Here is a 56,951-nt window from a genome sequence, read left to right as displayed (position 1 = left end):
ACCGAGGATGACGGGCATGTCGCCGGTAAAATCCACCGCGCCGATGGCGTAGGGATTGTCATGGATATTGGACGGGTGCAAACCCGCTTCGCCACCATCGGCGCGCACCCATTCCGGCTTGGGCCCGATCAGGCGCACGCCGGTGCGGCTGGAGTTGAAATGCACTTCCCAGTCGGTGGCAAAGAACGTGTCGATGTAACCCTCGGTAAAATATTCCGGCGCGCCATGCGGCCCATAAATCACACGAATCTGACGCACATCTGCCAAGGGAGTGATCTGTTCATCCGGCACACGCTGCCCCGCGCTGCGGTCTGCCAGCGTCGCAATATGCAATACATCTCCTGCGCGTAACGCCCGTCCGCCATGGCCGCCGAACTGGCCGAGGGTGAAGGTGCTTTTGCTGCCCAGATAGTCCGGCACATCCAGACCACCGCGAACGCACAGGTAACTGCGTGCTCCGGCACCCGCAATGGTGCCCATCGCCAACGTCGAACCGGCGGGCAGCAACAGCGCCGTGTTCATGGGCTGCGGCTCACCGTCCAGAGTGAACGGGATCTGCGCGCCCGTAACAGCCACTACCGCATCGGTATTGAAACGAATCAGCGGGCCGCTCATGGTGATTTCCAGTGCCGCGCAACCTTCGGCATTACCCAGCAGGCGATTGCCCTGGCGCAAGGCGCGGCTGTCCATCGGCCCTGACGGCGGTACGCCGACCGCCCAGTAACCGAGGCGACCCGGATAGTCCTGGACGGTGGTCTGGGTGCCGCCGCTGAGCACTTCAAAGGTGTCGGCGTGATAGATCAGGTTTTCCAGGCAACGTGTCCACGGCTGGCCGCTGGCAAAGGGGGCATCGACGATGATCTGGCGAAGATAATCGCGGTTGGTTTCCACGGCATACAGGCGCGTGTTGCTCAAGGCTTCGGCCAATGCCTCACTGGCTTGCTGACGATCCGGTGCCCAACTGATGAGCTTGGCGATCATCGGATCGAAAAACGGCGGGATCTCGCAACCGGCTTCAACCCAGGTATCGATGCGCAGCTTCTGGCCATCGGCCTGAGGAAAGTTCACGGCAGTCAACAGGCCGGGGCAGGGCTGGAAGTCGCGCCCTGGATCTTCGGCATACAACCGCGCCTGAATGGCATGGCCGGTGGGTTTCAGTGTGGCTTGCAGCTCGCTGAGCGGCGGCAGATCACCGGCCGCCAGTTGCACCATCCAGCCGACCAGATCGACACCCCACACCTGTTCGGTGACACCGTGTTCGACCTGCAGTCGGGTATTCACTTCCAGAAAGTAGAAACGCTGATCCTCGCTGTCGAAGACAAACTCCACGGTCCCGGCGCTGCGGTAATTGACCGCTTTAGCGAGCTTGATGGCTGCTGCGCAGAGTTCGTCAGCCATGCCGTCCGGCAGGTTGGGGGCCGGGGTTTCTTCCAGGACTTTCTGGTTGCGGCGCTGCACCGAGCAATCGCGTACGCCAAGGGCCAGCACTTCGCCCTGGCCATCGCCGAAAACCTGCACTTCAAGGTGGCGAGCACGCTGGATGTATTTTTCGATGAACACGCCCGCGTCGCTGAAGTTGTTCTGGCCCAGGCGCTTCACGGCTTCAAAGGATTCACTCAGCTCTTCGGCGCTCCGGCACACGCGCATGCCGATCCCGCCACCGCCTGCGGTGCTTTTGAGCATTACCGGGTAGCCGATGCCACGTGCTGCCGTGAGTGCCGACTCAAGGCTGTCGAGCAGCTCGGTGCCTTCGAGCATCGGCACGCCATGCTGTTTGGCCAAGGCTCGCGCCGTGTGCTTCAGGCCGAATACACGCAGTTGTTCTGGCGTCGGGCCGACGAAGGCGATGCCGGCTTCTTCGCAGGCCTGGGCGAACGCCGCGTTTTCCGAAAGAAAACCGTAGCCGGGATGAATCGCTTTGGCACCACTGCTTTGGGCAATGGCGAGAATCTTGTCTACCGCCAGATAAGTACCTGCCGCGCCGCCTTCACCCAGGCTGTAGGCTTCGTCGGCCTGCATCAGGTGCAGGCTGGCGGCATCGGCTTCGGAATAGACTGCAACACCCTTGACCTTCAAGGTGCGCAGGGTTCGCAGGATGCGGCAGGCAATGGCGCCGCGGTTGGCGATCAGCAGTTTGTCGAACATGGCATGAACCCCGGAAACCCAGATTCGCTCGGTTTCGTGATGGGAAGCGGGCCGTCCCGCTATGGGTCGTTGCGCACAACGGTCGTCCGTTGTGGAGGGCTCGATTTTCTGGATTCAGTCGCGAATCAGCAGCCGGGCCGGAGTCGGGTTGTAGCCGTTGCAGGGGTTGTTCAGTTGCGGGCAGTTGGAGATCAGCACGATCACATCCATCTCGGCGCGCAGCTCGACGTACTTGCCGGGCGCGGAAATGCCGTCCTCGAAAGTCAGGCCACCCTCGGCGGTCACCGGGACATTCATGAAGAAATTGATGTTCGGGCCGATGTCGCCTTTGCCCAGGCGACCGTCATGGGCGCAGGCACGCAGGTAGTTGTCCCGGCAACTGTGCATGTGGAGTTTGTCCAGGGCATAGCGCACGGTATTGCTTTCCTGGGCGCAGGCACCGCCAAGGGTGTCATGACGTCCGCAGGTATCGTCGACGATGGTCAGCATCGGCTGGCCGAGGTTGGAATACAGCACGCTGCCGGTGGTCAGGTACACGCTGTTCTGGCGACGCAAGGTGCGTTGTACGTCATAGCGCTCGCGTGGGTTGGCCAGGCTGTAGAACAGGGTATCGACGGCCTGATTGCCTTCCAGGTCGAGAATGCGCACGGTCTGTCCGGCCTTGATCTCGGCCAGGAACGGTTCGCCAGCCGCAATGGTGGCGTCGCAGCAGTGTTGGGTCGAATGCATGACAAGGCCTCCTCAGGCGAACAGACGGTCGGTATTGGTAAAACCACGCTCGTTTTCCGGGCGTGAGGTGCGGCAGTGTTCGGCCACGCTGGCGTCGGCTTTCATCCAGCTCAGCTTCACAGGCTGCGGGGCGTATTTGGGGTTGGGGTCCATAGGGTGTTGCAGGGCAGTGAGTACCACCAGCGTATCCATCGGCGCATACAGCTCGATGTAGTCGCCTGCTTTCGAGTTGTCCGGCACGAAATGCAGGCTGCCGGCCTCGTCCACATTGACCCGGCTGAACAGGTTCAGGGTCATCAGCAGGTCGGACAGGCCCAACCCCCATTTGCCCAGTTCTACCAGCAGGTTGTCGACGCCGTTGCGGAAGAAACCATTGCGCAGTTCCTGATAGCGACCCAGGCCGTATTTCTCTTCGACTTCCGCCGCGTTGAGCACGCCGCCGATGCTGTCGCTCCAGCCGCAGGTGTCGGCGCTGATCGCCGCCAGCACGCGACCCATGTCCGAATACAGGCAGTGGCCGCTGGTGAGTTTGGCGGTGTGTTGGCACTTGAGGCTGTCGGGCAGGTTCAGGCGTTCGGTCTTTTCATGGGCATTGAGCAGCGTCAGGCTGACATTGGCATTGCCGTTCAGGTCTGTCAGGCGCAGCAGCTCGCCGCGCTTGAGCACGAATGAACGATGGGCTCCGCCAGGCAGAAGTTCTTCGGCGAACACGGGAAACAGGGTGGTTGAGTCAGTCATGAGTCGGGCTCCTTTCAAACCGTTTGCAGCGAGTCGAGGGCCGCGCGTGCAGCACGGCGGTCGCTGTTCAAGGGGATGTCGTAAGTGATGCGTGCGCCATAGGCGCCAGGGGCGTGCGGGTCCTGGCGCACCTTGTCGAACACCATCAGGCGGGTGCCGAGGTTGAAGCCTTCGGACAGGTCGTGGGTGACCATGAACACGGTCAGCTTCGTTTCCTGCCACAGCTCCAGCAGCAGGTTGTGCATGTCCTTGCGAATGCCGGGGTCCAGCGCACCAAAGGGTTCGTCCAGCAACAGAACCCGGGGTTTCATGATCAGTGCCTGGGCGATGGCCAGCCGTTGTTGCATGCCGCCGGACAGTTGGGTCGGGTATTTGTCGAGCGCGTGTCCCAGCCCGACTTTATGCAACAGCACGGCGGCCTGTTCCCGTGCATCGCGCCTGGCCTGACCGAACAGCCGACCGAGCCAGGGTGCATTCGGCAGTTCCAGCCCCAGCGCCACGTTGTCCAGCACGCTCAGGTGCGGGAACACCGAGTAGCGCTGGAACACCACGCCACGACTCGGGTCTGGCTCGTTGGCCAGCACCTTGCCGTCCAGCGTGATAGCGCCCCGGCTGGGAATTTCCTGGCCCAGCAGCAGGCGCAGGAACGTGGACTTGCCACAGCCCGATGCACCGACGAGGGTGCAGAACTCACCTTCGGCCACTTCCAGGTTCAAGCCTTCAAGCACAACCTGATCGTCGTACTGCTGCCAGACATTGCGCACACTGATAAAGCTCATCCTCGTGCTCCTTCATACCAGGGGAATGCACGACGGGTCAGGGCTTTCAGGCCCCAGTCCATCAGCCAGGCGAGCAGGGTGATCCAGATCACGTAAGGCAGAATCACATCCATCGCCAGATAGCGGCGTACCAGGAAAATCCGGTAGCCCAGCCCGTCAGTGGACGCGATGGCTTCGGCCGCGATCAGGAACAGCCAGGCCGAGCCCAATACCAGCCGCAAGGCAATCAACAGGCGGGGTAGCAGTTGCGGCAGGATTACTCGCAGGATCAGCGTCCAGGTCGAGGCGCCGAGGGTTTGCGCTTTGATCAGCAATTCCACGGGGATTTCCCGTGCGCGCTGTTCCAGATCCCGCGCCAGAATCGGCGTGATACCGATGACAATCAGCATCACTTTCGATAACTCTCCCAGTCCGAAAACAATGAATAGAATCGGCAGGATCGCCAGCGGCGGTACCATCGACATCACTGTCAGCAATGGCGACAGCGGCGCACCGAAAAGCGGCAGAATCCCCGACGCAATTCCCAGGCACAAGCCCAGCAAGGCGCTGACTCCCAGCCCGATGGCCAGCCGTTGCAGGCTGGAACCGGTGTCCTGCCAAAGCAGATAACTGCCGGTGCGCGAGTCCTCGGTGAAGGCCATACGATTGACCGCATCGGCCATCTGCACCGCGCTGGGCAGCAGTTTGTCGTTGGGGTTTTCCATCAGCCGTGTTGCCGAGCCCGTGAAGTAGGCGAACAGCAACAGGGCGAATGGCAGGATCACCAGAATCAGGCGACCGGCCCGATCCGGGTGGCGATTTATCAAGCGCATGGCAATGACCTTTGGGCTGGGTGCGGTTTACAGCTTGTTGTCGACGGCCATCTGTACGTAGCTTGGGTCGAAGTGCAGCTTGAGGTTGGCCTTGTCGCCTTCAGTCACGCCATTGGCGAACGACATGCCCACGGCGCTTGAGTCTCTGGCACCTTCGCCCAGCAAGCCATGCTCGAAGGAGAAACTGGCGACCTTGCGCATGGTGTCCGGCAGTTGGGTGCTGGTTGCGAAAGCCAGAGCTTCCTTGGGCGTAGCGAACAGCCGAGTGGTGTCGAGTTGCGCCTGGAAGCCCGCCAGATCGGTACCCGAAGCCTTGGCCATGTGCTCCAGTGCCGCCTTGCTGGCAGCCGACTTGGCGTTCATCAGGGCAACCACTTCAAACCAGGCGCCGGTCAGGGCCTTGCCCAAGGCCGGGTTGTCTTTCAGGGTCTGGGTGTTGACCACCATCATGTCCATGATCTCGCCGGGGATCTTGCTCGAATCGAAGACCTGGGTGACGCCAGGCTTGGCCTTGATGTCCGAGAGCATCGGGTTCCAGGTGGTGACGGCTTTCACTTCATCGGTGTTGAAGGCTGCCGAGATATCGGCGTCCGAGGTGTTGACCACTTTGAGGTCTTTTTCGGTGAGGTCTGCGCTGTCCAGCGCACGGGCCAGCAGGTAATGGGAAACCGACAGCTCGACCAGATTGACGTTCATCCCCTTGAGGTCGGCGACTTTCTTGCCTTCGCCCTTGATCACGATGCCGTCATTGCCGTTTGAGAAGTCACTGACGATCAGCGCCGTGCTTTCAACGCCACCGGCTGCCGGAATGGTCAGGGCATCCATGTTGGTCATGGTGCAGCCGTCGAACTGACCAGCGGTGTATTGATTGATCGATTCGACGTAATCGTTGAGCTGGGTGACATCGATCTTGATGCCGTACTTCTTCGCCCATTTGTCGACGATGCCTTGAGTGCCGGCGTATTCCCACGGCATCCAGCCCGCGTAAATGGTCCAGCAGACGTTGAAGTGATCTTTGGGGGCGGCTTGTGCCGAGAGGCTCAATGCAGCGAGTAGGCCTGCTGCGAGCAGACCGGACAGGCGGGACTTTGGCTTGTGCATGCTGAATAAACCTCCAGTAGTGAAAGGGGCGGCCAGGAGCAACTCGACACCACTGGTGTCCTGTCTCCCGGGCTTTTATCCCGCCGTGTAACCTCTACTGGAGGTCGCCAACTCTCGGACCAGCCACTTGCCTGTCGGCAAGCCGGAACCCTAGTCGGCTATTGCAAATTGTGGTGCCGCGAAGCTGTGTTGACTCCTGCACATCAATCGTTAAGCGAGAGTTGTGCCAACTTGCTACAGGCCTTGTTTCTCCAAGGGTGCTGGAAAATGCGAGTGGTTTTAACGCGCCTGTCTGCCTTGTGCTGGTGCAGGTTTGCACCGTGATGAAGCGCTGTGGGGTGAAATGTTTTGTAGCATCTTTGTACGAAACGGCAGCAGGGTCGCTGGGCCTTGTTTATCAAAGGTTTGCGAGCCATTTGGCCATTATTTCAAGGGATCAGTGGCTTGGGGAAATCCCGCACTAGAAAGGTTTTCTGCTGTCAGATAATTCGTCTGCTGGCCAATGTGCAGACGCCGACCAGCGTCGCTGGTTGTGCCCAATCGCGGTCCAAGGAGGCCGCCATGTATCGAAGACCCTTGCTCATCGCTTTGCTGGCCCTGTTCATGACAGGTTGCTATGCAGGTCCTGGTTACTACGAATCCGAGGTGTACACACAACCGACGACTGTCGTCGCTGGAGGGTATGCTTATGACAATGGTTACCGCTCTTCCTATTATCAGGAGCGGCGCATTTATGTAGCGCCTCAGCCACGCTATTACTACAGCCAGCCACCGCGTTATTACGCACCACCGCCACCACCGCGTTATTACGGTCCTCCACCGCAACCGCGCTACTACAACCCTGGCCGGCCACCGGGCCATGCATGGCGTGATCACCGGTTCCGCGGCAATGATGGCTATCGGAACAATTACCGTAACGACTATCGCAATGACTACCGTGGAGGCGGCCGGTCATGGGATCGCGGCCGGGGTGATGGCCGTTATTGATAGGCAGGTGCCAATGTCCCCCTCCTCTTGTGGGAGGGGGCTTGCCCGCGACGAGGCCAGTATTTACGACAAATCCGCCAGCGGATGCCTGCCTTCCCAGGCTTTGGCAAAGTGAGCATCTATCACCGCTCTCGGTATCCTCGCCACATCCTGCCAGTGCCAATGGGGCGTGTGATCCTTGTCGATCAGGCGCGCACGCACACCCTCATTGAATTCCGGATGACTGCAACAGTTGAGGCTCATGGCGTATTCCATCTGGAACACCTGGGCCAGTGACAGATACTTGCCTCGACGGATCTGTTCCCAGATCAGATGAGCGGTCAACGGGCAGCCTTCCAGCAGGTTTTTCGCGCAACGTGCCAGCAGCGCGTCATCCTGATATTGCAGATGACTGATGGCATTCCAGGCACCGGATAGATTTCCGACATCCAGCAACTCATCGATCTGTTGCCGACGCGGCAGCCACTGGGCGGCAGGCAAGTGGCTGATGGCTTCCTGTTGCAGGGCCTTGAGCAGGCTGTTGAGCTGTATTTCAGTCTGTTCCTGCCAGTTCAGTTGCAGCAGGCTTTCTATCAGCACGTTCTGCTGCTCGTCGAGGAGGAAACGGTCAGCCAGGTCCAGGTCCAGCGCGTCACGGCCATTGATGTGCGCGCCGGTCAGCCCCAGAAACAGGCCCAGCTTTCCGGGCAGGCGAGACAGAAACCAGCTGGCGCCCACATCCGGATATAAACCGATACCAATCTCGGGCATTGCCAGGCGGCTGCTCGGAGTAACGATACGAATACTGGCGCCTTGCAATAACCCCATGCCGCCACCCAACACATAGCCGTGTCCCCAGCAGATCAAGGGTTTCGGGTAGGTATGCAGGCTGTAGTCCAAACGGTATTCAGCGGCGAAGAAGCTGGCGGCAAGAGGTGGCACGGTGCCGGGAGATTCACGACAGGCTTCGGCCAGCGAGCGGACTTCTCCGCCGGCACAAAATGCTTTCGGCCCGTTGCCGCGCAGCAGCACGCACACGATTTGCGGATCGTCCGCCCATGCGCCGAGCTGATTCTGAAGGGCCAGGATCATCGGCAGCGACAGGGCATTGAGCGATTTCTCGGCATCCAGACTGGCGATACCTATCCGGGCGCCATCTTGTGCATGAAGCTCTTCGAATTGCAGATTCATCATGACCCTCTCGTTGGCACTGCAGAACGTTGAGTCATTCAGTGTAGGCAGTTACAAATGACTATCTGCAATCAAGTGTAGGAAACTGCTGGTTTGCTGCTGCGCATTTGACATTGGCAGCCAGCTTTCCTAGTGTCGCGCAGTGTTTTTACCGGGTATGACCATGACAAGCGATGACCGCATCAAACTTGAGCCCAGCTGGAAGCAGGCGCTGCGCGATGAGTTCGACAAACCTTATATGGCGCAACTGCGTGAGTTCCTGCGCCAGGAGCATGCCGAAGGCAAGGAAATCTATCCGCCGGGGCCGCTGATCTTCAATGCGCTCAACTCGACGCCGCTGGATCAGGTGAAAGTCGTGATCCTCGGCCAGGACCCGTATCACGGCCCCGGTCAGGCCCATGGCTTGTGCTTTTCGGTACAACCCGGCGTGCCTGCGCCGCCTTCGCTGGTGAATATCTTCAAGGAGTTGAAGCGCGACTTGAACATCGATATCCCCAACCACGGCTGCCTGCAAGCCTGGGCCGATCAGGGTGTTCTGATGCTCAATACCACCCTGACCGTGCAGCGGGCCAATGCGGCTTCTCATGCCGGCAAGGGCTGGCAGCATTTCACCGACAAGGTCATCGAAGTCGTCAGCGCCCATCAGCCGAATCTGGTCTTCCTGCTGTGGGGTTCCCATGCGCAGAGCAAGCAGAAACTGGTCGACGCCACCAAGCATCTGGTGCTGACGTCGGTTCACCCGTCGCCGCTCTCGGCTTATAAAGGCTTTCTGGGTAACGGACATTTTGGTCGCGCCAACAAGTATCTGGAGCAGAATGGGCTGGCGCCGATTGATTGGAGGCTTTAGACGCCAAGCTTCAAGCCGCAAGCTTTAAGCTTCAAGTCAAAAGCTTGCAGCTCCTATCTCCTATTCCACCGCCTGTAAAACGGCTCTGCCAGAAACATCACAAACAGCAGCCGCATGACCTGCATCGCGGTCACTAGCGGAACTGATAGCTGAAGCACTTCGGCTGTCAGGCTCATTTCTGCGATGCCGCCGGGCATCATGCCCAGGGTCAGGGAGCGCAGATCCAGGTGGGTGAGGGCGCTCAGGCCCAGTGCGGCGAGGGCTGCGATCAGCATGGTCAGGGCCGTCCCCACCAGCGTGCGCCCGAGAAAGGACGGGGCCCGCCTGAAGAACTCACGATTGAAGTGACAGCCCAGGCCGCTGCCGATCAGCAGTTGGCCAAGCTGGCTGCCGCCGTTGGGCAGTCCGATTTTCAAGTCCCAGGCGACACTGACCACTGAACTGAGCAGCAGAGGCCCGAATAGCCAGGGATTGGGTTGTTTGAGGCGTTGCCAGAGAAAAGCCAGTACCGCGCCCGCGGGCAGCAGAAACAGCAACCATCGCCAGTCCACCGTTGTGGCATGCAGAGCTGGAGTGCCGCCACCCAGCAGGTATTTGAAGATCGCCGGTACACACAGCACCACCGCCAGCACCCGCAGGCTTTGAGCGGCCGCAACACTGCTGAGGATCGCACCATTGCGTGCGCCGAGATTGACCATCTCCCCCGAGCCGCCCGGCATGCTTGAGAAAAATGCCGTAGGACGATCCTCCCCGGTGCGCAGCATCAGCCAGACGCTGACCACGCTGGAAAGACTGGTCACCAGCGCCCCGAGCACAATCAGGCCGAAATGATCCAGCACTTGCTCGATGACTACCGGGGTGAAGTGCAGGCCAATCCCGATGCCGATGATCAGTTGCCCGACTTTGCGTCCACCGGGGATTTGCGTCAGTTGCCAGGGTGTCAGACAGCGGACCAGGATGATCGCCAGCAACGAGCCGATCATCCATGGCAAAGGCCAGCCGACCTGGCTGGCGAGGTATCCGCCAAGCAGGCCGACCAGCGGAGTGCCCCACCAGCTACGAAAGGACCGGTCAGACATCGGCCAGCGCGCGAGACTGCCGGGAGCGCTTGCGCCAGATCCGGTATAGCGGGAACAGCAGCATGAAAATCGTCAAGATCCAGACACCAATGCTGATCGGGCTGGCCCACAGGATTTCCAGAGCGCCATTGGAAATTGACAGGGCGCGACGCAGGTTCTGCTCCATCAAACCACCCAGAATGAACCCGAGCAGAATCGGCGACAGCGGGAAATCCAGTTTGCGCAGGATATAGCCGAAGATACCGATGCCGACCATCAGGAACAGGTCGAAGGTCGTGGCATGCACGGCATAGACGCCAATCCCGGTAATGATCGCGATCACAGGTACCAGTGCCCAGTTCGGCACGGCAAGGATGCGGGTGAAGATGCGGATCATCGGGATATTGAGGATCACCAGCATGATGTTGGCTATGAACAATGAAGCGATCAGGCCCCAGACGATGTCCGGTTGTTGCTGGAACAGCATCGGGCCGGGCGTGATGTTGTACAGCGACAGCGCGCCGATCATCACTGCTGTTGTGCCGGAACCCGGAACACCCAGGGTCAGCATGGGCACCAGCGCGCCACAAGCGGTTGCGCCGATGGCGGTTTCAGGCGCCGCGAGGCCACGCATGTCGCCCTGGCCGAACTTGCCGCTCGGGCCTGCAATGCGTTTTTCAGTCATGTAAGCCACGGCGCTGGCCAGCGTTGCTCCGGCACCCGGCAATACGCCCAGACCGAAACCGAGCAGGCCGCAACGGATGTTCACCAGGAACACCGCTGATGCTTCCTTGAAGTTGAACAGCATGCGCCCTGTGGCTTTCACGGCTTCCTGGCCACGATGGGTTTTCTCCAGCAGCAACAGAATCTCGCTGATGGAAAACAGGCCTAACACCAGCACCACGAACTGAATACCGTCAGCCAGGTGAATATTGTCACCGGTAAAACGGTATACGCCGCTGTTTGCATCGATACCGACGGCTGACAGGAACAGACCGATCAATGCAGCGATAAAGGTCTTGAGCGGTCGATCACCCGCCATGCCGCCCAGGCAGACAATGGCGAAGACCATCAGCACGAAGTATTCCGCCGGGCCGAAGGCTATCGCCCATTTGGCCAGTAGCGGTGCAAACAACACCATGCCGCAGGTGGCGATGAACGCCCCGATGAATGAACTCCATGCCGACAGTGACAGCGCGACCCCCGCCAGCCCTTTACGGGCCATCGGATAACCATCCAGCGTGGTCATCACAGTCGAAGCTTCGCCGGGAATGTTCAGCAGGATCGAGCTGATACGCCCGCCGTATTCACAGCCCAGATAAACCGCAGCCAGGAGAATCAGTGCCGATTCAGGCGGCAGGCCCAGTGCGAATGCGATGGGAATCAACAGCGCGACGCCGTTGATCGGGCCAAGGCCCGGCAGCAGGCCGACGACGGTGCCAATCAAGGTGCCGGAAAGTGCCGTGACCAGATTGTAAGGGGTAAGGGCAACACCAAATCCCTGGCCCAGATAGCTGAAAGTATCCATATCAATTCTCCAGAACGCTGAGCAGGCCCAAAGGCAAGGGAACGTCCATGGCTTTATCGAACAACAGGTAAAGGCCGACGCTCATCAGGATCACTACCGCGATGCTCGGAACCCAGCGCCCGCCATACAGGCGTGCCATGGGGATGCCGATCAGGATGCTGCTGAGGATGAAACCCAGGGGCTCGAACAGGCCGGCGAAAACCAGCAACAGCGCGATGCAGATGCCGATCTTGATCAGGGTTTCACGATCCAGAGGCGGTTCATCTTCTGAGTGAACGATGGGTGTCGGGCGGATCAGCATGTACAGCAGAGCCAGCCCCATCAGCCCCAGCATCAGCAGAGGAAAGGCTCTCGGGCCTACAGGTTCATAGGAAAAGGGTGCCTGGTAAGGCCAGGCCATCAGTGTCAGACCTGCGCATACCAGTAGCAGTACGGCAGCAAAAATGCGTTGCAAGACCATGGAAAACTCCTGCGTCGCGCCTGCCGGGCAGGCGCAACGGATCGTCAGTCAATTGAGTTCAATCACTGAATCAGGCCGAACTCCTTGGCCAGCATCTTGTAGTCCGCGACTTGTTTCTTGACGTAGGTGTCCAGCTCCGCACCGGTCATGGCGAAGGGGAACAGCTCGCGCTGGTCGCGCAATTTGGCGAAGTCTTCCGACGCCAGGATCTTGTCGAACGAAGTTTTCCACCAATCGTAGGCTTCGTCGCTGACTTTTGGGCCGACATAGAAACCACGGACCACAGGCCAGACGATGTCGTACCCCTGTTCCTTGGCGGTTGGAATGTCATTCATTTCCGGCTCGTCGATGCGCTTCTCGGCGAATACCGCCAGCAGACGCATGTCACCGCTCAGGATGTGTGGCATGGAGTCGGAGATATCGGTACTGCCCACCTGAATGTGGCCGCCGAGCAGGGCGGTTGCGATTTCACCGCCGCCTTCGAGGGCGACATAGCGCAGGGCGCGCGGGTTGATGCCAGCGGCTTTTGCGATCAGTGCGGTCTGCATCCAGTCCTGGCTGCCGACGGTGCCGCCGGAGCCGATCACCACTTTGCTTGGGTCGGTCTTCAGAGCCTGGACCAGGTCGTCGAGGTTCTTGTAAGGCGAATCGCTCTTGACTGCGATGGCGCCGTAGCTGGTGCCCACTGCGGCTAGCCAGCGCACGGCATTTTCATCGAAACGGCCGAACTTGCCTTGTGCCAGGTTGAGCAAAGAACCGCTGGACCACGCCACCAGTGTCCCGGCATCGGCTGGTCGTTGCGCAACCACTGCGTTGTAGGCCACTGCGCCGACACCACCAGGCATGTACGTCACGCGCATTGGGGTGGTCAGGATCTTTTCGTTGATCAGTGCGCTCTGGATCAGCTTGCAGGTCAGGTCGAAACCGCCTCCGGGCGAGGCCGGTGCAATGCATTCCGGACGCTTGGGCTCCGCGGCGAACAATTGTGTAGCAACCAGCATGCAGCCGGCCGCCAGGCTCAAATGACGCAAGGATCGAATCATGGTCAGTCTCCTGAAACGTTTTTTGTTTTTGGATAGAAGAAGCTGTTCAGTACGATTTCTGTCGCACGCACGGTTTATCGTCGACGCAAATGAGCGCATCGCAAGCGGGAAATGGATTTGCTGAGCAAGAACGGAACGGTCGAGGGCTCGACGCAATAGACGAGGTGCAAAGCCAGGGATGGCTTGGACATGGTTGACTCCATTTATTGTTTTTATTTTACAGACGCATCCAGGCGCCTTTATTTACGTGCCCATTTCTGCGGCCGTATCGCGATGCTAAATGGCGAACCTTTCACAAACCTTTCAACTATCTTTGAGAGGTGTATTCAATAGCCTCTAGTTGTTTCAATGCTTCACAGGTTGTGGCACGCCTGTACACTCCGCCTTCGTGCCTTCATTACAACATTCATGATTCAGGAGACGGCGATGCGTGTTCTTCTCGTCGAAGACCATCTGCAATTGGCTGAAAGTATCGCCCAGGCGCTCAAGAACGCAGGTTTGAACGTTGATGTGTTGCACGATGGCGTTGCGGCCGATCTGGCCTTGAGCAGTGAGCAATATGCGGTGGCGATCCTTGATGTAGGGCTGCCGCGCCTGGATGGTTTTGAAGTGCTGGGGCGTTTGCGGGCGCGGGGCAAGAACCTGCCGGTGCTGATGCTGACAGCGCGTAGCGATGTCAAGGATCGGGTCCACGGGCTCAATCTGGGGGCCGACGATTATCTGGCCAAGCCGTTCGAGCTTTCTGAGCTGGAGGCGCGGGTCAAGGCGCTGCTGCGTCGCAGTGTGCTGGGCGGTGAGCGGCAGCAGCGTTGTGGTGTGCTGGCCTATGACCTGGATACGAGACGTTTCACTCTGGGCAGTGACTTGCTGAACCTGACCTCCCGTGAGCAAGCCGTGCTTGAGGCGCTGATTGCCCGGCCGGGTCGGGTCATGAGCAAGGAACAACTGGCAGCGCAGGTTTTCGGCCTTGATGAAGAAGCCAGCCCGGATGCCATCGAAATCTACGTCCATCGCCTGCGCAAGAAGCTCGATGGTCATCCCATTGCCATCGTGACTTTCCGTGGCCTGGGTTATCTGCTGGAAAACCGCGATGCATAACGACAGCCTGCGCTGGCGACTGTTATGGAACCTGGCATTACTGCTGATTGTGTTGATGCTGGCCAGCGGCATGAGCGCCTACTGGAATGGACGCGAAGTGGCCGACACGGCCTATGACCGTACTCTGCTGGCTTCGGCGCGGACCATCGCTGCCGGGTTGACCCAGCGCGACGGCACGCTGAGCGCCGATGTGCCTTATGTGGCGCTGGATACCTTTGCCTATGACAGCGAAGGGCGTATCTATTACCTGGTCAACGACATCAACAAGACGTTGATTTCCGGCTATGAAAACCTGCCTTCCCCGCCTTCAGGAACCTTGCGTACCGACGATTACCCGGCACTCGCCAAGTTCTACAACGGCGTTTACCTGGGCCAGGATGTGCGGGTGGTCAGCCTGCTCAAACCGGTCAGCGAACCCGGCATGAACGGTATGGCGGAAATTCGTGTGGCTGAAACCCAGGAGGCGAGGGTGCGTATGGCCCGCAGCCTGATGGCGGACACTTTGCTGCGTCTGGGGATGCTGGGCGGCGGCGCCTTGTTGCTGGTCTGGATCACGGTCAGCTCCACATTGCGTCCGCTGGAGCGACTGCGTACTGCCGTGGAGGAGCGACAGCCCGATGACTTGCGCGCTCTGCCTATGGTTGAGGTGCAGCGTGAACTGCGCCCGCTGGTGAATGCGCTCAACCACTTCACTGAGCGCCTGCGTTTGCAGTTTGAGCGTCAGGCGCAGTTCATTGCCGATGCCGCCCATGAATTGCGCACGCCACTGGCTGCGCTCAAGGCGCGGGTCGAGCTTGGTTTGCGTGATTCCGATCCTCAGCAGTGGCGTTCAACCCTTGAGGCCGCAGCCCAAGGGACGGATCGGTTGACGTCTCTGGCCAACCAGTTGTTGTCACTGGCGCGCATCGAGAACGGAGCCCGCGCGATTGCCGAAGGTGGCGTGCAGAAGCTGGATCTGAGCCAGTTGGCCCGTGAACTGGGCATGGCCATGGCGCCACTGGCTCATTCCCGTGGCGTTGCGCTGGCGCTTGAGGCTGATGAGCCGGTCTGGCTGCGTGGCGAGCCGACGTTGCTCAACGAGTTGCTGAGCAACCTGATCGACAATGCTCTGGCGCATACCCCGGTGGGCGGCAACGTTGTGTTGCGGGTTTATGGACCCTGCATTCTGGAAGTCGAGGACGATGGTTCGGGTATTCCAGAGGAAGACCGCGAGCGGGTCTTCGAGCGTTTCTACCGCCGCAATCAACAGGGTAGCGGTTCCGGGTTGGGGCTGGCGATCGTCGGTGAGATCTGCCGCGCCCACCTGGCGCAGATATCTCTGCATGACGGGGCGCAGCGTGGTTTGAAAGTGCGAGTCAGTTTTGCTGCCTTTCAGTAAAGCATACCCATCGCTTCGTCCATTTCAGCACTCAGCAGCCCACCGGCCACATTCAGCCGTAATTGATGAAAGGCTGGCAGGTCGACAATGTCGATCTGGCTGAAGGGGTGAGTGGTGTTCTTGTGGATGTGGATGGTCGCGACTTGTACCAGATCGATGTAATCGGCACTTCTGGACACCCGTGTGAAATCCTGGAACTGCGCCGGCACTGCCGCCAGCGGCTCCGGGAAATCCCATGATCGCAGCAGGCGTTCGCCGATGATCGGGTGAATGTTGTCGATCACATGGTTGAGGCTGATCGGGTCGGACAGCAGATCGAAGTGGTCTTCGGCGTACGTCAGGATCGGCAGGATGCCGATGAGGTGGATCAGCCCGGCGAGCGTGGCCTGATCCGGCTTCAGGTTGGTGTGCCGGTGACACAGGGTATAGCTGATCCCGGCCACTTGCAGGCTCTGCTTCCAGATTTCCCGCATCTTGTGTTCGATGACTTCCGACTTGGCGTGAAACATCTGCTCGACAACAAGGCCGATGGCCAGGTTGCAGGTGTAATTGACGCCCAGGCGGCGGATGGCGGTGTTTACGTCGCTGACTTCAAAGTTGGCGCGCAGCAACGGGCTGTTGGCAACCTTGATCAGTCGTGCGGACAGTGCGGTGTCACTGCCGATGACTTTGCTCAGTTCGGCAATGCTTATTTCGGTGTTTTCGGCAGCCAGGCGAATTTTCAGGGCTACCTCTGGCAGGGTAGGCAGAAACAAGGCATCTCTATCGATTGCCTTGATCAGGTTTCTCTGCACCTCGTCAGCCATCTTGCTCATGTTGCATCTCGCAGCCGTTGGGGGTGTTCAGGCCGCCTGGACGCCGGGTAAGCGTCAGGAGGCCAGATAGCTTTTGTGACAGTTGTAACGTGCGGGTGTTCGCCGTAACGGCTTAACGCTGGGTTTCGAGCTTGCTGTCCAGGGTGTAGGGCAGTTCGCTCAATTGCAGGGTTGGTCCGTCTGGCGAGCCGAGATGAAGGTTGCCGCTTTCCGCGGCATCGGCTTGCAATACCGCCAGCAACTCGATGCCTTGCTCGGCGTTGGCTGCGATAACGACATTGCCCACGGCGCTGTTGTGTACGGGAGAGAACAGCGACGTACCGGGTTCGGGAAGTTCGCTGGCCTCCAGCGTAAGGCGATAAAGCCTGCGCTTGAGTTTGCCAAGATACTGCATGCGGGCCACGATTTCCTGGCCGGTGTAGCAACCTTTCTTGAAGCTGACGCCGCCGACCGCCTGCAGATTGATCATCTGCGGGATGAATTCTTCGCGAGTGCTACCTACTACCTGGCCGATGCCGGCGCGGATCTGGCCCAGAAGCCAGTCATTGAGCGGGCCTTCGGGCAGTTGGGCAGCTAGTCGTGATTTCACATCCTCTGCCTGTTCGGCACGAACCCAGAGTTCGGCGCGGGCAGGAGAAGTGCGGATGGCAATCAGATTGTTGGCGCGCACCAGTGCGTCGGTGTCCTGAGGCAGGTCGAGCCCGAGGCTGACCAGGGCGCCGTCACCATCCTGAAGGCCGAATCGCACCCACGCTGCGCTCTCGTCGGTCAGCTTGGACTTGGAGAAGACTGCGTATTTTTTCAGGTCCAGCAATTGCGGCTCGATCAGCTCGCTGGCCATTGCCAGCAGGCAGCCATCGCCTTCGAGCACGATGCGGAAGCTCGACTGCATACGGCCTTTTTGAGTGCAGCGGGCACCCAGGCTGGATTTGCTGTCGTTCAGGTAGTTGAGGTTGCAGGTCAACTGACCCTGCAGGAATTTGCTGGCATCCACGCCGCGAACGGCAAGAATGCCCTCATGGGATAGCGTGCTGAAGAAAGCTGAGTGGGCCATGGTCATCGCAAGAGGAAAAGTCTGGGGCACATCATAGTGCCGAGTCGTGAATATGGGTATATGAAAACTGCTGCGACCATTGGGCAATTCGCTCAAACGTCTCGCACCTGTATACTCGCGACCTACTTTGAGGAGCGCTCCATGGTCGAAGACGTCGAACTCAACCGCCTTTATTGGCACAGCCGCCGCGGCATGCTTGAACTGGACGTGCTGCTGGTGCCGTTTGTCCGGGAAGTCTACCCGGATTTGAATGAAGAAGATCGTGAGCTTTATCGTCGCCTGCTCACTTGTGAGGATCAGGACATGTTCGGCTGGTTCATGCAGCGTGCCGAATCCGAAGATCCCGAGTTACAGCGCATGGTTCGCATGATTCTGGACCGTGTCCAGCCCAAGTGATCGTTTCGAGTGCCACTGGCAGGCCTCGCGCCTGCTATTGGTCGGGTATCTGAGTATCCAGCTACTGGCGCTCTTTGCCCTGTATTGGCTCGATATCCCAGGCTGGGCTTCTGTGCTCGGCGTCCTGTTTTGTCTGGCCCATGGTTTTTGGGTCGTTCCCGGGTCGATCCTGCTTGCTCGCCGCTCGGCAGTCACCGCCTTGCGGCGTGATCGCAAGGGCTGGCAGTTGTGGAGTGAGCAGGGCGGCTGGCAGCCCGTGCAGCTCTGTCGTGACAGCCTGGCCCTGCCATGGGTCGTCATCTTGCGCTTTCGTCCCGTAAAAGAGGGGCGAGCCGGGCGCTACATTAAAAGTATCTGCATTCCCCGCGATGCGCTGACGCCGGATACTCACCGACGCCTGCGCGTACGTCTGAAATTCAGCCCGCATAGGTGGGCGGTACCAGAATAGTGTCCAGTGCCTCGGGCAGCATGTTCGGATAATCCAGCGTGTAATGAAGGCCGCGGCTTTCTTTGCGCTCCATTGCCGAGCGGATCATCAGTTCGGCCACTTGTGCCAGATTGCGCAACTCGATCAGGTCGCGGCTGACTTTATAGTTGCTGTAGAACTCATCGATTTCATCAAGCAGCAGGCGTACCCGGTGCTGGGCGCGCTGCAAGCGCTTGTTGGTGCGCACGATCCCGACGTAGTCCCACATGAAACGCCGCAGTTCGTCCCAGTTGTGCGCAATGATTACGTCTTCATCGGAGTCGGTCACCTGGCTGGCATCCCAGGCGGGCAGGTTGTCCGGCATCTGAATCTCGGCCAGTTGCGCCTCGATGTCCGCGGCCGCAGAGCGTGCGTAGACAAAGCACTCAAGCAGTGAGTTGCTGGCCATGCGATTGGCACCGTGCAACCCGGTAAAGCTGGTTTCGCCGATGGCGTACAGGCCGGGCACATCGGTGCGGCCCTTGCTGTCGACCATCACGCCGCCGCAGGTGTAATGCGCGGCTGGCACCACCGGGATTGGCTGTCTGGTGATGTCGATGGAGAATTCCAGGCAGCGCTCGTAGACGGTCGGGAAGTGAGTCTTGATGAAGGATTCAGGCTTGTGGCTGATGTCCAGATAGACGCAATCGACACCCAGACGCTTCATTTCGTGGTCGATGGCGCGGGCGACTATGTCGCGGGGAGCCAGTTCGGCACGTTCATCGAAGCGCGGCATGAAGCGCTCGCCGTTGGGCAGCTTGAGATAGGCTCCCTCGCCACGCAGCGCTTCAGTAATCAGGAAGCTCTTGGCTTGTGGGTGATAGAGGCAGGTTGGGTGAAACTGGTTGAATTCCAGATTCGCGACCCGGCAACCGGAGCGCCAGGCCATGGCGATGCCGTCACCACAGGCACCGTCGGGGTTGCTGGTATAGAGGTAAACCTTCGCCGCACCGCCCGAGGCCAGGATGGTAAAGCGGGCACCATAGGTGTCGACTTCCCCCGTCTTGCGGTTGAGCACATAAGCGCCGAGGCAGCGCTGGCCTGTCAGGCCCAGGCGTCGTTCAGTGATCAGGTCGATGGCGGCGCGCTGATCCAGCAGTTCGATATTCGGACGTTTGCTGGCCTGCTCGAACAGCGTCTTGAAAATGGCGGCTCCGGTAGCGTCGGCCGCATGGATGATCCGGCGATGGCTGTGGCCGCCTTCGCGGGTCAGGTGGAATTCGAAACTGCTTTCTTCGGTGTCCGAATGATCGCCGCGAGTGAACGGAACGCCCTGATCGATCAGCCACTGGATCGACTCACGGCTGTGTTCTACCGTGAAACGTACCGCTTCTTCATTGCAGAGACCGCCACCGGCATTGAGTGTGTCTTCGACATGAGACTCTACGGTGTCGGTGTCATCGAGTACGGCAGCAACGCCGCCCTGGGCCCAGAATGTCGAACCGTTGGACAGGTCGCCCTTGCTCAGGACCGCGATGCGCAAATGTCCGGGAAGGGTCAGCGCCAGACTCAATCCCGCCGCACCGCTGCCAATCACCAGTACATCGTGCTGAAAATGTTGACTCATGTATGAATTCTGCCTTTGGCGGCCATCAGGTTCTGTGGTTTCAACACGGCTTTTTACACGGCCGGGCAGGCTGAATTTTGCGCAGCAATACAGTTCGTGCTGAAACGGCATCAGGCCCTAGTATAAGTAAGGGGGTATCGGCACAATAGCCTCGCTTTCATGGCATTGTGAGACCAGTGCGGGGCTGGATTGTGCGCCAGTCCCTGACGTCATGCATACCGTTTTCCGTCGAGCCGGTAGCCGGTGGTCAATCACCGGATTGATTTGGTCGCAAAGGTAGCAGTATGTGTCTTGCACCTGTGTTTTGATCCAGGGAACTTTTTAATGAGGCCCAGGCTCAATAGCGGGTTGCCTGTAAAGGACAGCGACGGCTTGCGCGAGGTCGACCCATCATCGACAGCGCAGCCGCCGACAAGACTATTCACGCAGCCGACTTGTTCGAGCTGCGTTTTTCGTGCGGGTCAAATGAGTACCCGCAGGAAACTTGCTTGGAAGGGGAGAACTTTTGCGAAAAGCCCGAGTCTATGTTTGCAAGCCTGAACGATGGCTGATGCAACACCCCTCCAGGCTCAACGAGGAGTGTTCATGCTAACCCAGGAAGAGGATCAGCAGCTTGTCGAGCGCGTTCAGCGCGGTGACACGCGAGCATTTGATCTGTTGGTGCTGAAGTATCAGCACAAGATTCTAGGGTTGATCGTGCGATTTGTGCACGACACCCATGAGGCTCAGGATGTTGCACAGGAAGCCTTTATCAAGGCCTACCGTGCGCTTGGAAACTTTCGCGGTGACAGCGCCTTCTATACATGGCTGTACCGCATCGCCATCAACACGGCGAAAAACTATTTGGTGTCGCGCGGTCGGCGACCGCCAGATAGCGATGTAAGGTCTGAAGATGCGGAGTTCTACGATGGCGATCATGGCCTCAAGGACATCGAATCGCCGGAACGTGCATTGTTGAGGGATGAGATCGAGGGCACAGTCCATCGGACCATCCAGCTTCTCCCGGAAGATTTGCGCACTGCACTAACTTTGCGTGAATTCGATGGTCTGAGTTACGAAGACATTGCGAGCGTCATGCAATGTCCTGTTGGTACCGTGCGCTCCCGGATCTTCCGCGCTCGGGAAGCCATCGATAAAGCCCTGCAGCCGTTGTTGCAGGAATCCTGAGACAGCGGCGATAGCCAAGAGAGGAAACCGCCATGAGTCGTGAAGCCCTGCAGGAATCGCTGTCCGCAGTGATGGATAACGAAGCGGATGAGTTGGAATTACGTCGGGTACTGAATGCCATTGACGACGCCGAGACACGTGCAACGTGGTCGCGTTATCAGGTTGCACGTGCTGCCATGCATAAAGAGTTGTTGATGCCTCATCTGGATATTTCGGCTGCCGTGTCTGCCGCAATCGCCGATGAAGTCAGCCCGCTCAAGGCCGCTCGCGGTCCGTGGCGCACTCTTGGCCGTCTGGCCGTTGCCGCTTCGGTGACTGTTGCCGTTCTGGCTGGTGTTCGTCTCTACAATCAGGACGAGATTGCAGGTGCCCAGTTGGCCCAGCAGGTTCAACAGCCTGCCAATCTGTCTGTACCGCAAGTAAAAGGCCCGGCAGTACTGGCCGGTTACACTGAAAGCACCGAGCAAGCCACAGGCCCGATGGCCAATGGTGTCTTGCAGGGGCAAGCCGGTGAAGGCGATCAGCGTCTGCCAGGTTATCTGCGTCAACACGCTCAGGAAGCAGCGTTGAAGGGTACTGAAAGCGCGCTGCCATACGCACGTGCTGCCAGCCTGGAAAACCGTTAAGGAGGATCATGCGAGCCGTCCCTCTATTACCGCTTTTGCTTGGTGGATGGCTTGTCCTTCCCGCGCATGCAGATGATGCGCAAGACATGTTCAAGCGTCTTGCGCAGGCCAATCAGCAGCAGAGCTATCAAGGTACTTTCGTTTACGAACGTAATGGCAGCTTCTCCACTCACCGTATCTGGCACAGCGTTGCCGACGGTAAGGTTCGCGAGCGGCTGCTCCAGCTTGATGGTTCTGCTCAGGAGGTCTCTCGCGTTGACGGCTTGACCCAATGTGTCAGTGGCACACTGGTGTCGGGCGTTGCCAACCCTTCCGATTCGACAGCACGTGTATTCGATACCAAAAAGCTCTCGGCCTGGTACGACATGACCATTGTCGGCAAGTCCAGGGTTGCGGGTCGGGCGGCTACCATTGTGGCGATGACGCCCAAGGATCAGCACCGATACGGCATCGAACTGCATGTGGATAACGAGACCGGTCTGCCTCTGAAATCGCTCCTGTTGAGCGAAAAAGGTCAGTTGCTGGAGCGCTTCCAGTTCACCGAACTCGATACCGTCGCTCCTTCTGCCGAGTCGCTGCAACCAAGTTCCGACTGCAAGCCGGTGAGTGTCGCCAAGGCCAAGGCCGAACCTGCGAGCGCGCCTGTTGCGTGGCGTTCCGAGTGGCTGCCGCCTGGCTTTGAGCTCAGCAGCAGTTCATCGCGCAAGGATCCGGCGTCGAAGGCGTTGGTCACCAGCCTGATGTATGGCGATGGTCTTGCACGTTTTTCGGTATTCATTGAGTCGGTGAGTGACGGCACCAGTACGGATATTCGTACCCAGTTGGGGCCTACCGTTGCCGTGTCCCGCAGGCTTACCACGCCCAAGGGCGTCGTCATGGTGACTGTGGTTGGCGAGATCCCTATGGGGACTGCCGAGCATGTAGCCTTGTCGATGCGCAGTGCCGATGTGCAGGCCAGCAACAAGTAGTTCTGGATAAGTAGCTCTGGAAACGAGGTCAGTGCCCGGGATGTGTAAAAGGTTTCATCTTGGGCCCGATAAGCCGCCAGACCGCAGTTAACCTGGCCTTTGGCAGAGATACTGAAATGTTTGGTGAGGTTTGCAAGTTGCAAAAAATCTCGTTTTTTTCTATAGGTCACAGCCTTGCAGCTCTGGCCTTTGTCGTTTGTGGGGCCAAAAAGCTGACCCAAGGATAGCGCCGCATCCGAATGCGGCGCATGGGGTCTTTGAGTCAGTCGCTCTGTACTGCTTAACTTTGCTCGTTGTTAACGGGAGCCGTATGTCGATACCACGCTTGAAATCTTATGTTTCACTGATTGCCGCCATGATGATGCTCGGCCAGGTCGCTGTGGCTCAGGCCGAGGATTTGCCGGATTTCACTGTGCTGGTTGAGCAGGCATCGCCTGCGGTAGTGAATATCAGTACCCGCCAGAAAATGCCTGATCGTGCAATGGCCGCTCAGGTTCCTGATATGGAAGGCCTGCCACCCATGCTTCGCGAGTTTCTCGAGCGCAGCATGCCGCCTGGATCTCGTGCCCCCGGAAAGGGCGATCGTCAGCGCGAAGCGCAGTCGCTGGGGTCGGGGTTCATTATTTCCGGTGACGGCTACGTCCTTACCAATAACCACGTGATTGATGGCGCCGATGAGATCATTGTGCGTCTCTCCGATCGCAGTGAGTTGAAGGCCAAGCTGGTCGGTACCGATCCGCGTACCGACGTTGCCGTTCTGAAGATCGATGGCAAGAACCTGCCTACCGCCAAGCTGGGTAATTCCAACAAGCTGAAAGTAGGCGAGTGGGTACTGGCTATCGGTTCGCCGTTCGGTTTTGACCATTCGGTTACCAAGGGCATCGTCAGCGCCAAAGGCCGCAGCCTGCCGAACGATACTTATGTACCGTTCATCCAGACCGACGTAGCGATCAACCCGGGTAACTCGGGTGGTCCGCTGTTCAACATGGCTGGTGAAGTGGTTGGTATCAACTCGCAGATCTTTACCCGCTCCGGCGGTTTCATGGGGCTGTCGTTCGCGATTCCGATCGACGTGGCCATGGATGTCGCCAATCAGCTCAAGACCAATGGCAAGGTCAACCGCGGTTGGCTGGGCGTTGTGATTCAGGAGGTCAACAAGGACCTGGCCGAGTCTTTCGGTCTGGACAAGCCTGCTGGCGCCCTGGTTGCCCAGGTGCTTGAAGATGGCCCGGCTGCCAAGGGTGGCTTGCAGGTCGGTGATGTAATCCTCAGCGCCAACGGCCAGCCGATTGTCATGTCCGCCGACCTTCCTCACCTGATCGGCAATCTCAAGGACGGCAGCAAGGCCGAGCTTGAAGTGATCCGTGATGGCAAACGTCAGAATCTGACGGTCACCGTCGGAGCGCTGCCGGACGAAGGTCAGGAAATGGGCTCTTCGGGTTCTGCTGCCGAGCGCAGCAGCAACCGCCTTGGGGTTTCGGTGATAGAGCTGACCGCCGAGCAGAAGAAAAGCTTCGACCTCAAGGGTGGAGTGGTCATCAAGGAGGTTCAGGGTGGTCCTGCTGCCTTGATCGGTCTGCAGGCGGGTGACGTGATCACTCACCTGAACAATCAGGCCATCGTTTCGGCGAAGCAATTTACCGAGGTCGCCAAGAGTCTTCCCAAGGATCGTTCCGTCTCCATGCGCGTTCTGCGTCAGGGGCGAGCAAGTTTCATTACCTTCAAATTGGCTGAGTAATCGGCAGATTTGACGAAAAAGGGCGGTAGAAACCGCCCTTTTTTGTGGTTGCCTGCCGGGTGGATATTGATCTGTATGCCTCCAGACGTGACGCCTCTTGCTTCCTTCAGGTACAATTCCCGGCTATTTTTCGGCGGGTAATCTGCCTGCAACCTTTTTGAGTGTTGATCCGTGAGTGATTTGAGTCATATCCGCAATTTCTCCATCATCGCCCACATTGACCATGGCAAGTCGACGCTGGCCGACCGCTTCATTCAAATGTGCGGTGGCTTGTCCGAGCGCGAAATGGAAGCGCAGGTCCTCGACTCCATGGATCTTGAGCGCGAGCGCGGGATCACCATCAAGGCCCACAGCGTTACCCTGTACTACAAGGCCAAAGACGGTAAGACCTACCAACTGAACTTCATCGACACTCCGGGCCACGTGGACTTCACCTATGAAGTCAGCCGTTCCCTGGCTGCCTGTGAAGGCGCGTTGCTGGTTGTCGATGCCGGTCAGGGTGTCGAGGCGCAGTCGGTTGCCAACTGCTACACCGCTATCGAGCAGGGCCTTGAGGTCATGCCGGTCCTGAACAAGATGGACTTGCCGCAGGCCGATCCAGACCGCGTCAAGGAAGAGATCGAGAAGATCATCGGCATCGATGCTACCGATGCGGTGGCATGCAGCGCCAAGAGCGGCATGGGTGTCGACGAGGTGCTGGAGCGTCTTGTCGCTACCATTCCTGCGCCTGAGGGCAACATCGAAGATCCGCTGCAGGCGTTGATCATCGACTCGTGGTTCGACAACTACCTGGGCGTTGTCTCCCTGGTGCGCGTGCGTCATGGCCGCGTCAAGAAGGGTGACAAGATCCTCGTCAAGTCCACCGGCAAGGTGCATCTGGTCGACAGCGTCGGCGTGTTCAACCCCAAGCACACTGCAACCGTTGACCTGAAAGCCGGTGAAGTAGGTTTCATCATTGCGGGCATCAAGGACATTCATGGTGCGCCGGTCGGTGACACCCTGACCCTGAGTTCCACACCCGATGTAGACGTGCTGCCGGGCTTCAAACGCATCCAGCCGCAGGTTTACGCTGGCCTGTTTCCGGTCAGTTCGGACGATTTCGAGGATTTCCGTGAAGCGCTGCAAAAGCTGACGCTCAACGACTCTTCGCTGCAGTACCTGCCGGAAAGCTCCGATGCACTGGGCTTCGGCTTCCGTTGCGGCTTCCTGGGCATGCTCCACATGGAGATCATCCAGGAGCGTCTGGAGCGCGAATACGATCTGGACCTGATTACCACTGCACCAACGGTAATCTTTGAGCTGTTGCTCAAGAGCGGCGAAACGATTTACGTCGACAACCCGTCGAAGCTTCCTGACCTGTCCTCTATCGAGGATATGCGCGAGCCAATCGTGCGGGCCAATATTCTTGTGCCTCAGGAGCACCTGGGCAACGTCATTACGCTGTGCATCGAGAAGCGTGGCGTGCAGCACGACATGTTGTTCCTGGGGACCCAGGTTCAGGTGAGCTATGACTTGCCTATGAACGAAGTGGTTCTGGACTTCTTCGATCGTCTCAAGTCTGTCAGCCGTGGTTATGCTTCTCTGGATTATCATTTCGATCGTTACCAGTCAGCCAATCTGGTCAAGCTCGATGTGTTGATCAACGGCGAGAAGGTCGACGCACTGGCGTTGATCGTGCACCGTGACAACGCGCACTACAAAGGGCGTGCGTTGACCGAGAAAATGAAAGAGCTGATTCCGCGGCAGATGTTCGATGTGGCAATCCAGGCCGCCATTGGCGGGCAGATTGTGGCGCGTACAACCGTCAAGGCACTTAGAAAGAACGTACTGGCCAAATGTTATGGCGGCGACGTAAGCCGTAAGCGCAAGCTGCTTGAGAAGCAAAAGGCCGGTAAGAAACGCATGAAGCAGGTCGGCAACGTGGAGATTCCACAGGAAGCTTTCCTTGCAGTGCTCAGGTTGGAATAGTCAGGTCCTATGTCACTAAATTTCCCGCTGTTGTTGGTCATCGCAGTCTTTGTCTGTGGCGTGCTCGCACTGATCGATCTGGTTTTCCTGGCGCCTCGTCGCCGGGCGGCCATTTCGACCTACCAGAGCAGTGTCAGTCAGCCGGACATCGCGGTTGTTGAGCAATTGAACAAAGAGCCTTTGCTGGTCGAATACGGCAAATCGTTCTTTCCGGTGCTGTTTATCGTTCTGGTGCTCCGTTCGTTTCTGGTCGAACCCTTCCAGATTCCTTCGGGCTCCATGAAACCGACACTGGAGGTGGGTGATTTCATCCTGGTCAACAAGTTCTCCTATGGCATCCGCCTGCCGGTGCTGGATCAGAAAGTGATCCAGATCGGCGATCCGAAGCGTGGCGATGTCATGGTGTTTCGCTACCCGAGCGACCCTAGCGTCAACTACATCAAGCGTGTAGTCGGGTTGCCGGGCGACCACATCCGTTACACCAGTGACAAGCGTCTGTTCGTCAATGGTGAGCTGGTTGCCAAGAAGCTGATCGGCAGTGAGCCAGGTACTCTGGGCAGCGCTGAGCTGTACGAAGAGCTGCTTGGCGATGTCGAGCACCAGATCCGCCAGGAGATGAGCCGCTATCGCGCACCGCCTGACAGCGAGTGGACCGTGCCGGCCGAGCATTACTTCATGATGGGTGACAACCGCGACAACTCCAATGACAGCCGTTACTGGGACGATCCGAATATTCCCAAGAATGAACTGGGCATGGTCCCGGACAAGAACATCGTCGGCAAGGCCTTTGCTGTCTGGATGAGCTGGCCGGAGCCCAAACTCAGTCATTTCCCTAACTTTTCACGTGTAGGGTTGATCAAGTAATCAATGCGGCGCTGCTAGAACAGCGCCGTATCTCATTTGGGCTGGCCCGAAACGTTTCTGACCGATAAATCATGTCGGTTGCGTGAGCGGGCTATTCTTGAGGTCGAGGTCGAAGCATGACGTTCTCCGCTTCTCAGAAAGGTTTGTCGTTCGTGGGATGGCTGGTTGCGCTGGCGTTTGTCGCATTTGTGACGAGCACGGCTTTCAAGCTGATCCCGCACTACCTTGACTACATGTCGATGAAGAAAATCATCGAGACGGTCGAGAGCAATCAGGCCCTGGATATCACCACGGTCGACGATTTTTACAGTTATGTCGGTAAAAACATGCAGGTCAACAATATTCGGGATGTGGATTTGAACAAGGCTTTAAAGGTGACGGTGCAGAACAACAAGTTCAGTGCCCATTTGAAATATGAACAGCGTGAGCCGTTGATCCAGAATATCGATCTGGTGATGAAGTTCGACCAGCAATTCAGCGTGGGTAAACTGTGAGCGTATCCTTGAGCCGCCTGGAGCGTCAGCTCGGCTATACCTTCAAGGATCAGGAACTGATGATCCTGGCCCTGACTCACCGCAGTTTTGCTGGCCGCAACAATGAGCGTCTGGAGTTTCTCGGTGATGCGATCCTCAATTTCGTGGCCGGTGAAGCCTTGTTCGAGCGCTTCCCTCAGGCCCGCGAAGGCCAGTTGTCGCGTTTGCGCGCACGCCTGGTGAAAGGGGAAACCCTCGCACTGCTGGCCCGTGGTTTCGATCTGGGCGAGTACCTGCGCCTGGGGTCCGGTGAGTTGAAGAGTGGCGGCTTCCGTCGCGAGTCGATTCTTGCCGATGCCCTTGAAGCCTTGATCGGTGCGATCTATCTCGATTCGGGCATGGAGGTTGCGCGTGAGCGTGTCCTGGCATGGCTGACCAACGAGTTCGACAGCCTGACCCTGGTCGACACCAATAAAGACCCTAAAACCCGACTGCAGGAATTCCTCCAGTCCCGTGCCTGTGAATTGCCGCGTTACGAAGTGGTGGATATCCAGGGCGAACCGCATTGCCGGACGTTTTTCGTCGAATGCGAGATCACCTTATTGAATGAAAAGAGTCGAGGCCAGGGTGTCAGCCGTCGCATTGCCGAACAGGTAGCCGCGGCCGCAGCACTCATTGCCCTGGGCGTGGAGAACGGTCATGACTGATACAACTGCAACTCGCTGTGGCTATGTTGCCATCGTCGGCCGCCCCAACGTAGGCAAGTCAACGCTGCTCAACCACATTCTGGGCCAGAAACTGGCAATCACCTCGCGCAAGCCGCAGACCACTCGTCACAACATGCTGGGTATCAAGACCGAGGGCGCCGTGCAGGCGATCTATGTCGATACCCCCGGTATGCACAAGAACGGCGAGAAAGCGCTCAACCGATACATGAACAAGACCGCTTCGGCTGCGTTGAAAGACGTCGATGTCGTGATCTTCGTGGTTGACCGCACCCGCTGGACTGAAGAGGATCAGATGGTGCTCGAGCGCGTCCAGTACGTACAAGGTCCTGTCATCCTGGCGATCAACAAGACCGATCGCATCGAAGACAAGAGCGATCTGATGCCGCATCTGGAATGGCTGCAAGGCCAGTTGCCCAATGCGTCCATCGTGCCGATTTCCGCGCAGCACGGGCATAACCTCGATGCGCTGGAAGGCCTGATCGCTTCCCATCTGCCGGAAAACGATCATTTCTTCCCGGAAGACCAGATTACCGACCGCAGCAGTCGTTTCCTGGCTGCCGAACTGGTTCGCGAGAAAATCATGCGCCAGCTGGGTGCCGAGCTTCCATACCAGATCACCGTCGAAATCGAAGAGTTCAAGCAGCAGGGCCGCACCCTGCATATCCATGCCCTGATTCTTGTCGAACGTGACGGCCAGAAGAAAATCATCATTGGCGACAAGGGTGAGCGGATCAAGCGTATTGGCAGCGATGCACGTCGCGACATGGAGTTGCTGTTCGACTCCAAGGTCATGCTCAACCTGTGGGTCAAGGTCAAGGGTGGCTGGTCCGATGATGAGCGCGCCTTGCGTTCGTTGGGTTACGGCGACCTGTAAGTGTTCTGTCACCCGATCATGATTTCTTCATGATCGGGTGAATCCCCTTTCTTTCGAGCCAGCCCGATGAGCACGCCAACCGGCCAACCTGCTTATGTGCTCCACAGCCGGGCATATCGCGAAAACAGCGCCCTGGTCGACTTCCTCACACCGCAAGGCCGCTTGCGCGCCGTGTTGCGTAATGCGCGTGGCAAGGCAGGCACTCTGGCGCGGCCCTTTGTTCCTCTGGAAGCAGAGTTTCGCGGGCGTGGTGAACTCAAGAATGTCGGGCGCATGGAAGGTGCCGGTGTTGCCATCTGGTTGTCCGGTGAAGCCTTGTTCAGCGGCATGTACCTCAACGAACTGCTGATTCGCCTGCTGCCTTCCGAAGATCCTCACCCCGCCGTTTTCGATCACTATGCCGCGACCCTGACGGCATTGGCGCAAGGCCGTCCCCTGGAGCCGCTGCTGCGATCATTCGAGTGGCGACTGCTGGACGATCTGGGCTATGGCTTTGCGCTGGACATGGATATCAATGGCGACCCCCTTGCTGCTGACGGTTTGTATCGCCTGCAAGTGGATGCCGGGCTTGAGCGGGTTTATCTGTTGCAGCCCGGACTGTTTCAGGGTGTTGAACTACTGGCCATGGCCGAAGCTGACTGGAGCGCTCCGGGAGCGTTGTCCGCAGCCAAGCGCTTGATGCGTCAGGCATTGGCTGTGCATCTGGGCGGTCGTCCATTAGTGAGCCGTGAACTGTTTCGCAAGCCGTGAGCAGGCTTTATGCTCTGCGGCCTGCTTCGATCAAACTTCAGGAGACACCCGTGACCCAAAGCACTCGCATCCTTCTTGGCGTGAATATCGACCACGTTGCCACCTTGCGTCAGGCTCGCGGTACACGTTACCCGGACCCGGTGAAAGCCGCGCTGGATGCCGAAGAGGCGGGCGCCGATGGCATCACTGTGCATTTGCGTGAAGATCGTCGGCATATTCAGGAGCGCGATGTGTTGCTGCTCAAGGATGTTCTGCAGACACGCATGAATTTCGAGATGGGCGTAACCGAAGAAATGCTCGCCTTCGCCGAGCGCATTCGTCCAGCTCACGTATGTCTGGTGCCGGAAACCCGCCAGGAGCTGACCACCGAAGGCGGCCTGGATGTCGCCGGGCAGGAAACCCGGATCAAGGCTGCGGTCGAGCGACTGGCGAAGATCGGTTGCGAAGTTTCGCTGTTCATCGATGCCGACGAGCAACAGATCGCTGCTTCCAGGCGTGTCGGCGCTCCTGCCATCGAACTGCATACCGGCCGTTATGCCGATGCACAGACGCCGGATGAGGTCGCAGAAGAACTCAAGCGTATTGCCGATGGCGTAGCTTTCGGTGTGGCTCAGGGCCTGATCGTCAATGCCGGCCATGGCCTGCATTATCACAACGTCGAAGCGGTGGCGGCGATCAAAGGGATCAATGAGCTGAACATCGGGCATGCGCTGGTTGCACATGCCTTGTTCGTGGGCTTCAAGGCTGCTGTGGCCGAAATGAAGGCATTGATTGTGGCGGCAGCCAGGTAATCAGCCTCAGGGCTTGCGCCCGACAATCACAGCACGCATCGGTGCGGGCAGGCCTTCAACGGTGCGGCTGTGATCTTGCGGATCAAGGAAATCGCCCAGCGACTGGTAGCGCATCCATTCGGTGCTGCGTTGTTCCTGAACGGTCGTGGTGCTGACATCGACGCAGCGCACATCGGTGAATCCGGCGCGACGCAGCCATAACTCCAGCGCCGGGACCGATGGCAGGAACCATACGTTGCGCATTTGAGCGTAGCGATCTTCCGGGACCAGCACTTGTTGTGCATCACCCGGCACCACCAGTGTTTCCATGACCAGCTCGCCGCCTTTGACCAGACAGTCCTTCAAGGCCAGCAAGTGGTCGACAGGCGATTTGCGGTGATACAGCACGCCCATTGAGAACACGGTATCGAAGCCTTCGAGGTTGGCCGGCAAGTCTTCCAGAGCAAAGGGCAAATGCCAGGCCGGCAGGTCCGGCAGATAGCGCTGCATCGCCTGGAACTGACAGAAGAACAGCCAGTTGGGGTCGACACCAATCACGCTCTCGGCTCCAGCACCGAGCATGCGCCACTGGTAATAGCCGTTGCCGCAGCCTACATCCAGTATGCGTTTACCCTTGAGATCCAGATGTGGCGAGACTCGTGACCACTTCCAGTCCGAGCGCCATTCGGTATCGACATGCACTCCGAACACATCGAACGGACCCTTTCGCCAGGGTGAAAGCCCCATCAAGGCCTTGCGCACTTGAGTGCGGGTCTCGTCGTCGCACTCGACCTCCAGAGTAAAGCTGTCGGCCAGCTCAACGCGCTCCGGCGTGAGTCTGGGCAGGGCATCCAGTGCGCTTTGCCAGCGTTGCAGGTCGCCGTGCCCCTTGGCCATCTTGGCGTCGAGTTGTGCTTGCAGGCCGTTGGCCCATTCAGCCAGAGGTGTGCCTGTCAGGCGGCGAACGAGTGGAGCGAGATCAATCATGGCAGGGCAATCAACGAGGCAAAGTTAAGGCATTGGAACCAGGGGATGACCTTGGAAAAGCCGGCGGCCAGCAGGCGTTGGCGGTGTTCTTCCAGGCTGTCGGGTTTCATGACGTTTTCGATGGCGCTGCGCTTCTGGGCTATTTCCAGATCGCTGTAGCCGTTGGCGCGTTTGAAGGCGATATGCAGGTCGGTCAGCAGTGCATGCTCCTGCTCATCGTTGAAGCGCAGCTTTTCCGAGAGGATCAAGGCACCGCCAGGCACCAGCGCCTGACGAATGCTGGTCAGCAGCGTCAGCCGCTGTTCGGGAGCGATGAATTGCAGGGTGAAGTTCAAAGCCACCACCGAGGCAGGCTGGAACTGCAATCCCAGAATATCGCCTTCTATGACCTCGACCGGCAGCAACTCCTGAAACATCGAGTTCTGTGCATTGAGGTATTCACGGCAGCGCTCGACCATTGCTGCCGAGTTATCCACCGCGATGACCTTGCAACCCTCGCTGCGCACATGGCGGCGCAGGGCTTGAGTCACGGCCCCCAGCGAACTGCCCAGGTCATACAGAACCGTATCGGGTCTGGCGAATTGTGCCGCGAGCACGCCGAGATTCTCGACAATCGTCGGGTAGCCGGGCACCGAGCGCTTGATCATGTCAGGAAAGACCCGAACGACATCCTCGTTGAAGGCGAAGTCAGGCACCTGAGCCAAAGGCTGGGCGAAAATGCGGTCGGGTTCTTTGCTCACGGCTGTTCCGGCGAAGGCTTTGAAAGGCGGGCATTCTAGGCAAGTTGTCGCCGGGATGCATCAGTCAGAGCGTGTTCTCTGACAGAGCGTGTAAAACGCTTCAATTCACCGTGATCGCACACTCGAAGGTCTGCTCGGGAGGCGCTTCAGGTGTCCAGGGTTGCTGGTAGATCATCAGCAGTTGTCCGCTGCCTGCATCGGCCGCCTTGTAGCGCCATACCGATTGTCCGCCACTGCCAACCATTTCCGTGCTTTGCGCGTTTTTATAGACCTCAGGCCCCAGGCTTCGCAGGACGTTCTGTGCCGGGTTCTGGATCTGCCAGCGAAAGCCGGTGGTGGGGTTGCTGGGCAAGGTGAGGATCAGGGTTTGTCCGCTTTTGAGTGTCAGCGGGCAGTCGCTCTGGTCCTCCACTGAAACGATGTTTTTCGGTGTTTGTGCGCAGGCGGTCAGCAGGGCAAGGCTCAAGGGCGCGAGAAGGCGGGCATGGGTCATGACAAGGTCCGATTTTGCGTGACGATGCTGGAGCATAACGCATTGATGCGCGAGCACGATGAAGAACTGTGCAGCCCTGCTGACTGACGTTACACCCGACAAGGTAGGGGAGTTTTGTGAATTTCAGAAAAGTCATACAGCATTAGTGGCGTATTATGGGTTTTGTGTCTGATCTTCATGAAGTATTTAAGCTCCCGATAAACTCATGGAGTTATGAATGGATTGCGCGCAGGCGAGAACGTAAATTGTTTCGCGCTCTTCCATTGTTGCTGGTCGAGGATCTTGATGTCACTGGCTCCTCTTTTTCAGTCGATACAGGATGATGGCGGTATGCCTTGAATGTTCGTTTGGCAAAAGAAAGGTCTTGTGTGCAGCGCAGGGCCTAGAATGAGGTGGCATTTCGATAGGGAAGTGGCACAATCGCCAAGGTTTTTTGTATGGCAGGCTATTTGCGGTTTAATCGACCACAAACAGCGACTGCCCGGCAAGCAATAGCCAGTCAGTTGCGAGCGGTTGTGAGCATTGGATTTTGCTCACGACACTCGGCGACGGTTCGTTGGACAATATGCACAGGATGGTCGCAGCGTGGACGTAGCAGGCGTTGCTGCGGGCAGCTTTTTTGTTTTCAAGGGCGTTGATCGAGCTGTATAGATCAGTTATCGCGACGCTCAGCAGTAAGACAAATTGGTTTTTCGGCCTTGAGGTCTCGTTAATCCCAGGACTGCCTGCCTCATTTTCAGGAATTATTATGTTTAGCGGAAAAAAACTTCTCATCTCTGGCGGTACAGGTTCTTTTGGCAACGCTGTGCTCAAGCGTTTTCTCGACAGTGATATTGCGGAAATCCGTATTTTCAGCCGGGACGAGAAGAAACAGGATGACATGCGCAAGCGCTATGCCAATAGCAAGCTGAAGTTTTACATCGGTGATGTGCGTGACTACCAGAGCGTGCTCAATGCCACTCGTGGCGTCGATTACATTTTTCATGCTGCTGCCCTGAAACAGGTTCCGTCCTGCGAGTTCCACCCGATGGAAGCGGTCAAGACGAATGTCATCGGTACCGAGAACCTGCTGGAAGCCGCAATCCAGAACGAAGTTCGTCGCGTTGTCTGCCTCAGCACTGACAAGGCCGTCTATCCAATCAACGCCATGGGCATTTCCAAGGCGATGATGGAAAAGGTCATGGTCGCCAAGTCGCGTAATGTCGACGATAGCAAGACCGTCATCTGCGGCACTCGCTACGGCAACGTGATGGCATCGCGCGGGTCCGTGATTCCACTCTTTATCGAGCAGATTCGTGCTGGTAAAGAACTGACGCTTACTGATCCCAACATGACGCGCTTCATGATGACTCTGGGCGATGCCGTCGACCTGGTTCTTTATGCGTTCGAGCATGGTAACAACGGCGATCTGTTCGTTCAGAAGGCCCCGGCCGCGACTGTCGAAGTGCTGGCCAAGGCTCTGACTGCGCTGGTGGGCAAGCCTGATCATCCGATTCAGGTGATTGGCACGCGCCATGGCGAGAAGTTGTATGAAGCGCTGTTGAGCCGTGAAGAAATGGCCTGCGCCGAAGACAAGGGCGAATACTTCCGCATTCCGCCGGACCTGCGCGACCTGAACTACGCGAAGTTCGTGGAGCAGGGTGAAACCAAGATCTCGCGCACCGAAGACTATAACTCGCACAACACCGAGCGCCTGGATATCGAAGGCATGCAACGCCTGTTGCTCAAACTGGACTTCATGCGCGCAATCCAGCGTGGCGAGCACGCTACGCCGGAGGAATGAACATGAAGGTTCTGATTACGGGTGCCAACGGTTTCGTTGGCCAGAATCTTGTTTCCCACCTTGGGGAACGGGCCGATGTGCAGGTACTGCGTTTTACCCGTGACGAGTCCCTGGACAGTCTTGCGGGGCTGGTTGCCGAGGCAGATTTCATTTTTCACCTGGCGGGCGTCAACCGTCCACAAGACCCGCAAGAGTTCCAGACGGGCAATACCGATCTGACTCGCGCCTTGTGTGAGGCCATTGTGAGCAGTGGCCGTCAGGTGCCGATTCTGTACACCTCGTCTAGTCAGGCCGAACTGGACAATGCTTATGGCAGCAGCAAGCGGGGTGCCGAAGACGCGCTCGTGGCACTGAATGCCAGCCATGGTGTGCCGGTTCACCTGTTTCGCCTTCCGAACGTTTTCGGCAAATGGGCGCGTGCGAACTACAACTCGGCCGTTGCAACGTTCTGCCACAACGTTTCCCGAGGCTTGCCGATCAGCATCAACGATCCGCAGGCCCGTATCAACCTGGTCTACATCGATGATGTGATCAGGCATTTCCTGGCCGTCATGGACGGTAAGCTGGCGGGTACGCCTTTCGTCAGTGTCGAGCCACAGTATTCGATTACCGTGGGTGATCTGGCCGAACAGCTGTATGTATTTCGCGACAGCCGCCAGTCAATGATCACCGAGCCGGTCGGCACAGGTCTGGTCCGGGCCTTGTACTCGACTTACCTGAGCTACCTGCCCCCTGAGCGCTTCACCTATGAAGTGCCCAGACACGGTGATCCGCGTGGCGTGTTCGTGGAGATGCTCAAGACGCGGGACTCCGGGCAGTTTTCCTACTTTACCGCGCATCCTGGCATTACCCGTGGGGGTCATTACCACCACTCCAAGACCGAAAAATTTCTGGTCATCAAGGGCAAGGCCTGTTTCCGCTTCCGCCATATCGTTTCCGGCGAGTTCTACGAGCTGTTCACCATGGGTGAACAACCGCAGATCGTTGAAACCGTACCCGGCTGGACCCATGACATCACCAACGTGGGTGAGGACGAGATGATCGTCATGCTCTGGGCCAATGAAATATTCGACCGTGAACACCCAGACACTTATGCGCGCCCCGTCGGTACCGAAGCCTGAGCCGCTGTTGACAGGATATTGAAATGAAAAAGCTGAAAATTGTAACTGTCGTAGGCACACGGCCAGAGATCATTCGTCTGTCGCGGGTCATGGCTGCGCTGGATGAGCATTGCGATCACATCCTGGTCCACACTGGCCAGAACTACGATTACGAGCTGAACGAGATCTTCTTTCAGGACCTGGGCATTCGCAAGCCAGACCACTTCCTGAATGCTGCCGGTGCCAGTGGTGCAGAAACCATCGGTAACGTGATCATCGCTGTCGACCGCGTGCTGGCTGAAATCGAGCCAGAGGCTCTGCTGGTGCTGGGCGATACCAATAGCTGCATGGCTGTATTGCCAGCCAAGCGCCGCAAGATCCCGACTTTCCATATGGAAGCGGGCAACCGTTGCTTCGACATGCGCGTGCCGGAAGAGATCAACCGGCGCATCGTCGACCATACGGCCGACATCAATCTGACCTACAGCACCATCGCCCGCGATTACCTGTTGCGCGAAGGTCTGCCGGCAGACCGCGTTATCAAGACCGGCAGCCCGATGTTCGAGGTGCTGGGGCACTACCGCGAAGGCATCGACAACTCGGACGTTCTTACCCGTCTGGGGCTTGAGCCTGGCAAATTCTTTGTGGTCAGTGCGCACCGCGAAGAGAACGTCGACTCGGACAAGAACTTCCTCAAGCTGGTGGATGTGCTCAATACCGTGGCCGAGCAGTTCGGCCTGCCAGTGATCGTCTCCACCCACCCTCGTACCCAGAAGCGTGTCGATGCGATGGGGGTGACCTTCCATGCCAACGTTCGGTTGCTCAAGCCTTTGGGCTTCAAGGATTACAACAAGCTTCAAGTTGAATCCAGGGCCGTACTGTCCGACAGCGGAACGATCAACGAGGAAGCTTCCATCCTGAACTTCCCGGCATTGAACCTGCGCGAAGCTCATGAGCGTCCTGAGGGCATGGAAGAGGCCGCAGCCATGATGGTCGGTCTGGAAACCGAGCGTGTGCTGCAAGGCTTGAGCATCCTGGACAGCCAGTCTCGTGGTGATGTGCGCAGCTTGCGTCTGGTGAGCGACTACAGCATGCCCAACGTTTCGGACAAGGTCGTACGTATCCTGCATAGCTATACCGACTATGTGAATCGAGTGGTCTGGAAGCGGTACTGATCCGAGTAGTGGAAATGGCTGAAAAAGCGTTAAAAGTTCTCGTAGTGACTCAGTATTTCTGGCCTGAGAACATGCGGATCAATGATCTGGTCCGCGATCTTTCGGCGAAGGGGCATGAGGTAACCGTCTTGACGGGGTTGCCTAACTATCCTGAAGGGAAAGTATTTGAAAGTTACCGCGAGAAGCCTGAAGAGTTTAGTCCCTACTGCGGTGCCGAGGTGGTAAGGGTTCCGCTTGTCCCCAGGGGCAAGCGCAGCCTCAGTCTTGCGCTGAACTACCTGTCGTTCTTTATCAGCGCCTCGATCCTGGGGGCTTTCAAGTTGCGCAAACACAAGTTCGATACGATCTTCGTGTATGCCGTTTCGCCAATCATGGCTGCCATTCCGGCACTGGTGATCGGGCGTCTGAAGCGTGCTCCAGTGTTTGTATGGGTGCTGGATCTATGGCCTGAAACCTTGCGTGCCGTCGGTGTGGTGAAGCAGCCTTTACTGCTGGGGCTGGTAGGCAAGGTCGTTTCGTGGATTTATAACCGTACAGACTATCTGCTGCTGCAATCCCACGGGTTCATTGACAACGTTCGGCGTTATTGCACCCGACCGATTACCGATGAGCGTCTGGTTTACTTCCCGAGCTGGGCTGAGGACGATTTTTCATCTTCGGCACCGCCATTATGTGATTTGATCCCGCAGGACCCGAATGTATTTACGGTCGTGTTTGCTGGCAATCTGGGCGAGGCTCAGGATTTCCCGGCTGTACTGGATGCTGCCGAGTCGTTGCGCGTCAGCCATGCCGTACGCTGGGTTATTGTCGGCGATGGCCGCATGAGTGAATGGATTGCCGAACAGATCGCTGCCAGGCAACTGGATAACGTGCATCTTCTCGGTCGTCATCCATTGGAGGCGATGCCGGGGCTGTTTGCCCAGGCCGATGCCTTGCTGGTATCGCTGAAAACCAATGACGTATTCGAAAAGACCATTCCGGGTAAGGTTCAGGCATATCTTGCTTCCGGGAGGCCTGTATTGGGGATGATCAATGGTGAGGCGGCGCGTGTGATCAGTGAGTCCGGTGCCGGTTTTGCCTGTGACTCCGGTGACGCTGAGGGCCTGGCAGCCATTACCCGTTCACTTGCCAATACTGCCCCGGCCCAGCGCGACAGTATGGGCCGTGCCGGGCGCAACTATTACGAGCAGCACTATGCCAAGGGCAATCTTCTGATGCGTTTGGAAACCCTCTTTCGTCAAGCTACCCTTCGCAAAGTGAGCCAGCCATGAACCCCTCTTCTGTTTTACTGACAGGTGCAACCGGTTTTGTCGGTAAAGCGCTGCTCGCCAGTCTGCTCAAACGGGGCGATAAAGTGACTGCCGCTGTGCGCGGTTCCTCGGCGCAAATCGATCCCACGGTCACGCTTGCTCAGATTGCCGGCCTTGATGGACAGACGCAGTGGCAGGATAGTCTCCAGAATGTGCAAGTGGTGATTCATGCGGCGGCCCGCGTGCATGTCATGACCGACACTGAGGCCGATCCGCTGGCTGCGTTTCGCAAGGTCAACGTCGAAGGCACATTGAATCTGGCTCGTCAGGCGGCAGCGGCGGGAGTGCGACGTTTTATCTTCATCAGTTCCATCAAGGTCAACGGCGAAGGCACCTTGCCCGGCCAGCCTTACCGTGCTGACGATATTGCGGCTCCGATTGACCCTTACGGGATCTCCAAGATGGAAGCCGAGCAAGGTCTGCGTGCCTTGGCCGAGGAGACGGGGCTGGAGGTGGTGATTATCCGGCCGGTTCTGGTCTATGGGCCGGGAGTGAAAGCCAACTTCCTGTCGATGATGCGCTGGCTGGACAAAGGCGTTCCACTGCCTTTCGGGGCAATCGACAATCGGCGCAGTCTGGTTGCTCTGGATAATCTGGTCGATCTGATCGTGACCTGCATGACGCATCCAGCCGCTGCCAACCAGACGTTTCTGGTCAGCGATGGCGAAGATCTGTCGACTACCCTGTTGCTCAAACGTATGGCGAGTGGGCTTGGCAAGTCGGCGCGCCTGTTGCCGATACCGTCTGCCTTGCTCGTGCTGGCTGCGAGGCTTCTGGGCAAGCGTTCGCTGTCACAGCGTCTTTGCGGGTCCTTGCAGGTCGATATCCAGAAGACACGCTCGCTATTGGACTGGACTCCTCCGGTTAGCGTGGATAAGGCCTTGTCGATGGTCGCGCGCCACTATCAGGAAAACCCGGGCAAATAACGCAAGGGTGGTTCTTTCAACGGGTAGTGGCATTCAAGTTCAGGGCGCGAAGCGCCTTGCAGGCTGATTGCGATATAAATGGTTTTCAACGACGCCATGCGACGTGAAGTCGGTACGAAGCGACATGGAGTGAGGTGGAGGTAGAAGGATGATGATGAAATTACGCTCGCGAATGCTGGGTCTTTCGCGCAAGAACAAGCGAATAGTGCAGGTTGGCGCCGATATTGTGCTGATCTGGGTCGCTTTGTTGCTCGCGTTCGTCGTGCGACTGGGGTTCGATGCAGCTTCCGTATCCATCTTCGAGCACTTATGGCTGTTCTCGGCCGCACCTGTACTGACGATCCCCATCTTTATCCGCTTTGGCATGTACCGTGCCGTCATGCGCTTTTTCGGCAACGATGCGCTGATTGCCATAGGCAAGGCCGTCAGCCTTTCTGCTTTATTGGTGTCGGTGGTGGTGTATTGGTATGGCGACCATGAAGTAGTTGTCCCTCGCTCAGTGGTTTTCAACTACTGGTGGCTGAGTCTGGTCATGATCGGTGGCTTGCGTCTGATCATGCGCCAGTACTTTCTGGGTGACTGGTTCATGGCATCCCAGCATGTGCCCTTTACGTCACGCGACAATGGATTGCCCAAGGTCGCAATCTATGGCGCTGGTGCTGCGGGTAATCAACTGGTTGCGGCCTTGCGCCTGGGCCGCATGATGCGCCCGGTGGCATTCATCGACGACGATAGCAGCGTGACCAAGCGCACCATCGCCGGGCTGGTTGTCTACAAGCCCAGGCATATCCAGCAAATGATCGATGCCACGGGAGCAGAAGAGATTCTTTTGGCGATCCCGTCAGCGACCCGTGCCCGTCGTCGCGAGATCCTCGAGTACCTCGAAGGCTATCCGATCCATGTGCGCAGCGTCCCGGGTTTCATGGATCTGGCCAGCGGCAGGGTCAAGGTCGATGACATCCAGGAAGTCGGCATTGCTGACTTGCTCGGTCGCGATTCGGTGTCTGCACAGGATGATCTGCTGGAGCGCTGCATTACCGGCAAGGTGGTAATGGTCACTGGAGCAGGCGGCTCGATAGGATCTGAGCTATGTCGTCAGATCCTGTTTCTGAAACCTTCCCGGCTGCTGCTGTTCGAGCACAGCGAGTTCAACCTCTACAGCATTTTCGGTGAACTGGAGAAGCAGGTTCAGCAGGGTTCGCTGGATGTTGAATTGCTGCCGATTCTGGGCTCGGTCCGCCACTTCGACAAGATGGTCGATGTGATGGGGACCTGGAACGTCGACACGGTTTATCACGCCGCAGCCTATAAGCATGTGCCGATCGTCGAGCACAACAGCGCCGAAGGTGTCTTGAACAATGTGATGGGGACCTTGCACACGGCACAGGCTGCCTTGCAGGTTGGCGTTGCCAATTTCGTGCTGATCTCCACTGACAAGGCGGTTCGGCCCACGAATGTCATGGGCAGTACCAAGCGCCTTGCCGAAATGATCCTCCAGGCGCTGAGTCGTGAAGTTGCGCCGGTATTGTTCAGCGGCAGCAATAATGTTTCCCACGTCAACAAGACCCGATTCACGATGGTGCGCTTCGGTAATGTGCTGGGCTCTTCGGGCTCCGTGATCCCGCTTTTTCACAAGCAGATCAAGAGCGGCGGGCCATTGACGGTGACTCATCCCAATATCACCCGCTACTTCATGACCATCCCCGAAGCGGCTCAACTGGTGATTCAGGCGGGCTCCATGGGGCAGGGTGGTGACGTCTTCGTGCTTGATATGGGCGCACCGGTCAAGATCGTCGAGCTGGCCGAACGCATGATCAATCTGTCAGGGTTGAGCATGCGCTCCGAGCGAAATCCCCATGGCGATATCGCCATTGAGTTCACCGGCTTGCGTCCCGGGGAGAAGCTTTATGAGGAGCTTCTGATCGGCGATAACGTGGTTCCTACCCGTCACCCGATGATCATGAGTGCCCAGGAAGATTTCCTGCCGTGGGACATCCTCAAAGACAAACTGGTGTCGCTGCTGGAGGCTATTTCCACAGATGACTACCCACGTGTTCGGCAAATGCTGAGTGAGCTGGTCGTCGGTTATATGCCTGAAGGTGAAATTGTCGACTGGATGCACCTGGAACAACGCGCTAACCAGTAGCGCTTGTGGAACTTCGCGAATGGGCGGAACGCCGCCCATTCGCGAAAGTATCAGAACAGTACTTTTGCCACATCCGCAAAGCGTTTGGCGAAGTGTACGGTCAGTCCCTCCTTCAAGTAATCGGGAAGCTCCTCGAAGTTTCCGCGATTGGGTTCCGGAAGAATCAGTTCGTTTATCTTCTGTCGCCGTGCCGCAATGACCTTTTCACGCACCCCGCCAATTGGCAGAACATGTCCGGTCAAGGTCAGTTCGCCGGTCATGGCCACGCCTTTTTTCGGCGGCTGGTTGCGTGCCAGAGACAGCAAGGCACTGGCCATGGTCACGCCGGCACTCGGGCCGTCCTTGGGCGTTGCGCCTTCCGGGACGTGCAGATGCACGAAGGCTTCGTCGAAGAACGTTGTATCGCCACCGAAGCTTTTCAGGTTGGAGCTGACGTAGCTGTAGGCTATTTCGGCGGACTCTTTCATCACGTCACCCAGTTGCCCGGTCAGTTTGAAACCCCGGTTCAGGGTGTGGATGCGTGTCGCCTCGATCGGCAGGGTGGCGCCGCCCATGCTGGTCCAGGCAAGGCCCGTGATGACACCGGTGCCGGACAGGACCTGTTCGCTGCGGAACACTGGCATGCCCAGAGAAGCCTCCAGATCCTTGTTGCCGATCTTGATCACCGAGTCAGGCTTATCCAGCAGTTTGACCACCGCCTTGCGCACCAGCTTGCCCAACTGTTTTTCCAGCTGTCGTACGCCAGCTTCGCGTGCATAGCCCTCGATCACGGCGCGCAGTGCGCTGTCGCTGATCGACAGTTTTGTCTTGGCGACACCGGCCTTGTCCAGTTGCTTGGGCCACAGGTGACGCTTGGCGATGGCGAGCTTTTCTTCGGTGATATAGCCGGACAGGCGTATCACTTCCATCCGGTCCAGCAGTGGGCCGGGAATCGAATCCAGTGTGTTGGCGGTGCAGACGAACAGCACCTTGGACAGGTCCAGACGCAGGTCCAGATAGTGGTCGAGGAATTCCACGTTCTGTTCCGGGTCCAGGGTTTCCAGAAGGGCAGAAGCCGGATCACCCTGATAGCTCTGACCCATCTTGTCGATTTCATCGAGCATGATGACCGGGTTCATCACCTCCACATCCTTGAGCGCCTGCACCAGTTTGCCCGGTTGGGCGCCGATGTAGGTACGACGGTGGCCCTTGATTTCCGCTTCGTCGCGCATGCCGCCCACGCTCAGGCGATAGAAAGGGCGCCCGAGGGATTCGGCAATCGAACGCCCGACACTGGTCTTGCCCACGCCGGGCGGGCCGACCAGCAAGACAATCGAGCCACTGATCTCACCTTTGTAGGCTCCCACGGCTAGGAATTCGAGAATACGGGCCTTGATATCGTCCAGCCCTGCATGGTGCTGATCGAGCACCTTGCGCGCGTGCTTGAGGTCCAGCTTGTCTTCGCCGTAGACACCCCAGGGCAGAGAGCTTGCCCAGTCCAGATAGTTGCGGGTCACTGCGTATTCGGGCGAGCCGGTTTCCAGGACCTTGAGCTTGCCGATCTCTTCGTCGATTTTCTTGCGGGCCTGGGCGGGCAGGGTCTTGCCTTCCAGGCGTTGCTCGAACTGTTCGATATCGGCGCTGCGGTCGTCCTTGCTCAAGCCCAGTTCCTGCTGGATGACCTTGAGCTGTTCCTTGAGGAAGAACTGGCGCTGATGTTCGCCGATCTTGCGATTGACCTCGGCGGAGATCTCTTTCTGCAGGCGCGCGACTTCGACTTCCTTGCGCAGCATCGGCAGGACCTTTTCCATGCGCTTGAGCATGGGGACGCAATCGAGCACTTGCTGGAGTTCGACGCCGGTGGCGGAGGTCAGCGCAGCGGCAAAGTCGGTCAGGGGCGAGGGATCGTTAGGGCTGAAGCGGTTGAGGTAGTTCTTCAGCTCTTCGCTGTAAAGCGGGTTGAGCGGCAGCAGTTCCTTGATCGCGTTGATCAGGGCCATGCCGTAGGCCTTGACCTCGTCGGTCGGCTCATTGGGTTGCTGCGGGTATTCGACTTCCACCAGATAAGGCGGACGGTGGTGCTTGAGCCAGGTGCGGATACGTACGCGGCTCAAACCCTGCGCTACGAACTGCAATCGACCATTTTCGCGGCTGGCATGGTGAACCTTGACCAAAGTGCCATATTCGGGAAGTGCCTTGGTATTGAAGTGGCGAGGATCTTCCTGAGGGGTGTCCATGAAAAACAGTGCAAGCGAGTGATGCTCGGATTTGCTGACCAGTTCGAGGGTTTCGGCCCAGGGCTCTTCATTGACGATCACAGGCAGGACCTGCGCCGGAAAGAAAGGGCGATTGTGGATCGGGATGATGTAGACCTTGTCCGGAAGATTCTGGCCGGGAAGAGCAAGGGACGTGTTGTCGGAATTCAGGTGGATCGTGTGTTCGGCGGCGTCATCAGGCAAATCTTGCGAGTCTTTCTGCTGGTCACTCATAGGGCACCTGCGAAATTGAACATGATGCTTAGATGGGGCAAGTCGCCTCAGGTTTCAATGGGGACGGTCGATAGCGTAAGTAGGAGGTGATCAGCCTGTAAAAAACAAGGCAATGCCTTATGTTTTCAGGCCCTGATTGCGTGATGGCTTTATGCCTGGTGTCGCGTACTCTTAATGGGGTCGACAGTTCATCTGCATGCAAAACCATGCCAAGGCTGGCGTTCTTGTTCTCAGTACTGCCGTTTTGGATTGAATCGAGTATGACCAGAGTATTTTCTTCTGTTGTCCTGGCTGGGTTATTGGTGTGGTCCGCTGCAAATGCATCGGCTGCTGCCTTGACGGCTCAGGTATTTGACAAGCACGGCAAACCGCTTGCCGATGCTGTCTTGACGCTCAAGGGGCCAGCCGGAGCGGCTGCCAGTGGCGGCAAGGCTGAAATGGATCAGCGCGACCAGGAGTTTTCGCCTCGCGTGCTGGCGGTGCATACCGGCGCGCAAGTCAAATTCCCCAACAGTGACAACATTCGCCATCAGGTCTATTCCTTCTCGCCTGCAAAGCGCTTCGAGCTACGCCTTTATGAAGGTACGCCTTCAGAACCCCTGCTCTTCGACAAGGCGGGTGTCGTGGTGCTTGGCTGCAATATCCATGACTGGATGGTCGGTTACATCTATGTCACCGACGAGCCATGGTTCGGCGTGACCGACAGCAATGGCACCCTCAAGCTCGACCAACTGCCTGCCGGGCATTACGTGGCAACGCTCTGGCATCCGCAGGCCGAAGACATGCAGCCGGTGCCGGGAGGTGAGTTAGATATTCCAGCGTCGGGCCTTGCCCAGCGTTTTAACCTCGATGTCGAGATCAAGGCTGAAGATAAACCTGCCAAGCCCGCGCCAGGGGCGTTTGGCGAGGCTTTCCACAAGGCTGCTCATTGATGAGTCTTCGTAACAGCTTTCAGGCGCGCATTGCCTGTGTATTGATTGCTTTGCTGCTTATCGTGATCAGCGCGGTGCTTTTTGCCGTCAAGATTGCGACTGGCGATGCGGTCCGTACCCAGGCTCAGGCTCAACTGGAAGTGGGTAGCCGGGTTTTTGAACGTTTGATCGAGCTGCGCGGCAAGCGCTTGCGCGACACGGTTCAATTGCTGTCTGCCGATTTTGGATTCCGCGATGCGGTAGCCAGCGAAGACTCGGCGACTATCCGTTCGGTGTTGCTGAACCACGGTGGAAGAATCAACGCCAGTGACATGTTTTTGCTGGGCATGGACGGTACGGTTGTCGCCAGTACCGAGGCTGAGGTGCCGGAAGGCTCCAAGTTCGTCTATGACCAGGCGTTGCGCAATGCCAAGCGCAACAAGCAGTCGGTCCTGATCATTCCCGGCGGCGGTATACCGCATCTGTTGGTTGAAAGTACGGTTCTGGCGCCCTTGCCCCTTGGGCGTGTGGTGATGGGATTTGCCATCGATAGCGATATTGCCCAGGAACTGCGCTCGCTCAGTGGCCTGGAAGTTTCCTTTCTGACCGTTGAAAACGGCCAGCCGGGCGAATTGATCAGTACCCAGCCTGATGCCTTGCATCCTGGCCTGGTCGAGCTGATGCGTAACTCCTCCGAAGGTCAGATGCGCGTCACCGAGCAGTTGAATCAGAACTTTCTCAGCCAGGCACTGATGCTGGCCAATACGGGGCAGGCGAGCGACGGGCAAGTGATTGCCTTGCTGCAAAGCCCGCTGGACAAGGCCTTGCAGGCTTTTGCACCACTGGATGAAAAGATTTTCTGGATATCCCTGGCTGCGCTCTTTGCTTCTTTGATCGGTACGCTGGCGCTGGCTCGCAGTGTGTCCACTCCGGTTCGGGAACTGGCTCTGGCGGCCAAGCGTATCGAGGACGGGGATTATGAAACCCCGGTAGCCATGAAGCGCAGCGACGAGTTGGGCATGCTCGCTGGCGCGATCAACGCGATGCAGCGTGGTATCGCAACGCGCGAAGGGCAATTGTCACACAATGCGTTGCACGATGCGGTAACCGGGCTGCCCAACCGGGCGCTGGTCATCGAGCGTCTGGGCAGTGCGATTGCGGCAGAGCGCCCGGTGGCATTGATGTATCTCGGCATAGAGAACATGGCGTCGATCAACGAAAGCTGTGGTGCCGATGGCGTTGACCAGTTACTGCGCCAGATAGGCCAGCAGTTGCAGGACGCACTGGGTTCTGGCGATACCGTGGCTCGACTGACGGCCAATGAATTCCTGTTGTTGCTGGACCACACCACCAGCGATGGCGCTGTGGCCATGGGCGACACCCTGCAACGCATACTCAGCGAGCCGCATCGTGTCGATAGCCAGGAGATCTCGCTTGAGTGCTGTATCGGTATCACGACTTACCCGGAAAACGGCGACGCCCCCAAGGAGTTGCTCAGTCGTGCGGCGATTGCGCGTAAAGACGCGGTGAATCTGCCGGGCCGTATGCAAATCTACGAAGATGGTCGCGACCTTGCTCACCAACGCCAGATCAGCCTGATTCGTGACCTGCGCAAGGCTGCGCAGAATGGCGAGCTGATGTTGCATTACCAGCCCAAGCTGGATATCCGCAAAGGCCATGTGCGTCAGGCCGAAGCCTTGTTGCGCTGGAGCCACCCGCAATTCGGCAATGTTTCGCCAGCCGAGTTCATCGTGTTGGCCGAGCGCACCGGCAGTATCCAGTTACTGACCAACTGGGTGATCGAAGAAGCCATGCGCCAGTTGGCCGAGTGGAACAAGCGCGGTCTGTTCATCCAGTTGTCGGTCAATATTTCAGCTGACGACCTGCTCGGTAGCGATCTGGTCGGGCATGTCATCACGCTGCTCAAACACCATGGAGTGCCTGCCGAGCAACTGATTTTCGAGATCACGGAAAGCGCCGTGATGAGTGAGCCGGAAAAAGCCCTGATTGTTCTCCATCGTCTGCGCGATTGTGGCATCAGCCTTTCGGTGGATGACTTCGGCACCGGCTACTCTTCGTTGGCACACCTCAAACGATTACCGGTACAGGAGTTGAAAATCGACCAGTCCTTTGTCCGCAATCTGGATGAAACCAGCGAGGACGCAGTGATCGTGCGTTCCACCATCGAGATGAGCCACAACCTGGGGCTCAAGGTGGTCGCTGAAGGTGTCGAGTATCAGCACAGCCTGGATTTGCTTGAGCGTTGGCACTGCGATACGGCTCAGGGTTACCTCATCAGTCGCCCTTTGACCGCCCCCGCGTTCGAGGCATGGATTGCCACGTCTCTGACTCCCCCCAGCCTGATGGTTAATTGAGCTATGACCTACAGAATTTCGTTGTTGTTGGGTTGTGTACTGGGGGCTTTCTCGTCCCTTTCCATGGCCGATAACGGTCGTCTGATCGCCACGGGCGGTGCCAGCAGCATAGAAGGTGCTGCGGGCGGGGGGATAACGCCATGGGCGGTGATTACCGGTTATGGCGAACAGGGCGAGTGGGGCGCCAGTGCCTTTGCTACCCATATCGACTTGCCTGACTACACACTGGATGTGGCGGGTATGGCAGTGGCTTACGGTAACCGTGTCGAGCTGTCCTATGCCCATCAGCGTTTCGATCTGGGCACCTTGCAGCACAAGTTGAGCCTGCCCGAAGACAACCTGACCCAGGACGTCTTCGGCATCAAGGTCCGGCTGTTCGGTGACTTGATTTACGACTCCCTGCCGCAGGTTTCCCTGGGTGTGCAGTACAAGCACCAGAACGATTTTCTGATCCCGAGCCTCATAGGCTCAAAGCGTGATTCGGACGTCGAAGGGTATCTGACCGCCAGCCGCCTGTTCATGGGCGCGGCCTTTGGTTACAACGTTGTAGTCAACGGCGGTGTGCGTTATAGCCGCGCCAACGAAACCGGCTTGCTGGGTTTTGGTGGCGACCGCCGCGACAGCCGCAGCGTCCTCAAGGAAGGCTCGGTTGCCGTGCTGTTCAACCCACGCTGGGCCATGGGGGTTGAGTACCGCGAGAAGCCGGACAACCTGTCGTTTGCCGGAGAGAATGATTGGGCAGATGTGTTTGTCGGCTATTTCCCCAACAAGCATTTGTCCATTGTCCTGGCCTACGCGCGGCTGGGCGAAATCGCCACACTGGATAACCAGAACGGCACTTATCTGTCTATTCAGGGGAGTTTCTGATGAGACGTCTGTTGATGTGCCTGATGATTGCCTTGCTGGCTGGTTGCGCCCAGCAGCCGCCCAAGGATGACCGCCTTTACCAGGACCTCGGACAGCGTGCCGGTATCCAGCGCATTGTCGAGGGCATGTTGATGAACGTCGCCCAGGATGACCGTATTGTCGAGCGCTTCAAGAGGGTCAATATCGTCCTGTTGCGCGACAGGCTGGTGGAAAAGCTCTGTGTCGAAGCCGGAGGGCCCTGCGAATACAAAGGTGACAGCATGGCCGAGTCGCACAAGGGCCAGAACCTGACCCGCAGCGATTTCAATGCGTTGGTAGAAAACCTCATCAAGTCCATGGATGCCGAGAAAATCCCGGTGCCGGTGCAAAACCGCCTGATCGCCAGGCTGGCACCGATGCGTGGCGAAGTCATCGAGAAGTAATCCTCTTGCAAGCCTGTTCGCAATCAAGTCGTTCACGTTGCCGACTTGATTGTGCGACAAATCAAAGAACCGTTCGTTTTTCAATACCTCCCTGCCTTTATGAAGAATTATTAATTTGGGGGGTGAGCTTTTTAATACCGCGTCAATATTCGGTACATAAACCGATGCGCTAAAAGCCCATAGAATGGAAATGAAAAATCCGCCTTTAAAAAATATTTCTAAATTTTTCAGAGGTGTGGTATTTCATTCCAGCGCTCAAGGCAGGCTATCTCTCGCCCTTCAGCGCCGGGGGGTTATCAACAAATGTCCGTTTGCGCATAACTCTTTTGTATTGAAGTTGATACACAGTCGTATGTGAGGTGAACGCCGCATCAGACGGCTTACTTGTCTTAAAAGACGGCAATGCCTATTCAAACCTTTTTGCTTTGGTCATCCCTTTGGATAACCAGGGCCGTTTTCAGTGTGTGTCACATTTCTCAGGGAAGTTATATGTTGCAGAAGCAAAGTCTGTTTTTGAAAAATGTAGTCTCTCGTCAACTGGAGTTGATTCGCGTATTGGGAGCCGGAGTTGCCATGGCGGCTGTGGTGATGCTTCCTCTGGGGGCCGCGCACGCTGCGGCACCCGCTACAGAGGTTGCGCAGCAGGGGATAAGAGCGTTCAAGCTGTGCACGGGCACTGATAACCGTGCGCACATCCAGGAAGGCACGATTGATCAGAAATTCCGCACAGACGTGGACATCATCCACTTCAAGGAAACAGCACCCCATTCGTCCTACGATTGGCACCCTGCTCCTGAAGAGCAATACGTGATCACCCTCACCGGCACGCTGGAGTTCTTCACCACAGGCGGCGAAACTTTTGTCCTGCGTCCTGGTGATGTGCTGGTTGCGCAAGACACCACAGGCGAAGGCCACCGCTGGCAGATGGTCGGTGACGAGCCATGGCGTCGTGCTTACATCACCTTCAAACCGGGTGTGAAAACGGCGTTTGTACCCAAGGCCGGTTCCAAAGGTTGCTGATCGCGTTTCACTGACGCATCGAGCTTGAAACAAGAAAGGCGGCTCCCTCAGGGTAGCCGCCTTTCTTGTTGATTCAGAGAAACATCATTTCGGCAGTTTGAACGCCATTACATAGTCTCCCTGTTTAGTCCCCAGCGAACCATGACCACCGGCCACCACCAGCACATATTGCTGGCCGTCCTTGCCGGTGTACGTCATTGGTGTGGTCTGGGCGCCTGCTGGCAGACGTGCTTCCCACAACTGTTTGCCGTTACGAACATCGTAGGCGCGCAGGTATTGGTCCAGCGTACCGCTCAGGAACGCCAGGCCACTGGCGGTGGTGAACGTACCGCCCAGGCTTGGAACGCCCATTGTCAGCGGGACAGGGACCGGCGAGCTGTCACGCACGGTGCCGTTCTTGTGCATCCAGATGGTCTTGTGATTAGTCAGGTCCACTGCTGCCACATAACCCCATGCTGGCGCCTGGCAAGGCAGGCCCATGGGTGAGAGCAAGGCTTCGAGTATCACGCCATAAGGTGCGCCCTTGTTCGGTTGTACGCCTTCGGTTTCGCTCTTGCGGCCAGGGCCTGCTTCAACCTCGGCTGCGGGGACCAGTTTCGAGCGGAACGCCATGTAACTCGGGTTGACGAAAGCGATCTGGCGAACCGGGTCAATCGAGATGCCGCCCCAGTCGAACACGCCGAAGTTACCCGGGTAAACGATCGAGCCTTGCAGCGATGGCGGTGTGAACGGGCCTTCGTAGCGCAAGGATTTGAAGTCGATCCGGCACAGCATCTGATCGAATGGCGTCACACCCCACATGTCACGTTCCTTGAGGGGCGGTGGCATGAAGTTCAGGTCGGACTTGGGCTGGGTCGGCGAGGTGTGATCCCCTTCGACCGCGCCTTGCGGCACCGGCACTTCCCTGATCGGCACGATGGGCTGGCCGTTGCTGCGGTCCAGCACATAGATGCTGCCTTGCTTGGTCGAGGCCAGTACCGCCGGTTTGACGCCATCGGCGGTTTTCATGTCCATGAGCGTCGGCTGACCGCCCACGTCCATGTCCCACAGATCGTGATGAGTGAACTGATAGTTCCAGCGCACATGACCGGTGGCGATGTCCAGCGCTACCAGGCCTGCGCTGTATTTCTCCGAGCCAGGAGTGCGGTTGCCGCCCCACTGGTCGGGCATCTGGTTGCCCATGGGCAGGTAAAGCATGCCCAGTTTTTCATCGACACTGAACATGGACCACATGTTCGGTGAGTTGCGGGTGTAGGTCTTGCCTTCGGCAATAGGCGTCGTATCGTCCGGGTTGCCACTGTCCCAGTTCCAGACCAGACGGCCCGTGTGAACATCGTAGGCGCGGATGACGCCCGAAGGTTCGTCGGTGGAGACGTTATCGGTGACATGGCCGCCGATCACCACCAGATCCCTGGTCACCGCCGGTGGCGACGTGGAGTAGTAGCCGCCCGGCGCGAAGGTGCCGATATTGGCGCTCAGATCGATTGAGCCTTTGTTGCCGAAGTCTTCACACATCTTGCCGGTGTCGGCATTGAGGGCGATCAGACGGGTATCGGCAGTGGGCAGGAAGATACGGCGCGGGCAGGCGTTGCCTGTCGTGCTCGCGGCTACCGGTGTTGCCGGGCTTTGAGCAGGGCTGCTCGCTGCGTAGGCCGCGTCATCGTGATACGAGACGCCACGGCAGGTCATGTGTGCCCAGCCTTTGAAGTTTTCTGCACTCTGGGTGCTGATCTTCGGATCGAAGCGCCAGATTTCCTTGCCGCTGTCCGGGTCCAGTGCAATCACCTGGCTGTGCGGCGTACACACGTACAACATGCCGTTGACCTTGAGCGGCGTGTTTTCGGCAGTGGTTTCTCCCGGGTCACCCGGCCCGGGAATATCGCCTGTGCGATAGGTCCAGGCCGGGACCAGCTTGCTGACGTTTTCCGGCGTGATCTGGGCCAGCGGCGAGTAGCGGTCGCCAAAGGCGGTACGGCCATAGGACTGCCAGTCGCCATCGGGCATGGCAGGAGCGGTGTTCGCGGTGCCAGCGGTTTCACGATCCAGTTGCCCTTCGATACGGCCGGGGTTTGTGAACTGGCTGGCCAGCGCGGCAACACCTGCCAGCACTACGGCGACAGTCAGGGCACCGGTTCCCAGGCGGGCAGGCTCGCCACGCAGCAGAGGCCGACGAAACCATGGCAACAGCAGGACAATGCCCAGCGCGAACCAGAGCGCCAGCCGTGGTACCAGTTGCCACCAGTCCAGGCCTACCTCCCACAATGCCCAGACCGTGCTCGCAAACAGCAGCACTGCATACAGGCCAAGTGCGAAGTGACGTCCCATGATGAGCAATACGCCGGTTACCGTAAAACCGATGCCTGCCAGCAGGTAGTAGAGCGAGCCGTCCAGTTGTATCAGGCGCAGGCCGCCAGCCAAGAGGACCAGTCCCATCAGCGCGATCACCAGACCGAGCAATGTGGGTAACAGGCGATTTCTACTCAAAGCACCTTCAGTGCTCATAATGCAAATCTCCGTGACGATTTCATTGTTTTATTGACGCTACGTTGTGTGTTGCACGTTGGCGTCATGTTTTTGAACGCTAGTTCTTGAAACGAATTCCCGACAGCAGAAATCAACCATTGGTCAGAAGGTCCTGCTCAGGCCCGAAAACCGGGCGTTGAGGCGTAGACCGCCAAGGTATGGATTCGTGCATTGAAATGGTGGTGACAGGCACAGCCCGAGCGGGCAGAACGTCAGTTCAGGAGGGAAAATGATAGGGTGCTAATGATTTTGTAAACAGTCACAAACCTGATACGGACCCTTGCATGATCCGCAACAGTGCAACCCGAAGGCGCCTGCGCATTGCACGCAGGCGCTTCTTTCTTTGGGGGCGTCAGAAAGTGGTGCGCAAACCGACTTCCACGCTACGGCCCTGAGCCGGTGCGATATCCCGCAGGATCGAGCTGGCGTAGCGTACCGTCTGGTTGGTCAGGTTCTCGCCGTTGACGAAGGCCAGCCACTGGCTGCCGCCCAGGTTGAAACGATAACCGGCGCTGGCGCCCAGTGTGGTGTAGCCGTCGGTGCTGGATTCGTTATCCGGAACACGATGCTGCGAGCTGGCATGTTCGACATCGATGCGCGCCTGCCATTTGTCCAGCTCCCACAGCAGGCCACTGTTCAGGCGCAGAGGTGCGATACGGGGCAGGGCTTCGCCGGTATCCAGATTTTTGGCGCGGGTGTAGTCACCGGACAGCTCCAGTGCCAGGCTGCCGTACTGGTTTTCACCCAGTTTCCAGTGATCCTGAGCCTCGATACCGCTGAAGCGGGCACGAACGCCTGCATAGTTGTATTCCGGGATGCCATTGGCATCGTCTTCGCCGTCGTCATCGACCGTACGACCACTGCCCAGCAAGCCGATGTAATTGGAGAAGTAGCTGTAGAACACGCCCGCGCTGCCTTTGTGTGTGCCGTTGTCGAAACGCAGGGCCAGGTCGCTGGAAACCGCTTTCTCTTTCGACAGGTCGGCATTGCCGCGTTCATAGGTGCCGGTGGCGACGTGGGCGCCGTTGGCATACAGCTCATAGAAGGTTGGAGCCCGTTCGGTATAGCCCAGTGTCGCGGCCAGGGACCAGACCGGTGTCAGGGTGTAGACCGCGCCCGACGACAGGCTGCCCGCTGTGAATGTGCTGGAGTTCTCGGCGGCGGCGAAACGATCCTTGCCCTGGGCATCGGGATCGACCGTGGTGTGCTCGATGCGTCCACCCAGGCTCAGTTTCAAGCGCTCGGTGGCTTGCAGCTCCTCAAGAATGAACAGCGCGCCGGCATTGGTATCGGTTTGCGGCACGAAGGCTTCTTCACCCAAGGCAGAAAATTCGTTGCGGGTCACTTGTGCGCCGACTACGCCATTGAGTGGGCCGATCGGTTGGTGGCGGGCTTCGATGCGGGCCTCATAACCCTTGTTCTTGAAGGTTGTACCGACTTCGCCGCCTTCGATTTCGCGGTGTTCGTAGTCGGTGTAGCCCGCATCGAGTTTGACCGAAGTGAAAGGCCCGGACAGATTGCGGATCTCGGAAGCGAAAGCGTAATGCTCCTGCTGCATGCGGATGCGCACGTCCTGTTCGGCGGGTGAGCCGTAGTTGGAGTCATAGTTGCTGTACGAGACACCGGCGTAACCGTCATCCCATGTATAGGAACCGCCGACTGCGCCGCCGTCCTGACGTCCATCGCTGTTGCTCAGACGTTTTTTCTTGTCTCCGTCTTCGCTGCCTTGTGCGCGCAGTTCGCTGGTGCGGGCATAGCCGGGAATGCGCAGGTCATTGAACTGACGAGAGTTGGCATCGATGTGCAAAGCGAACTGCCCGTTACCGGCTTCCAGTTTGCCAGCGCTGCTACGGGTGGTATCGGCACCGCCGTAACGCAGCTCGCCGGCACCGTGAATGCCTTCGATGGCTTCGGTGGGAATACGATTGTCAAAGGTGTTGACCACACCGCCGATAGCGCTGCCGCCATAAAGCAGGGCTGCCGGGCCACGTACGATTTCGATACGGTCGACATTCACCGGGTCCAGCGGTACTGCGTGGTCATAGGACAGGGACGATGCATCCAGCGCGCCTACGCCATTGCGCAGGATACGAATCCGGTCACCATCCATGCCGCGAATGATCGGGCGGCTGGCTCCAGGCCCGAAGTAAGACGAAGAAACCCCTGGCTGCTTGTTCAGCGTCTCACCCAGGCTGCCTTTCTGTTCAAACGTCAGGGCATCGCCTTCCAGAACCGTTGTCGGCGTTGCCAGTTGATCGCTGCCCAGCGGGTTGGCCGTGATGACCTGAGGTTGCAGCTCAAGGCTTTCTGCTGCATGGGCCGGCGCGGCAAGCAGCAGAGCGGTTGCCAGTGGCGTCAGGCGCCAGAGCAGGTTGCGGTGCATCGGTGACATATCGGTTTCCTTGGCAGGGCGCATGGCAAAGCCCCAGTCGAGAGTTAAGCGGATAGGTAAGTAATTTATTGTTACACTATAACATCTCTTTTTGGCGTGAAAAGGGGAACTTTTCCGTGTCTTGCTGTGAGGGCTTCTTGTGGTCGGAGTTGGCGAAACTTCACTCATCTCACGCTAAGCTCTTCCTACCTTTTGATGGCTCGGCTAAGGTGCGCACCTTCGCATTCATCAAGCTGCAAGGTCAGTCATGACAACAACCCAAAACGACCCACTGCACGGCGTTACGCTTGAGCAGATCCTCAAGGCTCTGGTTGAGCACTATCAATGGTCCGGTCTGGCTGAGCGCATCGACATTCGCTGCTTCAAGAGTGATCCGAGCATCAAGTCCAGCCTGACTTTCCTGCGCAAGACGCCTTGGGCTCGCGAGAAAGTGGAAGCGCTGTACGTGAAGCTGCATCGCAGCAAGGGCTGGTAAAAACGCACGGCAGGGACGCTGGCCTTCAAGGATCAAAAGATGCACAGCGAACACCCGCAACAGGCGCAGGGACAGCGTCGCTACACGCTTATTGCCGCCTTTCTGGGATGGTCCGGGCTGGCCATTCAGATGTATCTGATTTTCTGGGCGCGCTGGGTCGATCAAGCCAGCCTGCTGGGCGGACTGATCCGGTTTTTCAGCTTCTTTACCGTCTTGAGCAACACACTGGTGGCAGTGGCGCTGACTTGTGCATTGAGTCGTCGTCAGTCCCGCGGGCATGATTTCTTTCGCAACCCGGTCGTGTGTGGCGGTATTGCCGTCAGCATTGCACTGGTAGGCCTCGCCTATAACCTGCTGTTGCGCCATCTGTGGCAGCCACAAGGCTGGCAGTGGATTGCGGACGAGTTGCTGCACGACGCCATGCCACTTATCTTCGTGGTTTATTGGTGGCTGTATGTGCCCAAAGGCAGGCTGCGCTTTACCCACGTGCTGCTATGGACGCTGTATCCGATACTCTATTTCGGCTACGTCCTGCTGCGCGGCGATGCGCTGGGGGATTATATGTACCCCTTCATTGATGTCGGCACGTTGGGTTATGCCAAGGCCTTCATCAATGCGGGTGGCGTGTTGCTTGGGTTTGTGGGGATTGCGCTGGTTTTGCTGGGGATCGATAAATGGTTTGCCTACAGAGACTCATCATTTTCCTCAAGACGCCAGTAACCTGCTGCTTTCACAAACCCGTCATCAAGGCCCAGATCGTCAAGCAGCACGCGGCGAATCTTGCGTGACAAGGCCGCTTCGGTTGCAACCCAGGCGTAGAGCTTGCCGGCAGGCACTTCCAGACGGCGCGCAACATCCACCAGATTCTGTTCGCCGCGAATGACCCAGGTGACATCGATCTGCGCCTGGCTTGTGAAAACCTGTTGCTCATCCTTGTTCGCAATCTCGACCACCACCCGCGCAATGCGATTCGCTGGTAGCGACTCCAGACGCCGGGCAATGGCCGGGATAGCGGTTTCGTCGCCGATCAGCAGATAGCTGTCGAAGATATCCGGCACCACCATCGAGCCGCGCGGGCCGGCTATGTGCAGGAATTGCCCCGGCTCGGCCTGAGCTGCCCATGTCGCGGCCGGCCCGTCACCGTGCAGGACAAAATCGATATCCAGTTCGCCTGCCGTTTCATCGTAACGACGCGGCGTGTAGTCACGCATGGCGGGGCGCGGGCCGTCGCTGCTGCCGCCGGGCGTGAAGCTCTCCAGCGCGGCCTGCTCTTCGGGAGTCTGGGCGAACAGCAGCTTTACGTGGTCATCGGTGCCCAGGCTGATGAAGCCTGCCAGTTGTGGCCCGTATAAGGTGACACGACGCATCAGCGGTGTCAGGTCGGTCACACGCAAGACTTCGAGCTTGCGCAGTTTGATTTCATGGTTGACGCGATGGATCGACTGCTGCGAATTCATACGGACTTCTCCGACACAGATTGGGGGCCATCAACGATGGATTTGGCGGTTTCATTGAGCAGGTCGCGAACACGCAGAATTTCTTCCGGGCTCCAGCGGCCATGGTGCATTTGCAGCGCATGACGCAGGTTGTGTACCGCTTCATGGATTTCCGGTGGCCGGTCATGCCCGCGCAAAGAGCGCTTGCTGACTTCGATCCGCATGCGCACGCCATCCAGCGCAACGGCCTGCTCGGTCAGCGATTGCAGACCGGCAACAGTGATGGTGTAGAGCTTCTTGCCGCC

Annotated in this window: 52 protein-coding genes and 1 riboswitch (2 of these 53 only partly in view); of the genes, 30 read left to right on the top strand and 22 right to left on the bottom strand. The window is 57.9% G+C overall.

All coding sequences use genetic code 11. The features are described 5' to 3' along the window. The 6 genes from uca to ACODS3_RS16055 form a co-directional block, all read right to left on the bottom strand. Positions 1-2,145: the 5' portion of an urea carboxylase gene (gene uca / locus ACODS3_RS16080; protein WP_489035209.1), read on the bottom strand. Its footprint begins 1,479 nt before the window's first position; 2,145 of the gene's 3,624 nt are visible here — the first part of the coding sequence; its start codon is at positions 2,143-2,145; its stop codon lies off the left edge, out of view. A 114-nt stretch (positions 2,146-2,259) separates the two neighbouring features. After that, the gene (locus tag ACODS3_RS16075; RefSeq protein ID WP_489035207.1) at positions 2,260-2,874 is read right to left on the bottom strand and encodes an urea amidolyase associated protein UAAP2; all 615 of its coding nucleotides are present in this window, start codon (positions 2,872-2,874) and stop codon (positions 2,260-2,262) included. Between the two features lie 12 nt (positions 2,875-2,886). After that, positions 2,887-3,612 carry an urea amidolyase associated protein UAAP1 gene (locus tag ACODS3_RS16070; RefSeq protein ID WP_489035205.1) on the bottom strand — a complete coding sequence of 242 codons (726 nt, stop codon included), beginning with the start codon at positions 3,610-3,612 and terminating at the stop codon, positions 2,887-2,889. 14 nt (positions 3,613-3,626) lie between these two features. After that, on the bottom strand, positions 3,627-4,391 hold the full coding sequence (locus ACODS3_RS16065; protein WP_489035203.1) for an ABC transporter ATP-binding protein: 765 nt from the start codon (positions 4,389-4,391) through the stop codon (positions 3,627-3,629). Continuing rightward, positions 4,388-5,203 carry an ABC transporter permease gene (locus tag ACODS3_RS16060; RefSeq protein ID WP_489035201.1) on the bottom strand — a complete coding sequence of 272 codons (816 nt, stop codon included), beginning with the start codon at positions 5,201-5,203 and terminating at the stop codon, positions 4,388-4,390. The genes ACODS3_RS16065 and ACODS3_RS16060 overlap by 4 nt, the downstream gene beginning before the upstream one ends. 27 nt (positions 5,204-5,230) lie before the next feature. Beyond that, positions 5,231-6,304 (bottom strand): putative urea ABC transporter substrate-binding protein, encoded by a 1,074-nt coding sequence (locus ACODS3_RS16055; RefSeq protein WP_201000192.1) that lies wholly within the window; start codon positions 6,302-6,304, stop codon positions 5,231-5,233. Between the two features lie 62 nt (positions 6,305-6,366). Next, positions 6,367-6,469: riboswitch (guanidine-I (ykkC/yxkD leader) on the bottom strand. Positions 6,470-6,949: 480 nt separating this feature from the next. Between ACODS3_RS16055 and ACODS3_RS16050 the strand changes: the two genes are divergently transcribed. Next, a complete protein-coding gene (locus ACODS3_RS16050) occupies positions 6,950-7,291 on the top strand; it encodes a hypothetical protein (RefSeq protein ID WP_489035230.1) in 342 nt (113 codons plus the stop codon). Positions 7,292-7,354: 63 nt separating this feature from the next. Here ACODS3_RS16050 and ACODS3_RS16045 read toward each other — a convergent pair whose 3' ends face one another. Then, positions 7,355-8,461 (bottom strand): enoyl-CoA hydratase/isomerase family protein, encoded by a 1,107-nt coding sequence (locus ACODS3_RS16045; RefSeq protein WP_489035228.1) that lies wholly within the window; start codon positions 8,459-8,461, stop codon positions 7,355-7,357. A gap of 163 nt (positions 8,462-8,624) precedes the next feature. Here ACODS3_RS16045 and ung point away from each other — a divergent pair, with 163 nt between their 5' ends. After that, positions 8,625-9,308 carry a uracil-DNA glycosylase gene (ung, locus tag ACODS3_RS16040; RefSeq protein ID WP_489035199.1) on the top strand — a complete coding sequence of 228 codons (684 nt, stop codon included), beginning with the start codon at positions 8,625-8,627 and terminating at the stop codon, positions 9,306-9,308. A 53-nt stretch (positions 9,309-9,361) separates the two neighbouring features. Here the strand turns inward: ung and ACODS3_RS16035 are convergent, their stop codons facing one another. The 4 genes from ACODS3_RS16035 to ACODS3_RS16020 all read right to left on the bottom strand — a co-directional run bounded on the left by ACODS3_RS16035 (position 9,362) and on the right by ACODS3_RS16020 (position 13,397). Next, entirely contained in the window at positions 9,362-10,387 is a 1,026-nt protein-coding gene (locus tag ACODS3_RS16035; protein ID WP_489035197.1) for an AbrB family transcriptional regulator, read from the bottom strand. Next, positions 10,380-11,894 carry a tripartite tricarboxylate transporter permease gene (locus ACODS3_RS16030; protein ID WP_489035195.1) on the bottom strand — a complete coding sequence of 505 codons (1,515 nt, stop codon included), beginning with the start codon at positions 11,892-11,894 and terminating at the stop codon, positions 10,380-10,382. The genes ACODS3_RS16035 and ACODS3_RS16030 overlap by 8 nt, the downstream gene beginning before the upstream one ends. 1 nt (position 11,895) lies before the next feature. Then, the gene (locus ACODS3_RS16025) at positions 11,896-12,354 is read right to left on the bottom strand and encodes a tripartite tricarboxylate transporter TctB family protein (protein ID WP_201000188.1); all 459 of its coding nucleotides are present in this window, start codon (positions 12,352-12,354) and stop codon (positions 11,896-11,898) included. Positions 12,355-12,416: 62 nt separating this feature from the next. Further along, positions 12,417-13,397 (bottom strand): Bug family tripartite tricarboxylate transporter substrate binding protein, encoded by a 981-nt coding sequence (locus ACODS3_RS16020; protein ID WP_489035193.1) that lies wholly within the window; start codon positions 13,395-13,397, stop codon positions 12,417-12,419. Between the two features lie 426 nt (positions 13,398-13,823). Between ACODS3_RS16020 and ACODS3_RS16015 the strand changes: the two genes are divergently transcribed. Further along, positions 13,824-14,495, top strand: coding sequence for a response regulator (locus ACODS3_RS16015; RefSeq protein ID WP_201000187.1), 672 nt, complete (start codon positions 13,824-13,826; stop codon positions 14,493-14,495). Next, the gene (locus ACODS3_RS16010; RefSeq protein ID WP_201017412.1) at positions 14,488-15,873 is read left to right on the top strand and encodes a sensor histidine kinase; all 1,386 of its coding nucleotides are present in this window, start codon (positions 14,488-14,490) and stop codon (positions 15,871-15,873) included. Before ACODS3_RS16015 ends, ACODS3_RS16010 begins: the two co-directional genes overlap by 8 nt. Here ACODS3_RS16010 and ACODS3_RS16005 read toward each other — a convergent pair. Next, the gene (locus ACODS3_RS16005) at positions 15,867-16,688 is read right to left on the bottom strand and encodes an HDOD domain-containing protein (RefSeq protein WP_201017411.1); all 822 of its coding nucleotides are present in this window, start codon (positions 16,686-16,688) and stop codon (positions 15,867-15,869) included. The genes ACODS3_RS16010 and ACODS3_RS16005 overlap by 7 nt on opposite strands. Positions 16,689-16,800: 112 nt before the next feature. After that, positions 16,801-17,742: a CAF17-like 4Fe-4S cluster assembly/insertion protein YgfZ gene (ygfZ, locus tag ACODS3_RS16000; protein ID WP_201017410.1), complete on the bottom strand. Its 942-nt coding sequence runs from the start codon at positions 17,740-17,742 to the stop codon at positions 16,801-16,803. 141 nt (positions 17,743-17,883) lie between these two features. Between ygfZ and ACODS3_RS15995 the strand changes: the two genes are divergently transcribed. Together ACODS3_RS15995 and ACODS3_RS15990 are read left to right on the top strand one after the other, a co-directional pair. Beyond that, positions 17,884-18,138: an FAD assembly factor SdhE gene (locus ACODS3_RS15995; RefSeq protein WP_201000183.1), complete on the top strand. Its 255-nt coding sequence runs from the start codon at positions 17,884-17,886 to the stop codon at positions 18,136-18,138. Next, positions 18,122-18,586 (top strand): protein YgfX, encoded by a 465-nt coding sequence (locus ACODS3_RS15990; RefSeq protein ID WP_489035189.1) that lies wholly within the window; start codon positions 18,122-18,124, stop codon positions 18,584-18,586. Before ACODS3_RS15995 ends, ACODS3_RS15990 begins: the two co-directional genes overlap by 17 nt. Here the strand turns inward: ACODS3_RS15990 and nadB are convergent. Beyond that, the gene (gene nadB, locus ACODS3_RS15985) at positions 18,555-20,171 is read right to left on the bottom strand and encodes an L-aspartate oxidase (RefSeq protein WP_201000181.1); all 1,617 of its coding nucleotides are present in this window, start codon (positions 20,169-20,171) and stop codon (positions 18,555-18,557) included. The two genes, ACODS3_RS15990 and nadB, sit on opposite strands and share 32 nt — an antisense overlap. Positions 20,172-20,756: 585 nt before the next feature. Between nadB and rpoE the strand changes: the two genes are divergently transcribed. The 11 genes from rpoE to pdxJ all read left to right on the top strand — a co-directional run bounded on the left by rpoE (position 20,757) and on the right by pdxJ (position 31,118). Beyond that, the gene (gene rpoE, locus ACODS3_RS15980; RefSeq protein WP_002554912.1) at positions 20,757-21,338 is read left to right on the top strand and encodes an RNA polymerase sigma factor RpoE/AlgU; all 582 of its coding nucleotides are present in this window, start codon (positions 20,757-20,759) and stop codon (positions 21,336-21,338) included. Positions 21,339-21,370: 32 nt separating this feature from the next. Beyond that, positions 21,371-21,964 (top strand): RseA family anti-sigma factor, encoded by a 594-nt coding sequence (locus tag ACODS3_RS15975; protein ID WP_201000180.1) that lies wholly within the window; start codon positions 21,371-21,373, stop codon positions 21,962-21,964. An 8-nt stretch (positions 21,965-21,972) separates the two neighbouring features. After that, positions 21,973-22,932 (top strand): MucB/RseB C-terminal domain-containing protein, encoded by a 960-nt coding sequence (locus ACODS3_RS15970; protein ID WP_201000179.1) that lies wholly within the window; start codon positions 21,973-21,975, stop codon positions 22,930-22,932. A gap of 355 nt (positions 22,933-23,287) precedes the next feature. Then, entirely contained in the window at positions 23,288-24,670 is a 1,383-nt protein-coding gene (locus ACODS3_RS15965) for a DegQ family serine endoprotease (protein ID WP_236250157.1), read from the top strand. Positions 24,671-24,841: 171 nt separating this feature from the next. Beyond that, a complete protein-coding gene (gene lepA / locus ACODS3_RS15960; RefSeq protein WP_201000177.1) occupies positions 24,842-26,638 on the top strand; it encodes a translation elongation factor 4 in 1,797 nt (598 codons plus the stop codon). 9 nt (positions 26,639-26,647) lie between these two features. Further along, complete coding sequence (gene lepB, locus ACODS3_RS15955) at positions 26,648-27,502, top strand: signal peptidase I (protein WP_201017405.1); 855 nt, start codon at positions 26,648-26,650, stop codon at positions 27,500-27,502. Positions 27,503-27,618: 116 nt separating this feature from the next. Beyond that, on the top strand, positions 27,619-27,996 hold the full coding sequence (locus ACODS3_RS15950) for a DUF4845 domain-containing protein (RefSeq protein WP_201017404.1): 378 nt from the start codon (positions 27,619-27,621) through the stop codon (positions 27,994-27,996). Beyond that, positions 27,993-28,682: a ribonuclease III gene (gene rnc, locus ACODS3_RS15945; RefSeq protein ID WP_025261572.1), complete on the top strand. Its 690-nt coding sequence runs from the start codon at positions 27,993-27,995 to the stop codon at positions 28,680-28,682. Before ACODS3_RS15950 ends, rnc begins: the two co-directional genes overlap by 4 nt. Next, positions 28,675-29,577, top strand: coding sequence for a GTPase Era (era, locus tag ACODS3_RS15940; RefSeq protein ID WP_201017403.1), 903 nt, complete (start codon positions 28,675-28,677; stop codon positions 29,575-29,577). Before rnc ends, era begins: the two co-directional genes overlap by 8 nt. Positions 29,578-29,643: 66 nt before the next feature. After that, positions 29,644-30,327, top strand: coding sequence for a DNA repair protein RecO (gene recO / locus ACODS3_RS15935; RefSeq protein WP_201000174.1), 684 nt, complete (start codon positions 29,644-29,646; stop codon positions 30,325-30,327). A gap of 50 nt (positions 30,328-30,377) precedes the next feature. Then, complete coding sequence (gene pdxJ / locus ACODS3_RS15930) at positions 30,378-31,118, top strand: pyridoxine 5'-phosphate synthase (protein ID WP_201017402.1); 741 nt, start codon at positions 30,378-30,380, stop codon at positions 31,116-31,118. Between the two features lie 6 nt (positions 31,119-31,124). Here the strand turns inward: pdxJ and cmoB are convergent, their stop codons facing one another. The 3 genes from cmoB to ACODS3_RS15915 form a co-directional block, all read right to left on the bottom strand. Then, positions 31,125-32,084: a tRNA 5-methoxyuridine(34)/uridine 5-oxyacetic acid(34) synthase CmoB gene (gene cmoB, locus ACODS3_RS15925; protein WP_201017401.1), complete on the bottom strand. Its 960-nt coding sequence runs from the start codon at positions 32,082-32,084 to the stop codon at positions 31,125-31,127. Beyond that, positions 32,081-32,824, bottom strand: a complete 744-nt coding sequence (cmoA, locus tag ACODS3_RS15920; RefSeq protein ID WP_489035183.1) for a carboxy-S-adenosyl-L-methionine synthase CmoA — start codon at positions 32,822-32,824, stop codon at positions 32,081-32,083. The genes cmoB and cmoA overlap by 4 nt, the downstream gene beginning before the upstream one ends. Positions 32,825-32,924: 100 nt before the next feature. Continuing rightward, positions 32,925-33,317, bottom strand: a complete 393-nt coding sequence (locus ACODS3_RS15915) for a protease inhibitor I42 family protein (protein WP_489035181.1) — start codon at positions 33,315-33,317, stop codon at positions 32,925-32,927. Between the two features lie 748 nt (positions 33,318-34,065). Here ACODS3_RS15915 and ACODS3_RS15910 point away from each other — a divergent pair. The 6 genes from ACODS3_RS15910 to ACODS3_RS15885 all read left to right on the top strand — a co-directional run bounded on the left by ACODS3_RS15910 (position 34,066) and on the right by ACODS3_RS15885 (position 41,757). Continuing rightward, positions 34,066-35,100, top strand: a complete 1,035-nt coding sequence (locus ACODS3_RS15910) for a polysaccharide biosynthesis protein (RefSeq protein ID WP_201000169.1) — start codon at positions 34,066-34,068, stop codon at positions 35,098-35,100. Between the two features lie 2 nt (positions 35,101-35,102). Further along, entirely contained in the window at positions 35,103-36,221 is a 1,119-nt protein-coding gene (gene wbjC, locus ACODS3_RS15905; protein ID WP_489035179.1) for a UDP-2-acetamido-2,6-beta-L-arabino-hexul-4-ose reductase, read from the top strand. Between the two features lie 23 nt (positions 36,222-36,244). Beyond that, positions 36,245-37,375 carry a non-hydrolyzing UDP-N-acetylglucosamine 2-epimerase gene (wecB, locus tag ACODS3_RS15900; protein ID WP_201000167.1) on the top strand — a complete coding sequence of 377 codons (1,131 nt, stop codon included), beginning with the start codon at positions 36,245-36,247 and terminating at the stop codon, positions 37,373-37,375. Positions 37,376-37,389: 14 nt separating this feature from the next. Continuing rightward, the gene (locus tag ACODS3_RS15895; RefSeq protein WP_201017397.1) at positions 37,390-38,646 is read left to right on the top strand and encodes a glycosyltransferase family 4 protein; all 1,257 of its coding nucleotides are present in this window, start codon (positions 37,390-37,392) and stop codon (positions 38,644-38,646) included. Continuing rightward, positions 38,643-39,611 carry a UDP-glucose 4-epimerase family protein gene (locus tag ACODS3_RS15890; protein WP_201017396.1) on the top strand — a complete coding sequence of 323 codons (969 nt, stop codon included), beginning with the start codon at positions 38,643-38,645 and terminating at the stop codon, positions 39,609-39,611. Before ACODS3_RS15895 ends, ACODS3_RS15890 begins: the two co-directional genes overlap by 4 nt. 151 nt (positions 39,612-39,762) lie before the next feature. Further along, a complete protein-coding gene (locus tag ACODS3_RS15885; protein WP_201017529.1) occupies positions 39,763-41,757 on the top strand; it encodes a polysaccharide biosynthesis protein in 1,995 nt (664 codons plus the stop codon). A gap of 50 nt (positions 41,758-41,807) precedes the next feature. Here the strand turns inward: ACODS3_RS15885 and lon are convergent, their stop codons facing one another. Continuing rightward, on the bottom strand, positions 41,808-44,225 hold the full coding sequence (gene lon, locus ACODS3_RS15880) for an endopeptidase La (RefSeq protein WP_201017395.1): 2,418 nt from the start codon (positions 44,223-44,225) through the stop codon (positions 41,808-41,810). 260 nt (positions 44,226-44,485) lie between these two features. On the opposite strand from lon, the gene ACODS3_RS15875 reads away from it, so the two are divergent. The 5 genes from ACODS3_RS15875 (at position 44,486) to ACODS3_RS15855 (ending at position 49,820) form a co-directional block, all read left to right on the top strand. Beyond that, positions 44,486-45,157, top strand: a complete 672-nt coding sequence (locus ACODS3_RS15875; protein ID WP_489035176.1) for a methylamine utilization protein — start codon at positions 44,486-44,488, stop codon at positions 45,155-45,157. After that, complete coding sequence (locus ACODS3_RS15870; RefSeq protein ID WP_201017393.1) at positions 45,157-47,511, top strand: bifunctional diguanylate cyclase/phosphodiesterase; 2,355 nt, start codon at positions 45,157-45,159, stop codon at positions 47,509-47,511. The genes ACODS3_RS15875 and ACODS3_RS15870 overlap by 1 nt, the downstream gene beginning before the upstream one ends. A gap of 3 nt (positions 47,512-47,514) precedes the next feature. Beyond that, positions 47,515-48,378 carry a DUF3034 family protein gene (locus ACODS3_RS15865; RefSeq protein WP_201000161.1) on the top strand — a complete coding sequence of 288 codons (864 nt, stop codon included), beginning with the start codon at positions 47,515-47,517 and terminating at the stop codon, positions 48,376-48,378. Further along, positions 48,378-48,800 carry a group I truncated hemoglobin gene (locus tag ACODS3_RS15860; RefSeq protein ID WP_201000160.1) on the top strand — a complete coding sequence of 141 codons (423 nt, stop codon included), beginning with the start codon at positions 48,378-48,380 and terminating at the stop codon, positions 48,798-48,800. The genes ACODS3_RS15865 and ACODS3_RS15860 overlap by 1 nt, the downstream gene beginning before the upstream one ends. A 573-nt stretch (positions 48,801-49,373) precedes the next feature. Next, positions 49,374-49,820 carry a cupin domain-containing protein gene (locus ACODS3_RS15855; protein WP_304574959.1) on the top strand — a complete coding sequence of 149 codons (447 nt, stop codon included), beginning with the start codon at positions 49,374-49,376 and terminating at the stop codon, positions 49,818-49,820. 84 nt (positions 49,821-49,904) lie between these two features. Here ACODS3_RS15855 and ACODS3_RS15850 read toward each other — a convergent pair whose 3' ends face one another. Both ACODS3_RS15850 and ACODS3_RS15845 read right to left on the bottom strand, forming a co-directional pair. Then, positions 49,905-52,322, bottom strand: a complete 2,418-nt coding sequence (locus tag ACODS3_RS15850) for a glucose/quinate/shikimate family membrane-bound PQQ-dependent dehydrogenase (protein ID WP_489035173.1) — start codon at positions 52,320-52,322, stop codon at positions 49,905-49,907. 373 nt (positions 52,323-52,695) lie between these two features. Next, positions 52,696-54,726 (bottom strand): TonB-dependent receptor, encoded by a 2,031-nt coding sequence (locus ACODS3_RS15845; RefSeq protein WP_489035225.1) that lies wholly within the window; start codon positions 54,724-54,726, stop codon positions 52,696-52,698. A 256-nt stretch (positions 54,727-54,982) separates the two neighbouring features. On the opposite strand from ACODS3_RS15845, the gene ACODS3_RS15840 reads away from it, so the two are divergent. Both ACODS3_RS15840 and ACODS3_RS15835 read left to right on the top strand, forming a co-directional pair. Beyond that, positions 54,983-55,210, top strand: coding sequence for a VF530 family protein (locus tag ACODS3_RS15840; protein ID WP_201000158.1), 228 nt, complete (start codon positions 54,983-54,985; stop codon positions 55,208-55,210). A 39-nt stretch (positions 55,211-55,249) separates the two neighbouring features. Continuing rightward, positions 55,250-55,930, top strand: a complete 681-nt coding sequence (locus tag ACODS3_RS15835) for a Pr6Pr family membrane protein (RefSeq protein ID WP_489035171.1) — start codon at positions 55,250-55,252, stop codon at positions 55,928-55,930. Here the strand turns inward: ACODS3_RS15835 and ACODS3_RS15830 are convergent. Both ACODS3_RS15830 and ACODS3_RS15825 read right to left on the bottom strand, forming a co-directional pair. After that, positions 55,894-56,667, bottom strand: coding sequence for a siderophore-interacting protein (locus tag ACODS3_RS15830; RefSeq protein WP_489035169.1), 774 nt, complete (start codon positions 56,665-56,667; stop codon positions 55,894-55,896). The two genes, ACODS3_RS15835 and ACODS3_RS15830, sit on opposite strands and share 37 nt — an antisense overlap. After that, positions 56,664-56,951 carry the 3' portion of a PadR family transcriptional regulator gene (locus ACODS3_RS15825; protein WP_201017389.1) on the bottom strand. The gene runs 309 nt beyond the window's last position, so the window shows 288 of its 597 coding nt (coding positions 310-597); the start codon falls outside the window, past its right edge — the gene reads right to left on this strand; it ends in the stop codon at positions 56,664-56,666. The genes ACODS3_RS15830 and ACODS3_RS15825 overlap by 4 nt, the downstream gene beginning before the upstream one ends.

The sequence above is a fragment of the Pseudomonas sp. FG43 genome (assembly GCF_057809175.1).
This window is presented reverse-complemented; position numbering and strand designations above follow the sequence as displayed.

Coding starts and splice junctions, on each gene's coding strand:
- nadB (WP_201000181.1), bottom strand. CDS start 20,171: ATGAGTCAACATTTTCAGCACGATGTACTGGTGATTGGCAGCGGTGCG.
- ACODS3_RS15865 (WP_201000161.1), top strand. CDS start 47,515: ATGACCTACAGAATTTCGTTGTTGTTGGGTTGTGTACTGGGGGCTTTC.
- lepB (WP_201017405.1), top strand. CDS start 26,648: ATGTCACTAAATTTCCCGCTGTTGTTGGTCATCGCAGTCTTTGTCTGT.
- cmoB (WP_201017401.1), bottom strand. CDS start 32,084: ATGATTGATCTCGCTCCACTCGTTCGCCGCCTGACAGGCACACCTCTG.
- ACODS3_RS15910 (WP_201000169.1), top strand. CDS start 34,066: ATGTTTAGCGGAAAAAAACTTCTCATCTCTGGCGGTACAGGTTCTTTT.
- wbjC (WP_489035179.1), top strand. CDS start 35,103: ATGAAGGTTCTGATTACGGGTGCCAACGGTTTCGTTGGCCAGAATCTT.
- ACODS3_RS15890 (WP_201017396.1), top strand. CDS start 38,643: ATGAACCCCTCTTCTGTTTTACTGACAGGTGCAACCGGTTTTGTCGGT.
- ACODS3_RS16070 (WP_489035205.1), bottom strand. CDS start 3,612: ATGACTGACTCAACCACCCTGTTTCCCGTGTTCGCCGAAGAACTTCTG.
- ACODS3_RS15850 (WP_489035173.1), bottom strand. CDS start 52,322: ATGAGCACTGAAGGTGCTTTGAGTAGAAATCGCCTGTTACCCACATTG.
- wecB (WP_201000167.1), top strand. CDS start 36,245: ATGAAAAAGCTGAAAATTGTAACTGTCGTAGGCACACGGCCAGAGATC.
- ACODS3_RS15845 (WP_489035225.1), bottom strand. CDS start 54,726: ATGCACCGCAACCTGCTCTGGCGCCTGACGCCACTGGCAACCGCTCTG.
- ACODS3_RS16005 (WP_201017411.1), bottom strand. CDS start 16,688: ATGAGCAAGATGGCTGACGAGGTGCAGAGAAACCTGATCAAGGCAATC.
- ACODS3_RS15885 (WP_201017529.1), top strand. CDS start 39,763: ATGATGAAATTACGCTCGCGAATGCTGGGTCTTTCGCGCAAGAACAAG.
- ACODS3_RS16060 (WP_489035201.1), bottom strand. CDS start 5,203: ATGCGCTTGATAAATCGCCACCCGGATCGGGCCGGTCGCCTGATTCTG.
- ACODS3_RS15840 (WP_201000158.1), top strand. CDS start 54,983: ATGACAACAACCCAAAACGACCCACTGCACGGCGTTACGCTTGAGCAG.
- ACODS3_RS16065 (WP_489035203.1), bottom strand. CDS start 4,391: ATGAGCTTTATCAGTGTGCGCAATGTCTGGCAGCAGTACGACGATCAG.
- ACODS3_RS15875 (WP_489035176.1), top strand. CDS start 44,486: ATGACCAGAGTATTTTCTTCTGTTGTCCTGGCTGGGTTATTGGTGTGG.
- ACODS3_RS15855 (WP_304574959.1), top strand. CDS start 49,374: ATGGCGGCTGTGGTGATGCTTCCTCTGGGGGCCGCGCACGCTGCGGCA.
- ACODS3_RS16020 (WP_489035193.1), bottom strand. CDS start 13,397: ATGATTCGATCCTTGCGTCATTTGAGCCTGGCGGCCGGCTGCATGCTG.
- ACODS3_RS16025 (WP_201000188.1), bottom strand. CDS start 12,354: ATGGTCTTGCAACGCATTTTTGCTGCCGTACTGCTACTGGTATGCGCA.
- rpoE (WP_002554912.1), top strand. CDS start 20,757: ATGCTAACCCAGGAAGAGGATCAGCAGCTTGTCGAGCGCGTTCAGCGC.
- ACODS3_RS16015 (WP_201000187.1), top strand. CDS start 13,824: ATGCGTGTTCTTCTCGTCGAAGACCATCTGCAATTGGCTGAAAGTATC.
- ACODS3_RS15895 (WP_201017397.1), top strand. CDS start 37,390: ATGGCTGAAAAAGCGTTAAAAGTTCTCGTAGTGACTCAGTATTTCTGG.
- lon (WP_201017395.1), bottom strand. CDS start 44,225: ATGAGTGACCAGCAGAAAGACTCGCAAGATTTGCCTGATGACGCCGCC.
- ACODS3_RS15965 (WP_236250157.1), top strand. CDS start 23,288: ATGATGATGCTCGGCCAGGTCGCTGTGGCTCAGGCCGAGGATTTGCCG.
- ACODS3_RS16055 (WP_201000192.1), bottom strand. CDS start 6,304: ATGCACAAGCCAAAGTCCCGCCTGTCCGGTCTGCTCGCAGCAGGCCTA.
- era (WP_201017403.1), top strand. CDS start 28,675: ATGACTGATACAACTGCAACTCGCTGTGGCTATGTTGCCATCGTCGGC.
- ACODS3_RS15970 (WP_201000179.1), top strand. CDS start 21,973: ATGCGAGCCGTCCCTCTATTACCGCTTTTGCTTGGTGGATGGCTTGTC.
- ACODS3_RS15995 (WP_201000183.1), top strand. CDS start 17,884: ATGGTCGAAGACGTCGAACTCAACCGCCTTTATTGGCACAGCCGCCGC.
- ung (WP_489035199.1), top strand. CDS start 8,625: ATGACAAGCGATGACCGCATCAAACTTGAGCCCAGCTGGAAGCAGGCG.
- ACODS3_RS15830 (WP_489035169.1), bottom strand. CDS start 56,667: ATGAATTCGCAGCAGTCGATCCATCGCGTCAACCATGAAATCAAACTG.
- ACODS3_RS15860 (WP_201000160.1), top strand. CDS start 48,378: ATGAGACGTCTGTTGATGTGCCTGATGATTGCCTTGCTGGCTGGTTGC.
- recO (WP_201000174.1), top strand. CDS start 29,644: ATGAGCACGCCAACCGGCCAACCTGCTTATGTGCTCCACAGCCGGGCA.
- ACODS3_RS16010 (WP_201017412.1), top strand. CDS start 14,488: ATGCATAACGACAGCCTGCGCTGGCGACTGTTATGGAACCTGGCATTA.
- ACODS3_RS16030 (WP_489035195.1), bottom strand. CDS start 11,894: ATGGATACTTTCAGCTATCTGGGCCAGGGATTTGGTGTTGCCCTTACC.
- ACODS3_RS16035 (WP_489035197.1), bottom strand. CDS start 10,387: ATGTCTGACCGGTCCTTTCGTAGCTGGTGGGGCACTCCGCTGGTCGGC.
- ACODS3_RS15975 (WP_201000180.1), top strand. CDS start 21,371: ATGAGTCGTGAAGCCCTGCAGGAATCGCTGTCCGCAGTGATGGATAAC.
- ACODS3_RS15915 (WP_489035181.1), bottom strand. CDS start 33,317: ATGACCCATGCCCGCCTTCTCGCGCCCTTGAGCCTTGCCCTGCTGACC.
- ACODS3_RS15950 (WP_201017404.1), top strand. CDS start 27,619: ATGACGTTCTCCGCTTCTCAGAAAGGTTTGTCGTTCGTGGGATGGCTG.
- ACODS3_RS16075 (WP_489035207.1), bottom strand. CDS start 2,874: ATGCATTCGACCCAACACTGCTGCGACGCCACCATTGCGGCTGGCGAA.
- ACODS3_RS15870 (WP_201017393.1), top strand. CDS start 45,157: ATGAGTCTTCGTAACAGCTTTCAGGCGCGCATTGCCTGTGTATTGATT.
- ACODS3_RS15835 (WP_489035171.1), top strand. CDS start 55,250: ATGCACAGCGAACACCCGCAACAGGCGCAGGGACAGCGTCGCTACACG.
- ygfZ (WP_201017410.1), bottom strand. CDS start 17,742: ATGGCCCACTCAGCTTTCTTCAGCACGCTATCCCATGAGGGCATTCTT.
- ACODS3_RS16045 (WP_489035228.1), bottom strand. CDS start 8,461: ATGAATCTGCAATTCGAAGAGCTTCATGCACAAGATGGCGCCCGGATA.